Below are 57671 nucleotides of genomic sequence, written 5' to 3'. Positions count from 1 at the left end.
AAGAAATTACGGAAAATCGGCAGCCTTAGATGCAGGATTTAAAATTGTGAGGGGAGATGTAGTCATTACAATGGACGCAGACTTGCAAGACAGTCCAGACGAAATTCCAGAATTATATGACTTAATCAAAAATCAAAACTTTGATTTGATTTCAGGGTGGAAGAAAAAACGCCACGACCCACTTTCCAAAACACTTCCTACCAAACTTTTCAATGCTGCCACTCGTGCTTTTTCAGGAATCAAACTAAACGACTTTAATTGTGGATTAAAAGCCTATAAAGTTGAAGTTGTCAGAACTTTAAATGTTTATGGAGAAATGCACCGTTATTTACCTGTTTTGGCAAAATGGAATGGTTTTACAAAAATCGGAGAAAAAGTAGTCGAACACCGTGCAAGACAGTTTGGAAGTACAAAGTTTGGTTTAGAACGCTTTACAAATGGACTTTTAGACTTGCTTTCAGTTACTTTTATTACAAGATTCAAGAAAAAACCGATGCACTTTTTTGGCACATTCGGTTTGCTTTCTTTTTTTATGGGGTTTGGAATTGCTTTTTGGCTTCTATTAGAAAAATTACTTGGTATTCATTCTCGTGAACCTGTTGATGCACCACTTTTTTATATTTCACTTCTTGCTATTAGTGTTGGTACTCAGCTTTTTTTAGTTGGTTTTCTTGCCGAAATGATAGTTATTCATTCTAATGAAAGAAATGATTATATCATATCAAAAGAAATATAAGAAGAGTTTACTTAAAAAACTTATCCAAGTTCAACTTATCTTTATATTTTTCCATTAATTCAGCAGTATATTTTTCAGCAGCTTTTGTACCTGCTTGTTTGGCAAAATTAGTTACCATAGGCAAAAGGAGTGTCCAAATAACAGAACCCACACCTTTATTATTTTTGGTAGCTAATACAGCATCATTATTTCCTTGTTGCACATATACGATTTGAGGTTCTTGATTTTTGGCTTTTTTACGTTTTTTCTTTCTAAACATTCCAAATACAAAACTAACTACTTTAATTCCCACAAAAGCAGAAGCACCACCAATAAGTGCCAATTTTGCTACTTTGGTTGTTTCGTCTTTTGTATCTACAAATTGATTTTGAAGTCTTAGCTTTTGACCTTGTTGAGCTTTTAAAAGTTCTTCTTTATGCGCTTTAAATGATTTTTCCATGATTAAACTAAAAATAAACAATGATGAAAATAAAGATGAAAAATTACTATTTGTAACTGGATTGTTTTTAATGATAAAAATTAGCTAATTTTAGTTTGTATCAACATTATTTTCATTTTGTGTTGGTAGATTAGGATTTGATGGGGTTGAAGCTTCTTTTTCTATATTTTTTTGACTGGTTTTAGCTATTTCTTGCTGCTCCTCTTTCAACCTTTTAAGTTTCTTTTCTGGATAAGTTATTTCATCCAAACTGGTCAATTCTAAAGGAGTTCCTTTTATTCCGTCACTTACTCCTTTTTCTACTTTTGTCTGAATAAAAGACTGTACAGCAGCAAAAATAAGTGCAAGTGTACTATAAAACAGCGTCAAAATAAAGAAACCTGTCCAATAACGAGAATTAAAAAACCATTCACTAAGCCCAAAACCTATTACTAAATTACCAAAAATAAAAATACAAAGCCCCAAAAAAGCAAATACAGCACCTTTAATAATTCCAAAAATTGCTTTTGAAGAACCTTCCACAATAGAAGTCTTGATAATTTCTGTTTGTAAATCAATATATATTTTTACTTCTTTTGTCAAAGCATCTATACCAAAATATTTCTTAATTTGTTCTATAATTTGTTGTTTGTCCACGAGCTGTAAAAATTTCAGTTGAAAAAATGGAATATCTAATTAAAGGCTAAAAATAACAATTTTTGAAGGTTTATCAATAATTATTTCAAAAACACTCTTGTTTCGAAAAAGTTTAAGCTATTTGATATTTTAATCATTGCTAAATGACTTCTTAATAAAAACTCTAAATTCAAATCTTAAAATCAACCATTCACTAAATAAAAAAATGAACTCAATTACTCTCTATCTTTCGCTTTTCTCCCTCTTGTTTTTTTCTTGTACCAATAATAAAGTCGCTATTTCTCAAGAAAATAAGACCGAAATGGTCAATCAAGATTCAACCAAAACAGAAATTATATCAAACTCAAGCCAATCAAAACAAATTATCATAGGCGCAGCCCAAACAGAAAAGTATTTTGATTTAATCAAAAACAAACGTGTCGGAATGATTGTCAATCATACTTCAGTCATTTATAAAGATAATGATTCCCTTCATTTAGTAGATTATTTACTCAAAAATAATAACGAAAATAAAATAAATATACAAACTATTTTCGCTCCCGAACATGGTTTTCGTGGAACAGCCAGTGCAGGCGAAACAATCAAAAATGGAAAAGACACCAAAACAGGAATTGATATAATTTCTTTGTATGGAAAAAATAAAAAACCAACTAAAAACCAATTAGAAAATATCGATGTTCTAATCTTTGATATTCAAGATGTTGGCGCACGTTTTTACACCTATATCAGCACGATGCACTATTGTATGGAAGCTGCTGCCGAGTATAACAAACAAATTATAATCTTAGATAGACCAAATCCAAACGGCTTTTATGTGGATGGTTGTATCAGAGAAGAAAAGTACAAATCTTTTGTAGGAATGCACCCAATTCCGATTGTTCACGGATTGACAGTAGGCGAACTTGCAAAGATGATAGAAGGCGAAAAATGGCTAGAAAATGGCAAAAAACAAAAGATACAATTAGGAGACAACTTAACAGTTATTTCGTGTCAAAACTATTCCCACAAGGATAATTACACGCTAAATATCGCACCTTCGCCAAATCTTCCTACTCAAAATTCTATTTTACTTTATCCTTCTTTGTGTCTTTTTGAAGGAACAACAATGAGCGTAGGACGTGGAACAGACTTTCCTTTTGAAGTTGTGGGGCATCCTAGTTTTCCACAAAAAAAATCTACTATTTCTTTCACTCCAAAACCAAATGAAGGTGCGAAATATCCACCTTTCGAAAACAAACTTTGTTATGGAATTGATTATCAAACTCAAAAGCTAGAAAGCAGTTTTTCTTTAAAACCTATTTTAGAATTTTATCAGATGATAAAAGATGAGAATTTAGAAGGTAAAAAAGATAATTTCTTCAATTCTTATTTCAATACACTAGCAGGAAATGATAAACTACAAGACCAAATAAAAGCAGGTTTGACAGAACAAGAAATCAAAAAAACATGGCAAAAAGACTTAGAAGAGTATAAAGCAAGGAGAAAAAAATACTTGTTATATCAAGATTTTGAATAAAAAATCAAAGTATTTTCAAGCATTTTTTTGATAATCCCTAAAAAAGTGCTTTCTTTGCGCTCTCAATAATTTCTAAAAGAAGAAATATATAATTTGAGAGAATCAAAATTTGAAATCTAAGAAACAAATATATGTTATACGTCTTAATTAGCATTGTACTATTTGTTGCCATTCTTTTAATGGTCGTAGTACTCGCACAAGAACCGAAAGGTAGTGGAATCTCTAAAGAATTTGGAGGCGCAGGCGCAAATCAAATCATGGGAGCAAAAAATACCACTAACATAATGGAAAAAATTACGTGGACACTTATAGCTATTGTTTTTGTTGGAAGTATTGGAGCAACACTCCTTACTGACGCAAAACCAGCAGATACATATATTAGTCCAAACGTTGAAAAAGCAAAAGAACAACTTGACCCTAACCAAATGGGTGGTTCTCAGCTTGATCAAAATGATGTAACAAACCCTTCTGATCCTGATAAAGAAACTGAAGGACAACAATAAAGATAGAATATTCTAACAAAAGGTTAGGATTAAAAAATACAGCAACATAATTTCAAACTATTTCTAACTAAATTAATTTTCAACTAATTTAGTTAGAAATGGAACGAAAAAGACTAAAAACAAATTATAGATTTGTTAAGTTTACATCAAGTAAATTATTAAATTTATAACAGCTTACTTTTTAAGTAATTAACAGTTTTTCTGAAAAATAATTTAAAATTTTATTTAAAAAATTTGGATTGTAAAAATAAAGTCTGTACTTTTGCACTCGCTTTAACACACAAACTAAACACAAAATTTTAAATTTGTTTTGAAGCAATGTTTAGAAAAAGCTAAACAAATCTAGTTGGGGGGATACCAAAGCGGCCAACTGGGACGGACTGTAAATCCGTTGATTAATTTCTTCGCAGGTTCGAATCCTGCTCCCCCCACAATAATTTTTACATTTGTAAAGTTATTTTTATATTTATTCATTAGGAATAGATGGTATTATTTCAAATAAAACCAAACTTTGATTTTTAAGACTTTATCTTAAACCTCAATTTATATGCGAGAGTAGCTCAGTTGGTAGAGCGACAGCCTTCCAAGCTGTAGGTCGCGGGTTCGAGCCTCGTCTCTCGCTCTAATATAATCTGATACATAACTATTGGTATTTTTTATAGCAACATTAGATAACACTAATTAGACACAAACTTTTCACTAATCTCTATTTTATGTTTTTAGACTAATCCTCTAAAAAAATAAAACAAGAGACTAGATTATGGAAAGTTTGTATCATGCTATAAGCCGATGTAGCTCAGGGGTAGAGCGCTTCCTTGGTAAGGAAGAGGTCGTGGGTTCAATTCCCATCGTTGGCTCTACGTAGGCTCTACCAAGTGTATCATATAGGTTATGTTATTATTTTATTAAGAATTACCTTTTCATACTATTCTCATACTATTTTAAATTCTTTGTTAAGATGGCTAAGGAAACCTTCGATCGCTCGAAACCTCACGTAAATATTGGAACTATTGGTCACGTTGACCACGGTAAAACTACTTTAACTGCAGCAATTACGAAAGTATTAGCAGATGCAGGTCACTCTGCAGCTCGTAGTTTTGACTCAATTGATAACGCTCCTGAAGAAAAAGAGCGTGGTATTACTATCAACACTTCTCACGTAGAGTACGAGACAGCTAATCGTCACTATGCTCACGTTGACTGTCCAGGTCACGCCGATTATGTAAAAAACATGGTTACTGGTGCTGCTCAAATGGACGGAGCTATTCTTGTGGTAGCTGCTACTGATGGTCCTATGCCTCAAACTCGTGAACACATTCTTTTGGCTCGCCAAGTAGGTGTTCCTTCTATCGTTGTATTCATGAATAAAGTGGATATGGTAGATGATGAAGAATTATTAGAACTTGTAGAAATGGAGATCCGTGATCTTTTAAGTTTCTATGATTTTGATGGTGATAACATCGCTGTTGTTCAAGGTTCTGCACTTGGTGCATTGAACGGAGAAGGCAAGTGGGTTGATACTGTTTTGGCTTTAATGTCTGCTGTTGATGAAGGTATTCCATTGCCTCCTCGTATTACAGACAAACCATTCTTGATGCCTGTTGAGGATGTATTCTCTATTACTGGTCGTGGTACTGTTGCTACTGGTCGTGTAGAACGTGGTGCTATCAAAGTAGGTGAGCCAATCGAAATCTTAGGATTAGGTGAAGCTCCAATCAAATCTACTGTTACAGGTGTAGAGATGTTCCGTAAATTATTAGATGCTGCTGAAGCTGGTGATAACGCTGGTATTCTTTTACGTGGTGTTGATAAAGAACAAATCAAACGTGGTATGGTAATCGCTAAGCCAGGTTCGGTTTCTACTCACACTAAATTTAAAGCAGAAGTTTACGTATTGAAGAAAGAAGAAGGTGGTCGTCATACTCCATTCTTTAAAGGATACAATCCTCAGTTCTACTTCCGTACAACAGATGTAACTGGTGCTATTGAACTTCCTGAAGGAGTTGAAATGGTTATGCCTGGTGATAACATCACTATTACTGTTGAATTGTTGAAACCAATTGCAATGGAAAAAGGTCTTCGTTTCGCTATCCGTGAAGGTGGACGTACAGTAGGTGCTGGTCAAGTAACTGAAATTCTTTAATCTAAATTTTTATTCTCTTTCATAAGCTGAATAAAAAACGATTAATAAATCATATATTTAAAAATGACATTATTTTCTTTTGAAAGTAATGTCATTTTTTTTATGTTTGAATATTATTTCTATTAAATAATCTTTCTCAAATTACTCTTAATTCCATTTTTTTTGATAAATTCAAGTTATGAAACGATTATTTTATCTCTGTTCGGCTCTTCTTCTTTGTCTTGGAATTATGTTTTACAAACAAACTCCTACTTATAATCCCTTTGATGATGTATTTGATATTGATACAAATCAACTTGTAGAATGTGATACAATTATTGGAAGCTGTGGCTACATCAATTTTCAACCAAAAACTAAAAAACGTTTAAAAGTCTATTATCAAATTTATGCCGAAGATATAAATGATGTGGTAGCAAAAGGGTTTTGTTATGAAGAAGATACTTTTCTAATTCCAAGTCATTGTAATCATCAAATATTGTCTGATTCATTAGATAATTTACCTATTGACATAAAAGAGTTTAATCATGCTATAGAAAAGTTTGATTATGTTTATTTGGATAAGATTATGGAGAAAAATATAGACACTTATTCTCCCAAAATAAGAATTAGCCATAAAAATAATCTTGATACAGTCAGGACTTCTTTATATTGGCATGTTTCAGAAGAAGACTCTACTAAAGCAATTCGTACAATTAGTTATTTTAAAAGTAAACCTAGAATATTTCGTAATGCTAATGGAGGTTTTATAGAATAGAGTTTCAAGCAAGTAATTATCTAATTCAAAAACTAAATCTTATTATTTGAGTTGAAAAGAATTAAAACTTAATCCATAAAATTAACTCTCCCTAAGATGAAATTACTTCATATCCCTTTACTTTCTGTATTTCTATTATTTTCTAGTTTTTATTTTACTCAAAGTTTTGCTCAAAATTCTGAAAGCTATTCTGAATACGACCCTAAAATGTATGATATTATAAAAAATATCTCTACTCAAAATGTAGAAAATGATGTCAAAAAATTAGCAGACTTCGGAACACGTCATACACTTTCAGATACTGTTTCAGAAACTCGTGGAATTGGCGCAGCTAGAAGATGGATAAAAGCAGAGTTTGATAAAATTTCGGTAGAATGTAATGGTTGTTTAGAAGTTTCTTATCAAAGGAATTTACTCAAAAAAGGAGCAAATGAGCGCATCGTAAATGATGTTTGGATTGTCAATGTAGTTGCTATTTTGAGAGGAACAGAAAACCCTAATAGTTATGCTATCATGTCTGGCGATATTGATTCTCGTGCTTCTGACGTAACTAATTATACGATTGATGCACAAGGGGCGAATGACAATGCGACAGGAATTGCTGGTATTTTGGAAGCTGCACGAGTTTTATCAAAATATCATGTTGAAGGAAAATCTAAATTCAAAAATAGTATTGCCTTTGCTGCTCTTTCAGGCGAAGAACAAGGACTTTTTGGAGGTAAATTTATGGCAGAACAAGCAAAAAAGGATAATTGGGATATAATTGGAGTAATCAATAATGATATGATTGGAAATATTGAGGGTGTTAATGGTGTGATTGATAATCGTAGTTTTCGTATTTTTTCAGAACCAAATCCCATTACCGAAACCAAACAAGAAAGAAATAGAAGACGTTATTACGGAGGCGAAATAGACGGAATTTCTCGCCAGCTTGCTCGTTATATTCATGCTACAACTCAAAAGTATATGCCTGAAATGAATCCTACAATGATTTATCGTTTGGATAGATTTGGAAGAGGTGGACATCATAGACCTTTTAATGATGAAGGTTTTGCAGGTGTTCGTATCATGGAAAGCCACGAAAATTATAACCGTCAGCATCAAGATATTAGAGAAGAAGATGGAATAAAATATGGTGATGTAGTAGCAGGAGTAAATTTTGAGTATTTGGCAAAACTCACCTCGGTCAATGCGATTGTACTTGCAGGTTTGGGTTGGTCGCCTTTAGCACCTCAAAATGTAAAAATCGGTGGAGCTGTTCAGCCTTCGACTACGCTTTCTTGGGACAGACCAAAACAAGAAAACTCAAGTACTTCCTCTACTATTGTAGGTTACAAAATTTATTGGAGAGAAACCACTGCTCCACAATGGCAAAATGCTCGTTTTGTGCCAAAAGAATTTTATCAAAATGATACAAATACAACAGAACAAATTACCTTTGTACTAGAAAATATTGTCATCGACAATTATCTTTTTGGAGTAGCTACGGTTGATGAAAACGGATACGAAAGTATTGTAAGTTTTCCAAGAGAAGTTATTCGCTAAATAAAATTAAAATGTATTTAAACTGGTTACTAATTACTGGTAACTGCTAACTGATTAAGAATGGATATAGAAAATTACAACGATGCAGAGTTAGACTCAAAATATTTAGGCAAACTAACGACAAACTTTGTCAAGATTGCAGATAATTTGAAAGAAGCTGCTTATCAAATCAAAAAAAGAGGCTTTTCTTCGTATCCTGTTTTTCCAATTTGTAAAGCAAAACAACCTATCGGACAAGTTTTATTTTCGCAACGTGAAATGCCTGAGTTGGAATGGGATTATTATGCTTCTTTCTTAGAAGAGTTTGAGCAAAGAAATATTTTGGATAAAGAAGGCAGCGAACGTTTTAAAGTTGCTTACAAAAATCCAGAAGAATTTTGTTGTCTTTTTGTTATTGATGAAGGCTTTACAAGGTTTGTGTTTGTGCCTTATCCTGATGAAGAGTAAAAAAATAGAAAGTCTAAAGAACAGGAACTTAATTTTTGAGTTTCTGTTTTTTTGCTTTAAAAGTAAGTTGATTTAGAAGTTGTTACACCAAACAAAATTGAGATATAAAAGTTGATACAAAAGCAAAGTATATCTTGTATTTCTTCATTTTCATAGTTTAATCCTCGTTTTATCAAATGCGAAACATTTTTTCTCTTTTCGTACCTCATTTTTTTGCACATTTTTTTATAATTAGCTTTTTTCTAGGTAGTATTTTTTTTATTAGTGGCTGTACTGGGATGAGTAAAATCACCAAAGAAAATCCATTATATACAGGAAGCGAAATAAAATGGGATAGAAAAGAAGGCAAAATCCCAGAACAAGACCGTATTGAACTAGAAGCTGAAGAAGTTTTGTCGCCAGAACCAAATACAAAATTTTTATGGATGCGCCCAAGGTTGGCTTTTTATCATACATTTTATACTGAAAAAGAAAAAGGTTTTAAGCACTGGGTAATGACCAAAGTTGGAAAACCTCCTATTCTTATAAAAGATGTGAATGAAGAACGAGTTCGTAAACTTATTTTGAATAGGCTTTTGGCAAATGGTCATTTTCAAGCAGAAACAGAGGCAAAAATCAAACAAGATGGAAAAACAGCAGAAATAATTTATACTCCTACTGTTTATCAACCTTACAGATTAGATACCATTAATTTTCCTCAAGAACCTGAGCCACTAGGAAGTGTCCTAAATAATGCACAAAAAGAAACACTCTTGAAAACAGGCAACCCTTATAATTTTCAGCTATTAGAACAGGAAAGAAGTAGGTTGAATGATTATGCAAAAGAAAGAGGGTATTTTTATTTTAGTGATAAATTTATCATCTATAAAGTAGATTCGACAATCGGCAATCGAAAAATGAATGTTTATATGCAGGTAAAAAAGCAAATGCCCAATCTTGCTAGAAAGCCTTACCGAATTCGAAATGTATTTTTATTTCCCAATTATAAAATGGGAATGGATTCTGTACAAAATTCTAAAAAATTGCAGAGAATAGGAAGGTTAGAAGGAGATTCTACTTTTTATTGTATGATGGAAGAGTGTCAGTTTCGTCCAGAAATATTGGCTCGTTCTATTTTTTTAGACCCTGATACACTATATTCAGCAGAAAGACACGAACAAACTTTAAAACGCTTGATGGGATTAGGAGCTTTAAAATTTGCAGATATTCGATACAAACCTGTTGATTCTTTAGGAAGTGAAGGTTATTTAGATGCGTATATTCAGCTTGTTCCTGCAAAAAGAAAATCACTGAGAGCAGAGCTAAATTTGGTTTCGAAGTCAAATAATTTTGCAGGTCCTGGATTAAATATGAGTTATCGCAACAAAAATGCTTTTGGTGGTGCAGAACTTTTAGTTGTTCGTTTAGATGGACGTTTCGAAACGCAAGTTAGTGGACGCAACTCAAATCAAAGCGTCGAACAACCGAACCAACAAAATGGACTTTACTCGTATGAACTTGGTGCTGGTTTGGAAGTATATATTCCTCGTTTTATTACGCCAATTAAAATTCCTAGTTTGGCTCAAAAGTATGTTCCCAAAACTGTTTTTCAAGGAGATATACGATTATTAAGTAGAGTAAACTATTTCAAATTACTTTCTGGAACAGCTCAATTTGGTTACGATTGGCAAGAAACAGCCACTAAAAGACACCGTTTTAATCCAATCTCTATAAATTATGTGCGTTTGATGGACACAACCAGTCTTTTCAATGAAGCGATTGGAGATAATCCACTTTTACAGCGAAGTTTTCAAAATCAATTTATTTTTGGTGGAAATTATTCATTTACCTATCAAAGTGCTGCTGGTGTAGATGAAAATACTAGAAAAAATAAAAACCATCTATTTTTTAATGGAAATATTGACATAGGTGGAAATCTAATTCATAGTATTCAAAGTATTTTTGTGTCTAGGAAATCTAGTGGTGCAGAACCCTATACTATTTTTAGTGAGCCGTATGCACAATATGCTCGTGCAGATATAGACTTTAGGTATTATATCAATTTTAATGATGAAACCCATCACAAAATAGCCACTCGTTTTATTGCTGGTGTGGGTATTCCTTATGGAAATGCTGATGTTTTGCCTTATACAAAGCAGTTTTTTGCAGGGGGAGCAAATAGTATTCGTGCCTTTCAAGCTCGTTCGATAGGACCTGGTTCGTATATTTCAAAAGATAGTACAAGTGGACTTTTTTACGACCAAACAGGGGATATGCGTTTGGAAGCAAATATTGAATATCGTTTTCCTATTTATAGTGTGTTTAAAGGTGCTGTTTTTGCAGATGCAGGAAATGTTTGGCTTGTGAAAAATGACAAAAATCGTGAAGGAGGATTATTTAATTCAAATAATTTTATAAATGATATTGCTTTGGGTGTTGGTGCAGGACTTAGAGTTGATGTTACTTTTTTTGTTCTTCGTTTTGATGTAGCTTTTCCTCTTAGCAAACCTTGGCTTCCAGAAAATGAACGGTGGGTAGCCAGTCAGATAAAAATTAGAGATAAAGATTGGCGAAAAGAAAATTTAGTCTTGAATATTGCTATTGGGTATCCTTTCTAATCTAAAAAACAAAAAAGACCTTCCAAAAAAAATAGAAGGTCTTTTCTACAAAAAAATCAAAATCTTTTACGCAGGAATTGCTTCAATAATACTAAGAGGGCTTTTAGTAGGAAAAACAGCATTTAATTTAAAACCTGCTTTAGTTAGTATATCTTCAAATTCTTCTTTGGTGCGTTCTTTTGCTCCCAAAAGTAACAACATTACAATATCTAATGACTTTTCAAAAACTTGTGCTTCGTCTTCTTTTATTACCATATCCATAATTAACAAACGTCCGTTTGAAGGAATTGCTTCTCTACATTTTTTGAGAATTTTGATACAATCTTCATCATTCCAGTTGTGCAATACATATTTGATTACATAACAATCTATATCAGCAGGAATAGAATTAAAAAAATCTCCTTTTGCATATTCCAAAATTCCATTAGTATCATTTTGTTTTGCTTGTTCGATGGCGTGAGGCAAATCAAATAAAATTGGTTGAATAGCAGGATAATGTTTTTTGATTACTTTGAGTAACTGTCCTTCAGCTCCTCCCAAATCTATCACATTTTTATATTTACTAAAATTGTATGCATTTACCAAAGGCTCATCAAAAGCGTACGAAAAACTAGACATAGCTTGACTAAATATTTTTCCATCTTTTGGACTACCTTTTTTAAAAAACTCAAATAGATTTTCAAATCCCATGGCTTTTTCAGAAGCTGAATCTCCTGTAGCAATAGAGTGTTCTAAATCATTAAAAACTTTCCACATCCAAGGACTTCCCATCATTCGTGCAAAATTTCGTTGAGAACCATCTGCTTCTTCTCGCAAAAAATAAGAAACATCATTATTAGAAACCATAAGATTTTCATCAAGTTCAAAAATCCCTTGTACAGCCAAAACTCTGATTAAACGATATAGAGCATTTTCATTTACATTTAATTCTTGACTTAATTGAGTTGTAGATTTGGCTTGATTAGCAACTAAATCAGCAATGCCTAATTCGGCTGCAACACTCAAACATCTTGAAGAAACCATTTGAGTCATGATTTCACGCATTTGAGTAGGTGGTTTTTTATTAATTGTGTTTTGCATAGGATAGTTTATTAGGGATAATTATTATTTAAAATCTAAGATTTGTGAATCTACAAAATTTACCTTATAAATGTAAATGTATCAAAAAAAGACCTTCCACAATGCAGAAGGTCTTTTGATATATCAAACAAATAGATGAAGTAAATCCATTTTTAAGCGAATTAGATAGAAATTATTTTTCATCTTCTAATTCTTCGTCTTCAAAGACAAAATCTTCGTCGTTGTCTTCGTCTTCACTTTCGGCATCAGCAGTTGCAGTTATTGCTTTTTCTGCTTTTTTACCTTTAGATTTAGAAGATTTTCCGTCTTTTTCGGCTGCAATAGCAGCTTTATCAAGTTCACGAAGTTGTCCTTCAAGGTCTGTCATTAGCACTTCATCTTCTTCGATAAGAGCTTTTACAGAATCACGACCTTGTCCGAGTTTGTTATCTCCATAAGAGTACCAAGAACCCGATTTTTTTACAATATCCAAATCAACAGCTAAATCCAAGATTTCGCCAGCTTTAGAAATTCCTCGTCCATACATAATATCAAACTCAACTTGTTTGAAAGGAGGAGCTAATTTATTTTTCTTAACACTCACACGAGTACGGTTACCTGTGATTTTGTCGCCATCTTTGATTGCTCCAATACGGCGAATATCCAAACGAACAGAAGAGTAAAACTTGAGTGCATTACCACCAGTTGTTGTTTCAGGGCTACCGAACATGACACCAATCTTATCACGAAGTTGGTTAATAAAAATACAAGTACATTGTGTTTTGCTAATTACACCTGTCAGTTTACGAAGAGCTTGAGACATAAGTCGTGCTTGCAGACCCATTTTAGAATCTCCCATGTCGCCTTCTAATTCTGCCTTTGGTACAAGAGCAGCGACAGAGTCAATTACTACAATATCAATCGCTGTTGAACGAATAAGCTGTTCGGCAATTTCTAAGGCTTGCTCACCATTATCAGGTTGAGAGATAAGAAGATTATCCAAATCTACACCTAAATTTTGAGCATACACTCTATCAAATGCGTGTTCTGCATCAATAAAAGCAGCCAAACCACCTTGTTTTTGGGCTTCTGCAATAGCATGAAGAGTAAGTGTAGTTTTACCAGAAGATTCTGGACCATAAATTTCTACTACTCTACCACGAGGTAATCCTCCAATTCCTAGAGCAATATCAAGCCCTAAAGAACCTGTTGAGATGCTTGGAATATCTACTACATTATCATCGGTCAGTTTCATAACTGTACCTTTTCCATACGTTTTGTCAAGCTTTGCTAAAGTTACTTTTAGTGCTTCTAGTTTCTTTTTTTGGTCGTCGGCTCCTTTTGCCATAATTGAAATATATATAAGAGTGATAAATGATTTACTAAACTAATTTGTGTTTTTTTGCAGTTACTAAAACTGTTTTTTACACTTTTTCCTTTTAAGGATACTACAAAATTAAGAGTGCAGAACGTAAGGGATTTACGTAGTAAAAAAATAATTTACTTTTTTTTTAAATTTTTCTATTCTTCTTGACACTAAAAATATCTGTTATATTCCTTCTTCTTTTAAGGATATTACAAAATTAAGAGAGTAGAACGTAAGGGATTTACGAACTAAAAATTAATTTGATTTTTTTTCTGACATTTTGGAAAGTATCAGCTACCTTTTCTTTTAAGGATACTACAAAATTAAGAGTGCAGAACGTAAGGGATTTACGAACTAAAAAATAATTTACTTTTTTTGAGTTTTTATAAATCCTATCAAATCTGTATCGCTATTATTTTTTGTACTTTTGTAGGCTTATTATTTTAATCTAATAAAACTGAATTACACGTTTACAGAAGTAAAAATTATATAGAAATTATGGAAAATTACACACTCAATTATTATAAAACGTTTGCAGATGACATGAGAAAAAGTCTTCAAGCTGTTTTTGATGCTTATAATGGATATTTTGTGCAAGAAGCTATTCCTGCTTTTGGAAGTATCAACAATAAAGAAAATACTACAAAAATAAATTTTGAGACCAATGCTCATCGCAACTGTTTTACAGATTATGTACTTTTAGAACAACGAGTAAATAAGTATAAAGCATATCAGATTTTTTTAGAAGAACAAAAAGAAGCTGAAGAAATTGCTTTGCTAAATAAATTTGTTCCCTCTTTTGAAAACTCTTATACTTCTCTTTTTAGAATCATTGATGTAGATGTAGAAGAAGGAATTATTTATTTTGATGATGTTTTGGGAGTAAATGAAGGACAAGAAATAGCGATTATAGACAAAACACTTGCTGATACAATAGATAAAAATCCTATCAATATGAATTTTTTGATGTTTTTTCGTTTTGTACCTTTTTTGGGAGATTTTATTGATTTGAACGATGAAGAAGATACACTAAAAGGAATGTCGGCAGGTTATATTTATTTCTTTGAGCCACAAGAAGAACGCACGCTTATTAAAGAATATGAAAAAATGGCTGCAAAAGTAAGAGTTTCTAAATCTTCGTCTAAAAGGCAAATTGCTTTTACAGAACTAGATAAAAAATATGGTAAGAAACTTTTGTTGTCTTAAAAATATTCAAAAAAACACAATGAAATATAAAATTCATTGTGTTTTTTTCAAGAGAAAGTTAAAACTAACAATTACAAGTACATATCCAATCCCCATCAGCTTTCAAACAACTTCCTGGACCATAACACCTATAACCTACAAAAGGACATTCATAAAAATTCCACCCTCTCCCCTTTATGGTTTCTGCACTTTTCTTTTTCATAATAAACAGAGTTTCATAAATAATTCTCAAATCTTCTTCAGAAACATTCTTTTTTAAATAATCAAAACGAAAAGTTGTAATTCCTCTTTCATTATACTCAACTGTTTCTATAAAAGCAGCTAAATCTTGTGCTGGGATTTTAGAAAAGATTTTTTTATAATGAAAATTAAGAACTGTTTCTAGTTCTTTCCTATTTGTAATTTTGGTAGGGAGTTTTTCGCTACTAATAGCTTGCTTTTTTAAGAAAGGTAAAACAACTGTTTCTTGTGTAATATCTTCTTTGTTATCTAAACAAGAAAATAATCCTATTGATAAAAAAAACATCAAAAAATAAAATGAATACTTCATGGAAAATGTAGTTACTTGAAAAGTATTAAATATAAATAAACACTTTTTTTATAAAAAAAATAAGTATATAGTTTCAAATGTAAAAAAAAAAAATGAATCATACAATTTTAAGTATGTGTTTTTTTAATTTTTTGAAGATTTTATTGAATTATTGCCTTGGTGAACTGGAAAGGAAGAAAGTAAATTTAAAATGTTTTCATTAAAAAATCATATTTCTTATTTTGAACTAAAAATTTGAAATAGATTTAGCTACAAAAAGACAAAACCGTTATTTTTGAGTTAGAATAAAAAGCAAAATAAATAAGGAATTTTTGATAGAAAATTATGAGCCAATCAACTCCAAAAAATAAAGAAGAATTAAGAGAGCATTTGAAAGATGTAATCCGAAATATTCCACGCCAACCAGGGATTTATAAATATAAAGACGAGAATAATGAAATAATTTATGTAGGAAAAGCAAAGGAGCTTAGAAAACGAGTGTCTAGTTATTTTACTAAATCGCACCAATACGACCGAAAAACTCGGCAGCTTGTACGTGAAATCCGAAATGTAGAAATTACGATTGTCGATAGTGAAGCCGATGCGCTGCTTTTGGAAAATAATTTGATAAAGGCGCACCAACCAAAATATAATATTTTATTAAAGGATGGAAAATCATATCCTTATATCTGCATTACAGATGAGCCTTTTCCTAGAGTTTTTACAACTAGAAATCCGAATAAAAATCAAGGAACGAATTATGGTCCTTACACAAATGGAAAAACACTATATGCACTCAACGAACTTATCAAAAAATTATATACACTCCGAACTTGTTATTTCAACTTGAGTGAAGAAAATGTAAAAGCAGGAAAATATAAGGTTTGTTTAGAATATCACATCAAAAACTGCAAAGGACCTTGTGAAGGTTTGCAAGAAGAAGAGGAGTATTTGAAAGATATTGAACAGATTAGAAATATTTTGGCAGGAAAAACAAGCCGAGCAAAGGAATATTTCAAAACAAAAATGAAAACAGCAGCCGAAAAAATGGAATTTGAAGAAGCCCAAAAAGCAAAAGAAAAATGGGAAGCTCTTCATACTTACCAAAGTAAGTCACTTATCACAAATCCGAATATTTCGGATACAGAAGTAATTGCTCTTTTAGATGATGAAGCGACAGTTTATGTAAATTATCTCAAAATTGAAGATGGAAGTATTGTTTATACAGCCAATGAATCCTACAAAAAACGTCTTGAAGAAACTCCAGAAGATATTTTACCAATGGTAGCCGTAGAATTTAGGCAGCGTTTTGGAAGTGAAGCACAGCGAATTGTGAGTAATATTTCGGCAGAAGTTCCTTTGCCAAAAGTAGAAGTTATTAATCCAAAAATTGGAGATTTAAGAAAGTTATTAGATTTATCACTCAAAAATGTAGGTTACTTTAAAAAAGAAAGACTACGAAAAAAATTAGATTTTGCAGAAAAGAAACAAGAAAAAGGACTTTTTGCTATCGAAGCACTTCAAAAAGATTTGGGATTGAAAGAATTGCCAATGCACGTCGAATGTTTTGATAACTCTAATTTGCAAGGTACAAATCCTGTTTCTTCGATGGTTTGTTTTATGAATGGAAAACCTTCAAAGAGAAATTACAGAAAATACCACGTCAAGACAGTAGAAGGGGCAAACGATTTTGCGACTATGTATGAAGTGGTTTATCGTCGTTATAGAAGGCTTTTAGAAGAAAAACAGCCTTTGCCAAATTTGGTAATTGTCGATGGTGGAAAAGGACAGTTGAGTTTTGGAGCGCAGGCTTTGAAAGATTTAGATTTGTATGGAAAGATTCCTATTGTCGGAATTGCAAAGCGTTTGGAAGAAGTTTTTTATCCAGAAGACCAACACCCAATTTATATCAATAAAAAATCACCTTCTTTAAAGCTCATTCAACATTTGAGAGATGAAGCGCACCGTTTTGCTATTACTTTTCATAGAGATGTCAGAAGTAAAAATGCCCTTCGTAATCCATTAGAAAATGTAAAAGGAGTGGGAAGAGCAACCATTGAAAAACTTCTTTTAGAATATAAATCTATCAAAAAAATTGCAGTTACTTCTGATGAAGAATTGAAAGAATTGATTGGTGCAAATCGTACTCGTCTTATCAAAGAATATATTAAGAATAATCCTGATTTGTTGAGTTAATGGAGGTTTATGTCGTTGGTGGGGACACCAACAACGGCAAGGTTATATCATTATTCTCAAATTCACGTTATAGAAGTATCTCAAAATAAATTCTATTTTCATGAAATACCTCAAAAAGCCTCATTTGCCTATTTTTATCTTGTTTATTCTCTTATCTGGTTTTGGATATAGTGAATTTATAAAAGAAAAATATACCAATCAGGAAAAAATGATTCTAATTAAAGGCTATGAGCAGAATATGTTTCTGAGGGATAGTTACTTGCATTTATCATATCGCCTAGAGGACAACACAAAAGAAAATTTATTAATTCAACAAGGAGATAAATGTGCAGTAAAAAACTATTCAGAACTTGAACTAAAACTGGAAAAGCTAAGAGAAGTGTGCTTCGAAACGCTTAAAATTTGTTTCGATAATAAAATCACAGACGAAGCAAATGAAAAAAATTACTCGCCTTTAAAAATAAATAATCCAAAAGTCGTAACTGCTTTTTACGATTATATAGACAAAGTTTCAAAACTAGATACTATTTTCGCCAAAAAATATCAAGATTTCGTTTTTGAAAATGGAATGAATGACCAGCAAATCAATGACTTTTATTTTGATACAGATGATTATTTGAGAGTTTTTCATTATGCTCGTTTTGAGGCGCAACTTGCAAAAATGCATTATGAAGATGCAAAATTACTCACAAAAGAAAATTATTATGCTCCTTATGGTTTGAAAATAGAAGAGGCAAAAGTAATTCCTTATCTAAGTCCATCAAGACAAACAAATGCTAAAGAAAGCGAATATATCATATATGAATCTGTTTCTTTTCCTTTTGATAAAACATCTCGTATAATTTATCCAGAAAATATCACAACGAGTTTTGATAAAAATGGATTTATTATTATTCCAAAAGAATACAGAACAGGGGAGCAAAAATTTAAAATTAAGCTTCCTGTTGGTTGTAGTAGAGATACGATTATGTCAGTACATATAATTTTTAAAGAACATTAAGATTTTTACAAAAATGTTGCAAAATAAAAGCACACTGATTTTTCTTTGGTTATTAATATTCGTTTTTATTGGATTTTTATTTCTTAGAAATGATGATTCAAAGGAAAATGAGGCTGTTTTGAGAAGTATAAAACTTCTGAAGAATTATGATAAAGAAATTCTTGATAAGACAGAATACGAAATAGAACAAAATATTTTAGATCAAGGAAATAACCTAAGAGATAGAAAAATACTAGACCTATTTAGAGAAAATAGAGTTTTTTTAGATTCAATAAATAAAATAGCAACATTAGATTGGGCTACTTTACTTGGTCAGCTTGTACAAAGTTCAAAAGACTCTACTTATTATAAAATAAAAGATTTAGACTCACAACTATATTTCTATTCAAAATCAAGTTCAAAACCTATATTTTCCATTCATCAAAATCTACTTTATCATTACTATATGATAATTTTAGATGATGAAAGAAATAAATTTGGTTTTGGTGGAAATCGTTTTGGAGATTATCTACAAATTGGTCTTCTTGATTCTACACTTTGTTTAACGGCAACAACACCTATATATACCAATTTCATAATAGAACCTCACTTTGATAAGCCAAAATACTACTCTACCAACTTTATTTTTGATAAAGATAGTGTTATTCGTTTTCAAGCAGTTACCTATTTATTTATAGACGGAGAGAAAAACACACAAACAAAGTATTATGAAATTGTACCTAAGAATGGAAAAATAATGAGTCCTTTTTCGTATAAAGAAATTAAATAGAAAAATGATCAACAAAAAAAAATATTCAAATAAGAGTCTATAAAAAAGTCAGACAATCTAATCTAAAGACTGTCTGACTTATATTTAAATACCTGTAATACTATTTCAAGAATAGATATTCTTAATAACTACATTTTTACAACTTGAAAAGTTTTGTGTGTAAGATTGGTTTTTAATTGTATCAAATAACTTCCTTGAGCTAAATTTTGAAGATTATTTAATTCTAATTTATTGCTCCCTTTTGAGAAAGATTGAGAAATAGTTTTGATAGTACGTCCTGCCATATCCATTAAAGTAATTTCTATATTTTTTTGTTTTTCTAAATCAAATTCAAGAGTTAGAATATCTGTAAATGGGTTTGGATAAGCTACAAAAATAGGTTCACTTTCAGAATTGTTGATACTCCAATTTACTTTTTTGATGTCAGAATAAGCAAAAGTACCGTCTGTATCAATTTGTTTCAGACGGTAATAGGCTTCTCTGTTTTCTATTCCTACATTTTTATCGATAAATGAATAAGTACTTTTAGTATTATCTCTTGAGATTGCATCTTTTACATTTCCAATTTCTTTAAAATATTCGCCATTTATAGAGCGTTCAATTTCAAAATAATCGTGGTTTAATTCTCCTGTTGTTGTCCAATCTAAAATAGCATCACTTTCTAATGGTTTTGCATCAAAAGATAAGAAAGTAAGTGGTAGAATATTTTCATCAGTTAATGCCCCAAGTGTAAAAGGACTAAAATTATTTACTGTTCCCAAACTCAAAACACCGTCGTAAGGTGTATTTATAATCCCTCCATTAAAATGGTCTCTCCAAATTGCGCCATCCCAACGTACTACTTTTAATCCTGTAGGTCCTACAGTACAACTACGAATATCATCATAACTAAGCGTAACTACTACATTCGAAGAAGATCCAATTGCTCTATCCAAAATCCAGTATTCACATTGTCCGACATGATGAATAGTTGCTTCTTTGGAAAAAGGGTCATAAGGTGTAACTTGTTTTACATAATAGGCAGTAAAATGGTCTACTACATCAGAAGGAGCAGAAATTCCAATCGGTGCACCCCAGCCTGCATTACCAATTGGAAAATCAAAGGCATCATTTCCTATTTTACGTACACTCATATCTGCATGACTTGCATTAATAGCAACAGTTGAAGTAGTATTATCAGGGAAAATAAGTAGGTGATTGTTATCTGCTCTGAAAATTCCAGTTGTCCAAGTGGCAGAATTATTTACTATAATATCTGTATTTTGAGTACGAACTTCTATTCCTGTATTTTGCATTTCTACATCAAAAAACTGTAATCCTGTTGGTGGTGGTGTAGAGACTTGATTGAGTGTGAGAGAAGTTGTATTTAAAGTCCCAAAATCACCACCAGCATCATCAATAATGTACAAAGACCAAGTTCCTACATAAGTTCCTGCATAACCATTCCAGTTTTCTATTGGAAAAAAACTACCTGTAATAGTTGTATTTCCAGTAGGTGCAGTAGTAGTCGCAGGAGGATTGTTCATTGTAAAAGTAACATTATCATAACCATCTCCATTTCCACCCATATCAGCAGCTACAGAATAAACTGTATTATTAGGAGTAACTAAATACATTTCTATATCAGAATTCCAAGTATGATTTATATCCACTAAAAGGTTATTTATTCCTGTATATGTTCCTGCTGGAACGTTAAAGGTTACTATACGGACATGGTCTGAAATATAAGTATTTAAGCCAGCTAATGTTACTCCATTGCCTCCGTTTAAATTATTAGCACCACCGCCTGTTCCTATTGGTGGAATATCTAATGGCAAGATTTCATTTGTATTAAAAGTAACTGTACTAGAAGAGTTATAATTACTTGTTCCTGTATGATTAATAAGTTGTTGAGTAGTTCCATCAAAACGCATGGTGGAAGTATTTGGGTTGTATGCACCTTGATTCGTGAAATTTCCTGCTAACCTAAATAATCCAGTATTTCCATTTAGTGTGGCTGTGGCTGCATTTTGAAAACTTCCTTCTACTATGAGTGTACCGTTGCCTATACTTACCGTTGAGCTTGTTGTATTGATTAAGTTTCCTTCTATTATAAGTGTTCCTCCATTTACATCAATTGTTCCTTTATTAGTAACATCACCTTGAACTCTAAGTGTTTCTCCTACATTGAAATTAAGTTGGCTTCCGGTTTCTACTGTAAGTGTTCTGCATATATTAGTAATTAATGGAGTATTTACAGTAACTATATCAGGGTCAATACAACCAATTATAACATCATTGGAAAATATAGGAAGTAAACTGGTAATCCAAGTAAACAGATTATTCCAATTTCCATCTGTAATAGAATATACAACATTAGCAGTAGCAGGTAAAGTAGTAAAAGATACTGTACCTGTGGGAGCTAAGGTACTTAACTTGCCTTCTGTTACTGCATAAACTTGATAGCTATAATTTGTAGAAGGAGTCAGTCCTGTAATGGTTGTTGTTTCTGTGTCTGCTGGTAATTGTCTGTCAAAAACGTAAGCACCACCATTTACAGAACGATAAAGTACAATTCCTACTTCATTGGTAGCATTATCCGTCCAGTTCAAATTAAAAGATGTACTTGATAGACAACTTGCTGATACATCTACTTCTTGTCCAATTACTGTTGGTGGGTTGAAGTTATAAAACGACGATTGCCATTACTGTTACTATTGAGAGAAGTTATATTAGTTGGTGCTGCACCAAAACCATTACAGGATTCTAAACTAGTTCCATAAGAACGATTTGTGGCAGTTACACTAGCATGATTATCAGTATTAATATACACTACATCTGTACTGGAGTTACCGTATCCAATACCTGTCCAAGTAGTGGTAAAAGTATCACTACTGAATCCACAAATGGATGTAGCAGCATGAGATTGTATAAACATCCTACCATATACTATTTTCACAACCCCTCCATTTGTATTAGTAGGGGGAGGAGCTGTTTCATAGATATGAGCTTGAAAACGAGATATTCCTGTATTAGTACTAGCACTCCCTTCCATTCTTAGATTTACCCAATCCACTATTAATATTCTATTAGGAGCTGTTCCAATCATTTTATATCTAACTTGACCATTGTTTTCTGTACGCCATCTATCAGCAGTAACTTCTATAGAAGCTCCAAAAACACAGACTCTTGCATTTCTAGGTACACCAGGACTATTTGCGCCACCAACTATTTGTGTATTACCAAAACGCATTACTCCTCCTGTATTGGCTGAAAAGGTTGTAAAACGTTCGCCCATAAACCAAACTTCAAATCCTATGTTTGTAATTGCTGAAGCAACATTGAGTTGATTTGAACCAATAATTTGAGTCCAACCTCCTCCATCTACGAGGTTTTCATTAGAACCAGCTGTAATAACATAATTCTGAACATTCTGTGCTTTTATTCCAAAAGAAAGGAATAGAAAAATATATAGTAATAATTTTTTTCATAATTTTGTTTTAATAATTATGGAAAGTAAGGGATTATTGAGGGAAAATACGAGATAATATTAGTTAATCTAATTGTCTTTACGGTTTATTTATATAAATTATGTGTATAATGATGTTAAGTTTTTTGTGTAAGTAATAAGCAATAAAAATTTTCACAAAGGTACAAATATTATTTTCTTTTTCTGAGAAAATAACTTTTTATTTAGATATTTAAATTGATTTAGCAAATTTTATTTTGAAATAAGTGTATTGTTCCATTTTATATTTTGTTTTTTTTGGTGCTTGTGTAGATATTTTTGCTTTAATTATGTAAAGCATTGAAAATCAGTAATTATTCCTCTTTACAACTTTATAATAAAAAAAGTAAAAAAAATCTGAGCAATTATTGCTCTTTAAATGTACAAAATAAAAGTCAAATAATTATATCTCCACCTAAAAAAAATAATCTAAATGCTTACCACCGAATCAAACTCTCTTTATTCAGATTTAGAAAAAATGTCTGTCAAGGACTTACTAATTAATATCAATCAAGAAGACCAAAAAGTCGCCTTTGCTATAAAAGAAGTACTAGAAAACATAGAAAAGTTAGTGATAGAAATCACAAAACGAATGAGAAACGGAGGCAGACTTTTTTATATCGGTGCAGGTACAAGTGGACGTTTGGGTATTGTTGATGCTTCTGAATGTCCTCCTACTTTTGGTGTTTCTCATGATTTAGTTGTTGGACTTATTGCTGGGGGAGATTCTGCCATCAGAAAAGCCGTAGAGTTTGCCGAAGATGATAAAGAACAAGCATGGAAAGATTTAGAAAGTTATAATCTTACAAAAAATGATACACTCATCGGAATTGCAGCTTCTGGACGAACACCCTATGTGATTGGAGGATTAGAAAAAGCAAATCAAAACGGACTTTTGACAGGTTGTATTGTCTGTAATGCAGGTTCAGAAGTAGCAAGGGCAAGTCAGTTTCCGATTGAAATAATTGTAGGAGCAGAATTTGTAACAGGAAGCACTCGCATGAAAGCAGGAACAGCCCAAAAGCTAGTTTTGAATATGATTTCTACTTCTGTAATGATACAATTAGGAAGAGTGAAAGGAAATAAAATGGTTGATATGCAACTTTCTAATCAAAAACTCATCGAAAGAGGAACACGTTTTTTGGTAGAAGAATTAGAAATTTCAGAACAAAAAGCAAAAGAATTACTATTAAAATATGGAAGTGTGAGAGAAGTTTTGAATTTATATTAATTGAAAATACAAATACATTGTAACCACAGAGATTGAAGAGTTTAAGGAGAAATACAAATATACTTTATGAAACAGTGTCGACTATTTAGTTGAAATAGAATATCAACTGATAATTAATTCATTTACCACTAATCACTAAATTTCCCAAATAGCAGCAGCAGCTTCGGCTTGTCCGTGTAGCATTTCTAATCCGTGAATAATTTTTGCATTTTTTCCTTTTCCTATTTTCAAAAAGATTGTTTTTTCTGGATTATACACTAAATCGTACAAAAAATAACTATCATCAATTTTGGAATAATTATGCTCTGATAAAGGAGGAAAATTTTCAATATTTGGATACATTCCTAAAGGAGTAGTATTGATAATTAATTTATAATCTGAAATATCAATTTTTGAATAAGGAAGAGTTTTATAATTTGAATGATTTTGAATTTCGTTTATAGAGGAGGAAGCAAAATCAAACTTAATATTCAAATCTTCTAAAGCTACTTTTACGGCTTGTGCTGCTCCTCCTGTTCCTAAAATCAAGGCTTTTTCTTTAAAGCTAATATTTGGTTTTAAATTCAAAAAAGTTTCTAAACTATTCTTGAAGCCAATATAATCTGTGTTGTAGCCTATCTTTGTTCCATCTTTTTCTATTTTTATCGTATTTACTGCACCAATTTTTTTTGCTGTTGGGTCAAGTTTGTCCAAAAATGGAATTACCTCTTTTTTATAAGGAATGGTTACGTTTAACCCCCTTAAAGTTGGGTTTTCTCTAATTAAATTTTCAAAATTTTCTATTTTATCTAATTCAAAAAGCTCATAGATATAGCCTTCTTTTGGAGAAAGACCTAATTTTTGAAATTTCTCTGTGAAGTATTTTTTAGAAAATGAATGAGAAAGTTTTTTGCCAATGAGTCCAAACATAGTTTTTAGTGATTAATTTTTAGTGATAAGTGATTAGTTAGAAATATTGTCTTTCAACTAATCACTAACCATTAATCACTTATCACTCATCCGTTTTACATATTCAACTTCTTAGCATCTGCCAAAAATGTAGCTAATCCTTTGTCTGTAAGAGGATGATTTAAAAGTCCCATAATTACGTTTGAAGGACACGTAACGACATCTGCACCCACTTCTGCACATTGCAAAAGGTGCATCGTATGACGAACCGAAGCAGCCAAAATTTCTGTCTGAAAGCCATAATTTCCAAAAATATCTACTAATTGTTCGATAAGTTCCATGCCATCAGCTCCCACATCATCCAAACGACCAATAAAAGGAGAAATATAACTTGCACCTGCTTTAGCTGCCAAAATTGCTTGCCCTGCTGAAAAAATAAGTGTACAGTTGGTACGAATTCCTTTATCCGAAAAATATTTGATAGCACGAACACCATCTTTTATCATTGGTACTTTTACTACAATTTTAGAGTCAATTTCGGCAAGTTCTTCGCCTTCTCTGATAATATCTTTGTATTCTGTACCAATAACTTCTGCACTCACATTATCATCTACAATATCACAAATAGCTTTATAATGACTAAAAATGGCATCTTTTCCTGTAATTCCTACCTTTGCCATAAGAGAAGGATTGGTGGTTACTCCATCCAAAATTCCTAATTCTTGGCATTCTTTGATTTCTTGAAGGTCGGCTGTATCTACGAAAAATTTCATGTGTTTTATTTAAAAATAGTGAAGAGTTTTTAATTTTCTTGTATTAATCTCTTACTAAAAACTAAATCTAATTGATTTCGTTTTAGAAATTAGAATTGCTTTACAAGTTTATTCTACAAAGATGCGTTTTTTCTATCAAAAAGCCTTTTCTTATTGCAAGAAAAATAAATTGACTTTTCGTATTTTTGTAATTTGTGATAGTTCTCTTAATGGTTTACAGTATTTTCCCATTTCCCATTTCCCATTTCCCATTTCCTAATTTCCATGCATACATTTCCTTCGCCTTCTGAATTTCTAAAAAAACATGAACTTCGCAAAACTCCTTGTCGAATGGCTATTTTAGAATCCTTTTTGGAAGCACAAGTGGCTCTTTCACACCAAAATATTGAGCAGCTTGTCGGAGAAGACTTTGATAGAGTTACTATTTATAGAACACTGACTTCTTTTGAAGAAAAAGGAATTTTGCATAAAGTCCCTGATATGTCTGGGCAGGCAAAATATGCACTCTGTGAAAGTAATTGTGAGCAGCATCAACACAAAGAAAATCATGTTCATTTTAAATGTCAGAAATGCGAACATGTCTATTGTCTATCTCAAATTCAACTTCCTAATTTGAATCTACCACAAGGTTATAAAGTAGAAGAAGCTGAATTTCTGTTGAGTGGAACGTGTGAGAAGTGTAATTTTTAGTAAAGAAAAGAACTTGAAAGGGAATATGTAATTTTTTGGTAACCACATTGTTAAAAACAGCTTAAATCTTATTATTTCGGTAAATTTTTAATTATTTTCGATAAACGTATTCTTTTTTACGATAAAAAGTAAATTTTTTCATATCTTTAAGTAGTTCGATATACTACATTGTGAGTAATCTCGTTAGTAAGATAAATGGTTTGAATGTAGCACAAAAATTCGAACATAAAAATAGCCAGACAAAACAAAAAGTTTTCTGACAAAGAATCCTTTAAATAAACCTACACCATGAAACAAATTTTTACCTATACATTTTACGCTAAAAAAACTTTTCGTTTTCTGTTACTGTTACTCGTTTTATTGGTAGCACTCCCTAGTGTGGATACCCAACAAGTAGAAGCACAAACAACCAAAACAGGAAACTTTTTTACAAGACGTTTTAAAAGAAAAAATAAGTTTAAAAGAAAATCTAAAAATAGTACGGCTTTTCAGCGCAAACCTTTTAAATGTTCTGAAGTAGGCAAACCAAAAGTGGAGCAGATAAAAGTGTCTAAAAAACAACTGCGTAGATGGGAAGAAGAGCGATTGGTAAAGGCTGAACAAGAAAAATTGAAAGAACAAAGACAAGCAAAAGCTCAAAAAAATAAAACAGAAGAAAATATAGTTATGTCGGCATCTTCAAAAAATGATTTGGAAGAAATAGCCAATCAAAAAAATGAAAGAGCAGAAAAAGATACAAGGCTTGAAATAGAAAATAATGATGTAAAAGAGGATGTAAGTACAGAAAGAGCAGGGTGGTATTCTTCTGAAAAACCTGAAGCTCCCAAAGTCTCTCCTATTATAGTTAATCAAAAAAATGAAATTACAAGCAAGAAAAATAAACAAGAATTAGAAATAGCTGCCAAGCATTCAAGATTAGGTTATACGATTGTTTTGGAAAGTAATAATGAAAAGCAATTACAAACTGTCAAAAATTATTTAATTTCTATTGGAGCAACAGCAGAAACTATCAAAGTAAATACTTCTGAAAATCAAAATGAAGTAAGCCTTAAAATAGAAAAATAAGCTTTTTGCTAAAAAAATAAACTCAATATCCTTTTATTTCTTTTTATTCGAAATGAAAGGATTTTTTTGTAAAAAAAATAATTTTAAATAATTTTGAATTGCAAAGTAACAATGCTATTATTCATTGAATAAATAAGTTCAGAAATGAGTACCTTTGTTTTTTATTGAATTAATCTGATTTTTCAGAAAAAACTAACAGCAAACGAATTTTTTGAGATGATTTTATATAATATTACCGTAAATGTAGAAGATGGCATTCATTCTGACTGGCTCAAATGGATGAAAGAAACACATATTCCTGATGTAATGAATACAGGGGTGTTTCAAGAAAACAAAATACTAAAACTACTTTCCAAACTTCCAGAAGAAGAAGGAACAACTTATGCTATTCAATATTTTTGTAAATCTTTAGAAGACTTAGAACATTATCAACAAAAATTTGCTCCTAAATTGCAGGAAGATCACCTAAAAAGATACGGAAATAGAGTTATTGCTTTTCGTACTATTTTGGAAGTGATTTAACCACATTTTCAAATTCAGTTTGTTTATCTAATTTCATAAATCTAACTTCTAACTTTATATTATGGCAGAAATCCGTCCTTTTCGTGCTTGGAGATATGATTCTTCACTTACTAATCAAATTCAAGAATTTACTTCTCCTTTATTTGATGTCGTTTCCCAAAAACAGCGAGATAAATTGTATCAAAATCCACTAAATAGTATTCATTTGTCTGTTCCTTTAGGACAAAATCCAGCCGATGAAGCAAAAAAAACGCTTGAAAAATGGATAGCTGATGGAACAATTCAACAAGATGAAAAGCCAACTATTTATGTCTATTATCAATATTTCTCACTTCCTGCACGTATTTCTAAAAAGAAAGAATATTGTAGAAAGGGTTTTGTTACACTCATAAAGGCATATAATTGGAATGATAATATAATTTTAAGACACGAAAATACTATTCCTGCTGCTGTAAATGATAGAATAGAATTATTAGAAAAAACAGGATTGAATGTAAGTCCGACACATGGATTATATGGTGATAGCAATTTTGAGTTAGAAGAATATATGGATGAAGCTATCAAAAACCCAATTTATGAAACAGAAGATTATCAAGGTGTAAGAGAAGTTTTTGCAAAGATAGATAAGCCCGAAATTGTAGAAAAGTTTGTTCAAAAATTAGAAAAGAAAACAATTATTTTGGCTGATGGACATCATAGGTACGAGAGTTCGATGGTACACCGTCAGAAATGCAAAGCAGAAAATCCAAATCATACAGGCGACGAATTATATAATTTTCATTTGATGTATTTGACAAATTCTAATTCGAATGACCTTCGTATTTTACCTACACATAGACTTCTGACAGATTTAGAAATAAGTGAAGAACAGATTTTAGAAAAACTCAAAGAAGATTTTATCATCAAACCTGTCGAAAATGCTTCTGATTTGAACGAAATGATTTGGGGTAAAAAATGGGCATTTGGACTTATTTTCTTAGAAAATGCCTATAAAATTCGTCTAAAGCCTGAAAAATGGGAAACTTTAGCTTGGAAATTTCCAGACTCTGTCAAAAATCTTGACCTTACTGTACTTCATTATTTCTTTTTTGAAAAAGTAATTGGAATAAAAGGAAAAGACCAACGCAAGAGTACAAATATTCAATTTGAAAGAAACTTTACAGATTGTGTAACCAAAGTAATCAAAGGAGAAGCCTCTCTAGCTCTTATCACTAATGCTGTTACGATGCCAGAAGTAAAGGAAGTCTGTAAATCTGGTTTTACGATGCCACAAAAATCAACTTACTTTTATCCAAAAGCAATTTGTGGGTTTTGCTTTGCTAGTGTGGAGGAATAAAAATCGGTTCTAAACATGTTCATAAAAACTTTGTCAGTAGTTTTTTGGTAATCCAAAATAACTCTGACAATAGTTTAGCAGAAGTGCTTAGTTGCATAAACTATTGTCAGCCTTGTGATATGAACATTTTCTGATGATTATCTAATAATCAATAAATTATATTCGTAATCATTTCTAAGTAAAATGTATTCTTTCATTCCTAATCTCTCCTATTCATTTCCTAACTCCCCACTTCTACCTCTTCCCAAACTACATTCAACCAGTCATTCAAAGGTTGCCCTGCGATGGCTATTTGAGCTAATTTTTGAGCAATATCATCTGATAAAAGTTCTTTGTCAGTAATTGATTTTTCTACAATAAAATGTTTGAATCTCAAAAGTTCAATATTTGGGTGGTCTTTTGGATAACCACGAGGCGCAGTTTTCAAAATTCCATTTTCCATTTCCGAAAACCCTTCAAAATAAGTTTTGAATTCTTTTTTATTAAAAATTGCTTTTAGTTCGTCTGCATTATAATCAATCTCTTCTCTAATTTTTTTGATATATTCTTTGTTTGGTTGATAAACACCAATAGCTAGAAATGAATTATCATTTGGGGCAATGTGTAGATAAAAAATAGGTTTTTCTGTTTTTCGTCCGTCTGGGTGCAAAACGGCACTAAAATAAGTCTTGTAAGGCGTTTTGTCTTTACTAAAACGAATATCTCTATTTAATCTAAAAATACAATCTTTTGCTGTAAGGGTAGAAAAAGCAGGGTCAATTTTATGCGTAAAATATTCTAAAAGAGCCGTAACTAAGACAGAAAATTCTTCTCTTGCAGCTTCATATTCTTTTTTATGTTCTTTAAACCAATCTCTATCGTTGTTTTGATGTAGTTTTTTGAGGAAAGTTAGTGTTAGGGGAAGCATTTTTGAATTGTAAATTATGAATTGTAAACGGTAAATGTGTCAAATACTTACTGTTTTTGGTATTTCCACCAACGACAATAGTCATAACACTTTATCAAAACAGTCTTCCAACAATTAGGTTTGAAATGAAAGACTTTTTTTAGATAAATTTGTATAAATCAATACAAAATCAAAATTCTATTCTCAAAAAACAAAAATTTGTGTATCTTACCACAAGGAATATTATTCAGACAACTTATTAGACAACTCATACTACTTTTTGAATGGCAACTTATCATACTGTACAGAGTGGGGACACACTTTGGGGAATTTCTAGGCAATATCAAATTTCGGTAGATGACATCCGAAAAATTAATAATATGTCAGATGCTAGTCTTTCATTAGGTCAGCGTTTGCAGGTAAGTATAGATTCTCCTTCTTATGGGGGAAATACGGCTGCTGCATCTTCTCCCAACACTTCTTTTTACACAGTACAAGCTGGAGATTCACTTTGGAGAATTGCTACAAGGCTAAATATGTCAGTGAATGAAATAAAAGCCTTAAATAATCTTACGTCTAATGCCCTTTCACTAGGACAACAGCTTCGTATTAGTGGTGGAAGTAGTTATGAAGCTCCCACTGTTACTCCTACTATTCAAACAAATTCGCCAACGGTTGTAAAAGCTCCTGTTTTTACGCCTCGTCCGAGTTATGTTGTGCAGGCTGGAGATAGTATGTGGCGAGTTTCTCAAAAAGTAGGAGTTTCAGTAAATGAAATAAAAAGTATAAATAATCTAACAAGTAATATTCTACGTATTGGTCAGATGCTTTATTTGGAAGAAAAGCCAGAAGTTGCTTCTCAAGCTGCTCCTGTTCAGAATCCTCAACCTACTCAAGCAGCACCAAAAATTATTTATCATACCGTTGTATCAGGAGATTCTTTGTATAGAATTGCGATGGCATATAATGTAAGTGTTCAAGATATTAAAGAAAGTAACGGACTTAGCTCAAATGCACTTTCATTAGGACAGCGTTTGATGATTACAAAAGAAGCCAAAACAACAAATTATAGTTCAAGTAATAATAATGTCGGAAGTGGAAGTAGTAATGTAGATACAAGTATTGGAGATGGAAAGGACAATTCTTCTTCTGTTTCTCAAACGGGAAATATTTCAAAATACGAACAAAACAAAAAAGAAGTAATCAATCTTGATGCAATAAATGGAGTTCAGATTTTTGGAAGTGGACTTTCTGCAAGCGTTGGGCGTGGTGGTGCAAACCGTCAAGCTGATGTGGAAAAAGTACAACGACGTTTTGTTCAGTTAGATTATATGAATTCAGTTGCTGGGCTTTCTCAAATTCAAGCTACTATTTCAGCGATTGATAATTTCCAAAGAAGAAATAAAATTGATTGGTGGGCAGGAAAATCTTCTTTAATTGGTGCTTCAGGTTATTCTAGTGGACTTATTAATCCAAATGATGTAACCTATAAACTTTTAAGAGAACATACCACTTATAATATTACTTACAAAGACCATCTAAATAATTTACAAAAAGTTAGTTTTTCTAATTTTGTACGAAGTGGTTATAGTGTCTATCCGTATGGCGTTTCGTATTCTGGAACAGTTATTCACGATATTCCAGCTTCTTATTATGAAAGTGTTGGTCTTTCTCGTCAGCTTGCCGAGTCATTAGAATTTGTATCTAAAAATGAAGGAAAGTTTGATGCCATAAATAGTTATGACAAGGCAGCTTTTTCTTTCGGATTTATTCAGTTTGCAGGTGCAACAGGAGGAGGAACATTTCCAAATATGATGGCACTCATAAAAGATAGAAACCCTTCTTTGTTTGAAGAAGCCTTTGGAAGATTCGGAATTGATGTGGAATATACCTACCAAAATGATAGATACAAACCTGTAGATATGGTTGTATTTACTCCAGATGGAAAGCGTTATAAAGGAACAGATGCCGAAAAATATATTCGTGCTGATAAAATTTTACATGGCGTATTTGTAAGAGCCGGACAAAATATAGAAGTTGCTAAATTACAAGTTTTGGCAGCCGTTCAAGAATATGTTAAACCTGCACTTAGAGCCAAAATTTCATTGAATGCAAATGGAGTTGATGTAAATCGTGAACCTGTAACAGACTTCATTAATTCGGCAGGAGGAATAACTGTTCTGATAGATTTGGCTGTAAATCAAGGGCTTACAGGAGCATTGCGTATTTTTGCGCCAGCTATAGAACAGGTCATGAAAGAAACAGGAATTCGTTCATTAGCTGCACTAAAAAATATCGATGAAAAACGAGTAATTCAGACTATTGTTAAGAATGCAACAGACAAAAGAGTAAGAGAGCGTCCTCAAAAAGTACTTGATGCTGGGATTAGCTTTACTTAGAAAAATAAAATAAACCTATACAGTTTTTAAAAATCGCATAGGTTTGGAAATAATAATACTATGAAAACCACTTTCCAAGAAGACGTAATAGATGTAGTTTTACAAATCCCAAAAGGACGAGTAACTTCTTATGGAACGATTGCCAAATTTTTGGGACACACAAGAGGTGCAAGAATGGTAGGCTGGGTAATGAATAACTGTCAAGTAATAAATCAGACTAGAGAAAGTCAAAATGAAATAAAAATCCCAGCACACAGAGTAGTAAACAGAAACGGACTTCTGACAGGAAGACATCACTTCGAAACTCCTACAACAATGCAAGAGCTTTTAGAAGCCGAGAATATAAAAGTAGAAGACCACCAAATCCAAGATTTTGAAAAAGTATTTTGGAATCCTGAAGTGTTAATTTAATTCTGTAGCTTACACTTTAGCGTGAGAAAATAGTCTGTTTAAAATTTTCATCTAGCTCTGTGTGCCAAAAACACAGCTTTTCTATTCTTAAACTACTTCCCAAAAAAAGATTTTCTAAACTCACTAGGCGATTGGTCTGCATACTTTTTAAATAAAACACTAAAATAACTCAAACTATTAAAACCAGCTTTATAACAAACATCAGTTACACTCAATTTCATATTGGTTAATAATTTTTTTGCAAGGCTGATTCTCTGTTTCAAAATATATTCGACAGGCGTAATTCCAAATTCTCTTTTGAAGGCTTTATAAAAATTGGATTCGCTCATACAAGCTAGTTTACTCAATTTTTCTACTGTTATTTGTTCTTCCAAATGCGTTTCTACATATTCTATCACAAAAGCAAAACGATTTTGAGAACTGTATTTTTTGTATTCTTCAAAAATCAAATTACGTGCTTGTGTTTGCATAATTCGGATTAAAAGCTCTTGTAACGCAAGGTCAGCCAATAAATTTTTAGCTTCACTTTTTCCTAGTGAAATATGCGTAATTCTATCAATGACATTCTTTAACTCTGCATTATTTTTTAAATGATAATCTGGGTTTTCTAGTGTCCAATTTCCGTTCTTATTTTGTGGTGTTTCTAGTTTTGGAAACTGATTGTTGAGTGTTTCTAAAGTAGATTTTATTTTTTCATTATCAATTGCAATCGCCAAACACTGAGTAGGATTTTTTTCGTCTGCTTCTGGAAAATCAATTATCATTTCTTCATTGGCTGGAACAATCACACTTTCTCCAGGTAAATAATCAAATTCTGTTTTGGTATTTTTTATTTCTTTATAATGATTAATGTTTTCAAAAGATTGCATTACTTTTTTTCCACGAATCATAGCTGTTACTGTCAAAGTATCAAAAATTAGACTTACTTTTTTGCTTTTTTGATGCGTTTCGAAAAGATTTAGCTCAAAGTTGGGAAGATTAAAACTTGAACGATTTTCGACAAGCGTTTGAAGATTATTATATGAAGTAAGGTTCTGTTTTTTTGGAATAAATAAAGATGATTTTAAGGAAGTTTCCATAATTGATAAGATAAATTAGATAATTGTTTGTGTGTTTTTATTGGAGTGATATTTTAAATATAGTACAAGATAATCAATTTTTGACAAATTTTATTTGTTGGAATGATTGATAGAATACTATAAAGTTTTGATAGAATACTAAAAAGGAAGGGATTATTTATGTTTTAAATTTGTAAAAGAAAATAAGACTTTTTAAGAGAGAAATAACTTTTCACTCTAATTTTTCTCAGTATTGTATGCTTATAAATTAATTTTTTACACACAAATAATCATTTTTTAATTATGGAAACTACAACAGAAGTAACTAATAAATTAGCTTTTCCAAAGTTTAAGGAACGCTATGATAATTTTATAAATGGAGAATGGACTTCTCCTGTTAAAGGAAAATATTTTGATAATATCTCGCCAGTAAGTGGAGAAGTTATCACAAAAATTGCTCGTTCTAGCAAAGAGGACGTAGATTTGGCTCTTGATGCAGCTCACGAAGCATTCAAAACTTGGTCTAAAACATCAGCTACTGAAAGAAGTAATATTATGCTCAAAATAGCTGATATTATGGAACAGAATTTAGAGTATCTAGCTACTATTGAAACGGTGGATAACGGCAAAGCTGTCAGAGAAACAAAAGCTGCTGATTTACCACTTTGTATTGACCATTTTCGTTATTTCGCTGGTGTGATTCGTGCCGAAGAGGGAAGTGTTGCAGAACTAGACCAAAACACAGTTTCAATGAATATTGATGAGCCATTAGGTGTGGTGGGGCAAATTATTCCTTGGAATTTCCCTCTTTTAATGGCAACTTGGAAACTTGCACCAGCTTTGGCTGCTGGTTGTTGTGTGGTTATGAAACCTGCTGAACAAACGCCTGTCGGAATCTTGATTTTTATGGATTTGATTAAAGATGTACTTCCTAAAGGTGTTGTGAATATCGTTTCTGGTTTTGGGGTAGAAGCAGGAAAACCGTTGGCAAGTTCGCCACGAGTAGCAAAAGTTTCTTTCACAGGAGAAACAACAACAGGACGTTTGATTATGCAATATGCATCTGAAAATATCATTCCTGTAACGATGGAATTAGGTGGAAAATCGCCAAATGTATTTTTCCCTAGTGTAATGGATGCCGACGACGAATTTTTTGATAAATGTTTGGAAGGTGCTGTTATGTTTGCCTTAAATCAAGGTGAAATTTGTACGTGTCCTTCAAGATTGCTTGTACACGAAGATATTTATGATAAATTTATAGAAAGAGTCATTGAAAGAACCGAAAAAATCAAAATGGGACATCCATTAGATGATTCGACAATGATGGGTGCACAAGCTTCAAAAGACCAATACGAAAAAATATTATCCTACTTAGAAATTGGAAAAGAAGAGGGTGCAGAAGTATTGACAGGTGGCGCAGCCAAATATGTCGACGGACTAAAAGACGGATATTATATTCAACCAACTATATTAAAGGGACACAATAAAATGAGAGTTTTCCAAGAAGAAATTTTTGGACCTGTTCTTTGTGTAACTACTTTCAAAAATACCGAAGAAGCGATTGAAATTGCAAATGATACGCTTTATGGACTTGGTGCAGGTGTTTGGACGAGAGATGCCCACGAACTGTATAACGTTCCTCGTGCTATACAAGCAGGTCGTGTTTGGGTAAACTGTTACCATAATTATCCTGCTCATGCACCATTTGGAGGTTACAAAAAGTCTGGTTTTGGTAGAGAAAATCACAAAATGATGCTGAGTCATTATCGCCAAAACAAAAATATGCTTATTTCTTATGACAAGAAAGCATTAGGTTTCTTTTAAGAATTTAAAAATAAAAATTTCAACCAACTATTTATTAAACCCTAAGAATCTTCAAAGAGCCTTAGGGTTTTGCTATAAAATGTAGCTTACGCTTTAGCGTGAGAACAATGTACCGAAAACTTTAGTTTTCAGCTATAGGAGGTGTTTTTGTCGTCGGTGGAGACACCGACAACGGCTAGGGCTTTATCACATAAAATTAAAAAATAAAACAATTATGAAAAATACATCAGAAAATACACAAAGAGTTATTGCAACTGATTCGGCTAAAAAAATTATTGATGAGTTAAGAGAAGAAAATGGAGAGCTAATGTTCCATCAAAGTGGAGGTTGTTGTGATGGCTCACAGCCTATGTGCTTTGCAAAAGGAGAGTTTAAAGTCGGTTCAAATGATGTTTGGGTCGGAACGATTCACGGCTGCGATTTTTTTATGAACCAATCTCAATTTGATTATTGGAAACATACGCATCTTACGATTGATGTTACAGAAGGACGAGGTTCTAGTTTTTCGTTAGAGATTCCTTTGGGCTATCGTTTTATTGTAAAATCCAGACTTTTTACAGAAGAAGAAACTCAAAATTTGATTCCTGTCAAAAATGGAGAGGAATATTTGGAGGAAACAGCAGTGTAATATTTTTCATTGTCAGACACTTCAGAGTGTCAGACAATTTAAAAAGCAAAACTTCTTGTTTCAAAAAAACTAACTGTCTGACACTTTAAAAGTGTCTTGACAGTTTTTTTATTAGCTTTTATATAGCTTTCCATCCACTTCCAAAGCAAAAACATTCAAGGCTTCTTTAAACTCTTCATTTTTTATTCCTGCTACAAAAAAGCCTTTGAGTTCTTGATAATTTGTACTCATAGTAGAAGGAATAATCATATCCATTTCTTCAAAATATCCTCTGTAATTGTTGGAATTTAATTGATTTAGGGCTTTTTGGATTAGTGGGTGCATGTTTTAAAGGTTAATTTTCAAATAGTTCATGTAATTTCTGTTGAAGTATTTTTTTATCTAATAATTTGGTTTCGTATTCAGAAACTAAAGTAGGAGACAAGTTTCTACTAAGTGCATATTCTACTACTTCACTATCTTTAGTTTTACAAAGGATAATTCCTACACTTGGATTTTCGTGTTCCTTTTTTACATTTCTGTCTAAGGCTTCTAAATAGAAATTCATTTTACCTAAATATTCAGGTTTGAAGTCTGTAATTTTGAGTTCAAGAGCCACCAAGCAACGTAATTCTCTATGAAAAAATAATAAGTCAATATAAAAATCTTGATTTCCTACCTGTACTTTGTACTCTTCATCTATCAATAAAAAATCTTTTCCAAACTCTAAAACAAATTTTTTGAGATGTTTGAGAATAGATTTTTGTAAGTCAAATTCAGAAAAATCATCTTTCAAATTCAAAAATTCTACTACATAATTATCCAAAAAAACTTCCTTTATGCGTGGATAAAGTTCTTCTGCTGTTATGCTACTTTGCGTATTACTAAGCATTGTTCTTTCATAATAAGCACTATCAATTTGTCTTTCTAATTCTCGTTTGCTGTACCTTTCTTTTATACATTTTTTGATGTAAAACTCCTTTTCTTCTACCGTTTTTGTTTTGGATAAAATGAGTAAATTATTTGTCCAGCTTATCGTTGTCACCAGTGGTGACAACGTCGAATTTTGAGAATATTCTTCATAAAACTGTTTCATTCGCCACAAACCACGTCCATTAAATCCTTTCAAATGAGGTTCTCTATACATTATATATTGAGCTAACTCTTTTATTGTAGCATTAGCATTTTCTACATTTTCTGTTTTTAGGGAAACATATTTTCCAACTTTCCAATACAATTCTACCAAAGCACGATTTATAATAGAATTGGTTTGGTTTTTAGCATCTGAAATTAAATGTATGACTTCTTCAAAATCTTTATTCATAATGATTTATGGCTTTTTGGATTAGTGGGTGCATGTTTTTAGTTAGGATTTGAATTTATTAGAAACGGCTGTATGAATAAAATCAGCTAATTTTTCATAGTATAAATTTAGTTGTCCATTAGTTGTATTTTCATTTTCTGCTAGTTTATCAAAAGGAAGTAATTTGTTTCTTTCTATAGGTTTTGTAAATCCATATTCGCTATAATAGGTCTTAAAGAAATTTATTTTTGACAACTTTTCGAATTGTAAAAAATCATATTTCATAACTAACACAGGTAAAATTAAATACCCTCCTGCTTTTTGTCTTTCAAAAAATGCTGTCAATTCATTTTCATTTATAAATGAAGAAGCTGCAAAATTAGCACTAACCAATAAAATAGCGACGTTGCTTTCTTTTAATGCTTTTTCAATCGTTTCTTTCCAATCTGAACCAAAATCAATTTCTGCATCTGTCCATTGTTCATATTCAAAGTTTTGGCGATGAGTTAAATGTTTTTGAACTCCTTCTACTAAAAGTTCCCTTAATTCTCTATCTCTACTTGAATAAGAAACAAAAATATTTATTTTATTTTTTTCTTTTTTCATAATTTTATTTTCTTGTGAACTTTTAAACATAAACCAAAAGTCATTTTTATAAGTGTCTTCATATTCTCGTATGTCTGATAGACTTACAAAACGATTTTTTGCTTCTGAATAAAGTTGCAAGTTATCTTTTCCACCACTTATACGATATAACTCATCAAAAATTTCTTTAGTTAGAGTATCATTTTGATTTTGGACATTTACAGTAATAACTTTTTTTTCATAATCACAAGTTACGTAGCTTCCAACTTTATTTTTAGCAAAATAAATCTCTTCTTTTCCATACATCATTTTATCAGCATACATTCCATAATTACAGATAAAGCGAGTAAAAATACTTTTAGGCATAAAAGTAGGATAATGCAGAGTAAAAACTTTTTGTGGTTCTGTATAGTAAATATTGTCTTCTAAACGTTTTTTGTCTTGTATTTTTTTATTTAGATATTGAGGAGCGATAAATATTTTATCTTCATTTTTTATACTGAAAATAATTTCAAATTCTTTCATGAGTTCCAAACAAAAGTCTACGTGTTCTTTTTGATTTCCATACAAACTATATATAGATTCTCTAGTAAACTCGCCCTTATCTTTATCAGCTACTTTTCTATTTAATATGCTATAAATCGTATTTGTTATTCTCCAAGGTTGAGGAAATATATACTTTTTAAGTAATTCGTTATTTTTTATCCAAAGAATATCTCCTCTTTCGTGATAAAAATTTAGTATTTGTGGTAAATCATCTATCATTTCTTGATTCCATGATTGAACTTCCCTTTCTAATGAATCATACCGTATTCCAAAATAATTATTTCCTAAGCTACTGATAAATTCAATTACTTTCTGCCAAGAAACTGGGATTTTATATTTGTAGTGTTTTAGATTTTGTATTGAGCTTTTTATAAGTTTTTCTAATTCGTTAATACCTTCTAATTTTTTTAGACTAACTCTAGTATGAGGAATATCTTCTTCTAACTCTGAAAATCTATATTTAGGCTCTTGAATATCAGTTTTGTTTTGAACTAATAATATTGGGCTATCCTTTGAAAAAAATCTTATATTACTTACCCAATCAACTACAGGAAATCCTTCTGTAGTAATTTCTGTAGAGATAGGAGGATTGAAATATTGTAATCCTTGTTGAGATATAATAGTATCTTGTTCGCTAGTGAATGTATAGCTTCCATATTTATCAGTTTCCTGTTCCCAAAGAAGTAAATACAAAACATTATCAGAAAAAAATAAACGATGTGTAGCATGATAATATTCTTGACCTCCAAAGTCCCATAGATTTACGTTTACTGCTTCACTTTTTTCTATTTCAATATTAAAATTTCCAACTCTTATTCCATGTGTAGAACCTGCAAAATCAATAGGGGTTTTTGCTTTAGTAAGATAATTGAATAACATCGTTTTGCCTACATGAGCATTTCCAACAAGTATAATTTTGATATGATTATTTTCAATATAACCTAACTCTAACCCTCTAAAATAAGCCTTTATAGCCTTTGCTCCTAGTTTTACAATATTAGGAGGAGGAGAAGTTATTTCTAAATATAAAGTGTTTATGTCATTGAGTTTATCAAGGTTTAGTATTTTTTCACTGATAGTTGTAATATGATTATTATAAATATTTAGACTCTCTAGATTTTTTAGTTTATATATCCATTGAGGAATTTCTGTTAATCCATTACCATGAATTAAGAGGTGTTTCAAGTTTTTTAGATTTTGTAAAAAATTAGGAAATTCTATAGCAGGAGAAAAATTACCATTTATAAATCCACAATTGAAATATTCTAGTTTTTCTAATTTTAAAATATCCTTAGGAATATGAGAAATAGGATTAGCACTTATACTCAAATGAGTAAGTTCTTTCAATTCAAATAATTCATCTTGAAGGTTTTGTAGTTCACAATCGCTTAAATCTAAAACTTCTAACTTTGGAAATGCTTTAACAAAACTTATATCTTTCACTTTATCAAAAAGAAAACCGAGACCATTCACTTCATTTGAAGAGTTTAGAGAGTATGCAAAACTACCTGCATGGTTTTTCATTTCATCTAAAGTCTTTTGTACTAACTCTATTGATTTATTTAATCTCTTAGATAATAGATTTTCTAATTCTATAATTTCTTTAGGTTTCATGTTCTTATTGAGTAAGTATTTTTTATCTCACTAAAATACTATTTCTTTTTTAATTGTAATAATTTTTTGTCTTCAATTTATCGCACCACTGGTGCGAGTTTTATAAAAACTGATTGTGTCACCACTGGTGACAGTATTTGATTTACCTAAAAACAGTCATTTCCTAATTCCCGATCTCTATTCCCCAATTCCTAACTAATCAAACTCCTTCGGATAACTCCAACCATCACATCATCTAAAAATCATAGTCAAATGGTAATGTCAAAATTACTTTTGTACCTGTATCTTTTTCATGACTATATAAATCTTCAATAACATAGCCGAGATTGTTATTGTATTTCTTTTTAAAAATATCTAATCTTTTTTTGATAGCTGATAATGCAAATGATTCGTTTTTATTCTTCTGACGAGTGTATATTTCATTTACCTTTTTTCGTCCTATTCCATTATCGGTAATGATACATTTTAAACACTCTTCCTTAAATTCAAAGCTAATATTTAATTCTTTTTCTCCTTTTTTATGCATTAAGCCATGAACTAAGGCATTTTCTATAAAAGGTTGTATCAATAAAGAAGGAACTTTTATTAACTCTTGGATATCAGAATTAACAGTATAATTAAATGTATCTCCAAATCGGAGTTTTTCTAATTTCAAATAAACATTTAAAAATTTCAATTCTTTTTCTATAGGAATAAAATCTTCATTGGAATAGCTTAACGCATTGCGTATTAATTCTGAAAAAGTGACAATATAATCATAAGAAGCCTCTGTGTTTTTTTGTAGTATTAAATCTTGAATAGAGTTTAAGACATTGAAAATAAAATGAGGATTCATTTGTGAACGCAATGCTGTTAAGTTTATAGCCATGAGTTCTTTTTCTAAAGATATTTTTTCCAACTCGGCAATACGTTCTTTTTCTTTCTTTCTAATTTTCTTTTTGAAGAACAGAACAGTACCTCCAAAAATTAGTATAAGCCCTCCTAGTCTAAACCACCATGTTTGCCAAAAAGGTTTGTATATCACAATCAAAAGTTCTTTTATAACTCCATTCTCGGTTTGATTTTCTAAAACAGGTTGTACTTGAAATGTATAATTACCTGCTGGTAAACTATTATATTTCACAGAATTAATTCCCATGTCAGTACTTAACCAATTATCATTTAGTCCCTTTAATCTGTATTTATATCTTCCTTTATGATTAAAGGAGAAGCCATTCACATTAAAACCAATCTTAATTGTATTTTGGTCATGAGCTAATTTATAAATTGAGGTAACTAATGTGTCTCTATCATTTATTTCGAAAGCATTAAAATATATTTCATTATTTTGTTTTTTAAATGGTTGGCGTTTATCTATGGATAATAATCCTTCATCTGAGGAAAGATATACTTTATTTTTTAGGATTTCTATACCAGAAATATCATACGATATAATACCGTCTCTTTTAGTTAATGTCTTAAATTTTTGAGTTGCACAATCAAATATTTGCACACTATTATCTAAAGCTATCCATAATGTATTTTTATCTGCCTCAATTTGCTCTATATTATTAGACATTAATCCATTTTTGGTAGTATAATGATATAGTATAGAATCATTTTTAATTCCATAGATGCCATTTTTTAAACTTGCAAACCACACTATTCCATTAGACATTTGTGTTATTGATTTACCTAAAAGAGCCTTGTTTTTGTGTTGAATAACTGTAGGATTCCAAGCACTATCATATTTTACTAAATTATCTACGAATGCTATATAAACTTCATTTTTATCTTTATTATAATGTGATGCATAAGTTCTTTTGCTATAAATAAGAGTATCATTATCAAGATTACCTTCTTTAAATACTCTTACAGCCTTGTAATCTGTTAAAAGCAAATCATCATTTTTTAATATTGTTAGACTTTTTGCATTAAGAAAACCTCTAGTTTTAACCTTCTTTAATTCAAAATTATTATAGTTTAATGTAAAGGCAGAGTAAGATTTACTTATAAAAATGACATTGGTTTTTTTATGGTATTTAAGTGTAGAAACATGTCCTTTTGTTCCTGTTTCTATGTGTGTATGTTTATTTGTTGTTGTATTATAAATTCCTACACTTCCAGCATTTGTTCCAAAAACTAAAGTGTTATCATTTATGATGTCTAAACTATTTATATTTTTGTTTTCTTCTGAAATTTGGCAGTCTTCGATATGCATATTGGGGATTACATAAATCCCATTGTGTAATGTTGTAAAGAAATAATTACCTTCTTGATCTTTTACTATTTTAGAGATTTTTTTATCCTTGAGAAATTGCTTTTTAAATTGAAATTGGTCGTTTTTAATTTCATAAATCCAAACGCCATGGTTTGTGCCAAACCAAATTTCATTTTTATTATCAAAACTAGTATATATTATTTTATCTTCTAAAGTCTCAACACCTTTCATCTTAGTTAGATTTTTCTTCGAAATATTAAAACGAAAAAAAGTATTTAAACCAAACCTAGATTCTAATAAAAAGAGTGATGAAGTGCTTTTAAAAATTTTCGCCTTTCCAAAAGTAATTGTTTCTCCATTTTTACTTTTTGCTGGAAGATGAGTAGATAGTATTTTTTCAAAATTACCTTTTGGAGAGATGTGTACTAAAGAATCTTCATTGGTAAAGAATATACCCTCGTGCGTTTCTAAAGGACTACTGACACTACTATTATTGATCCAAGGAACTTCTATAAGTTTAGTATTTAGATTTATTTTATAAATTTTAGACCCACAAAAAAGCAATAAAGAATTATTATTAATGATAAAGCTGGGTAACTCTCCTTTTAAGTGTTCTTTTACATCTATAAATAAGTGCATTTCATTATCTTGTACATAGAAGAATTGTCCTGAAATATTCTGACACCAAATACGTCCTAAACTGTCTTGTTTTACTCCAAAAACGGATAATCCCCGTTGTTTTGAGTGTTTATATAATTTGAATTCTCTACCATCATATCTAAGTAATCCCTTATTTGCACATAGCCAAATAAAACCCTCATCATCCTCAAAGATATCATAGAACTCTTTATACTGTAGTCCACTTTTTTCTGAAAGGTGTATAGATACAGGTTCTTGTGCTTGTGTTAAAAATGAAATAGACAAAAAGAATAATAAAGCTATATTTTTAACCAATGTAATACTGTTTTTAGATTGTGCTTAAATTTTATTAAAGAACGGCATATAAACCACAAAAAAAATTACTCAAATCCTTTCGGTTCAACCATTACCACATCTTCTCTTTCCACGACAACTGCGCCAAGTGCTGCTCCTTTTGGTTTTCTGACATATTTTTTAGGTGTTACGATGACAGGACAAAGCGAATCCGTTTTTCGCTTGGAATAATAGGCTGCTAAACTGGCTGCTTTTTCGATGACCGATTTTGGAAATGGTTTTCCTGCTCTATATTTTATCACGACATGCGAACCTGCTACGCCACGAGCATGAAGCCATAAATCTTCTTTGTAAGCATATTTTTGAGTAAGTAAGTCGTTGTTTTTAGAATTTTTTCCTACCAAAATCTGAAAATCTTGATATTCAAAAACTTTAAAAGGTAATTCATCGGGTTCGTTTTCTTGTAAATTGGTTACCTTAATTTTATTATCCTTCAAAAACTTTCGCATTTCTTTGAGCGATTCAAAATTATTTATCTCCTCCAACTGCCTTTCAAAAAGGCGTAATTGCTCTTCTTTTTTATCTAAATTTTGATACAAATTATCAATTTCTAGTTTTTGATTTTTTCCTTTTCTATAAAAAAGCTCTGCATTTTTTTGTGCTGATAAATGGTCTTTTAATGGAATTGTGATTTGCTTGTTGGTATAAAAATCAAAAAGCTCTACTGATTTTGAGCGAGGTTCTACAGCGTGAAGATTTGCCATCAAAATATGTCCAAATTCTTCGTAACGCATCGTATTTTCTACTTTTTCTATCTTTTTGAGTGTCTTGTCTATATAGTTTTGAGTTTGGCGATGACGTTTTTCTATGGCTTTAAGTGCTGCATTTTTTTCTTTGCCTAAATAATAACGCCTTGAAAATTCCATGTAAAACAAATTACATGCTTCAATGGCATTGTCTGTTTTGTGTAGAATTTCAGCATCTTTAATAAACTCTTTTGGATTAAGAATAGATAATTTTACTTCATTCTTTTTCAAGAAAACATAAAAGTCTAGCTTTTCTATCTCATCAAAATAAGTAATTAATTTTTCGATTTCGTTCCAATAATTTTCTCTGTCTTCTGCATTTTCTACTTTATTGCCTACCTTGCTTTTCAAATACGTCAAAACATCTTTTCCAAAAGTAGGAAAGGTTTTCTTGATTCCATTTTCTATAAAATCTTCTTTTTCCTGTTCTATACTTCTATCCAAATCTTCATAAATAATTTCCCAATCGGCTTGTAGCTTATGTTGAAAAATAGCTTCAATTTCTTGTTCTGAATTTTCACTTTTTGAATTCTCATCTTGAGAAAATAAAATAATGTTTGAACGGTTGCCAAATAATTTGAATAACAAAGTAAAATCTTCGTTTTTATCATTTTTTAGTTCTATCCCAAAAGCTCGTTCATTATTAAACTGACGAATACTTGTGATTTTTGTTCCGATAATAGAATCAAAAAGGTCGATGCTATTTCGTTTTGCTCGTGCAAAAGTTTGAGGAAAAGAAAGTGTTGTTAGTTCGGGGGTAAAGGTAGCACGAATCCAAAATTCTGTTTCTGGATTGTTATTATCAATTAATCCTATCAATAATTCATCTTTATTTTGCGAAAAAATAGTCGCAATTTCTAATCCGATAATCTGCTTTGAAAGTTCCAAAGAAAGCGCACGAATGAAATAATAATTGTTTTGCATAATGTGTTTTTCAACCGTCGTTGAGGTTCAAATGAAACCGTCAGAGAGGTTTTTTAGTTGTTTCTTTTATAAAAATCTACTATTTTCTTTAACTATGGACTATTTTTGAATCAGATTGCTTATAATTCCGTAATCCGTAATCCGTAATCCGTAATTTTCCTATACAACCCCAAAAATCAAAAAAAGATGCGACAATTTATTTTATTTTTTCTATTTCTCTCATTTTCATTTACTGTTTTTGCTCAAAATGACACTACAAAGGTAGAAAATTTGGATAAACCACTATCAAAAGTCAAATTTAGTGCATATTTAGAAACGTATTATATTTATGATTTTAATGAACCTGAAAGTCATATTCGTCCAGCCTTTTTTTATGCTTATCATCGTCATAACGAACTGGCTTTAAATTTAGGATTGATTCAAGCTGATTATGAAACCGAAAAAGTTCGTGCAAGACTTGCACTTATGGCAGGAACATACTCAAATATAAATCTAGCAGCCGAAGAAGGTGTTTTGAGAAATATTTATGAAGCATACGCAGGAGTAAAACTTTCAAAAACTAAAAACCTGTGGATTGATGCAGGTATTTTTAGTTCGCATATTGGTTTTGAAAGTGCTGTTGGAAAAGGTTGTTGGAATATGACACGTAGTATTTTGGCTGAAAATTCGCCGTATTATGAAAGTGGAATCAAAATCTCTTATACTTCGGATAATGAAAAATGGTTTTTGTCTGGACTTTTACTCAACGGTTGGCAGCGCATTCAGCGAGTAGAAGGAAATCAAACCCTTGCTTTTGGGCATCAAATTACCTTTACTCCAACTGAGAAAGTTTTGTTTAATAGTAGCTCTTTTATAGGAAATGATTATCCAACGGCAGAGAAAAAGATGCGTTATTTTCATAATTTTTATACACAAATTGATTTTTCTGACAAGTTTGGAGTTATTGCAGGATTTGATGTTGGAGTAGAGCAAAAAGAGAAAGGAAGTTCAGAATATAATACGTGGTATTCGCCGATTTTGATAGCAAAATATAATTTTAATGAAAAAATTTCTTTAGCTACACGAATAGAACATTACAATGATAAAGAAGGAGTTATTATTCCAAAAACAACTCAAAATGGCTTTCAAATGACAGGTTTTTCTATCAACTTTGATTATAATGTTACTAAAAATCTGCTTTGGCGTGTAGAATATCGCAATTTGAATAGTCAAGACAATTTTTTTGTAAAAAATAATGATTTAGTTTCTACAAATCAGTTTTTGGGAACTTCTTTGGCTATGAGTTTTTGAAAGTTGTAAATTATTTGTGAAAAATATAGAAAGTCAAAGCTTTATTTCATAATTTGTATTATATTTAGATTGATTTTATAATTTTTTCACTTAAATTTCTGTTTAGTTATGATTATTTACGAAAGCGACTATTCTACTTTTGACTATGATAAAGAACACTCTATCTTCTCACATATTTTTAAACCAGCTAGTGAGGATTTTACAACAGAGACATTTAAAAAAGAAATGTTCACTTATCTTGAATTTTTTAAAAAATATAGACCTAAAAAGGCATTGGTAAACAATCAAGAAATGAAATATATTATTGTTCCTGAGTTACAAGAATGGCATGCTCAAAATATATTTCCTAAATGTATTGAGTTGGGAGTAGAACAGGCTGCCATGGTAGAATCTCCAGATATATTTTCTCAAGTAGCCATGGAACAACTTATGGAAGAAGAAACTTCTGGAGGTTTTGCTGTTCGATTCTTTGATGATGTTGATAAAGCAACAGAGTGGCTTATCTCATAAACTTTCTATTACTAAAATATTCTATCACTTTAAATTTTTAATGACGACATGAATAATCGTAAATCTATGAATAGCCTTTGGTTAGATATGCCTGAGGATGTACAAGTACGCCAAGGTTGTGAACCAATAGACTGGGCAAAGCTAGAATCAAAAACAATTTTAGACGGCAATTTTATTGTTCGTGAAGCCACAGAAGCTGACTTAGAAGGAGCATCAGAAGCCTACAAAACTGGTTTTCCAGCACTAAAAGGCTGTGATTTTGAATTACTTTTTACACCTAGTGGTTTTGCTCCTTTTGTAGGAGAAGGCGATGCTTTTAATAAAGGAAATAATTTTTTGATTGTAATAGAAGAGGTAGCGACTAAAAAAATAGCCTCAGCTTTAATAATTACGATGTGGAAAATGTTGCGTAGAGGCGAATTATTAGTTATCGCAACTAATAAAGACTATCAAGCTGCTGGTTTGGGAACTGAAATCTTGAATGCAGCCGACAAGTTATTTGAAGATTCAGGTGTTGAGATGGCGTATGGCTGGTGTGCTGGGATGCATACTGTTACACAGACTATTTTGAAAGATATGGGGTATGTTCCTAGAGCTGTTGTACCAGGGTTATATAGACTTTGGGCAGGCGAAGGTGATCAATATCGCAGAACAGTTGAGGTGTTTTTTCAAAAATTTTATGGTGGTGCAGAAGAAATGTGTACAGCCGATGTGAATCTTTTACCAGAAATAGAAAAATTACTTATTCCTTGGCGTAAATAATTTATTCTTCAAAATTATTTCTCAAAAACTCACTTGTTTCTTAAAATGAGTGAGTTTTTTTTATACTTTTAAGTTTATTCAATTCTGTTTTATAAAACCTATACCTATGAAACTCAAAATTTTAGTCCTTTTTATTCTAATTACTTCCTTTTTAGGAAGTTGCAAACCCTACAAAATTGTTTTAGAAGAGGAAAAACAGAATGAGTTAATTAAAAATAGTATTCAAGCTGATTATGAAATAGAAAATATCTACAAAATCAATAAAAAATCTACTTTAGAATTGAGTTTGCAGGAAGGAAAAAAGTATAAATTTCAATATTTTTCTAAACGTTATTTTGATATGATTTTACTTGATTCTCAATCAGAAGTTATAGCAATAAATAAAATTGCCTACGGAAATTCTTCTTATCGTACTAAAACTATCATTTTTGACTGTAAGAATACAGGGAAGTATAATTTGAAATTAGAAGGAAAACATGTCAATAAATCTTCTCTTTTGGTTGTGGCTTCTCAAAATATAGAAAATCAAATTGATGATAAAGAAGAGTACACATTTGCGAAAAAATATCATGTAGCTCATAAATGGTATCGTTCATACAGTGAAAATCCTCAATATACTTGTGTTTTTTATAAAGGAGTTACCTATAAATATACTTTTGAAAAAGGAATTGCAGCTTTTCTTTTTTACAATAGTAGAAGAGAGTTGATTATGGAATATACTCCAAGTACCAATGAAAAAGAGTTTGATTTTAAAAACAAAAGTACAGGAATTTATTATTTGACAATCATAAATCCTATAAATCATAAAGATAGTGTAGCCATAATCAATGTGTACCACAATCGTTCTGATAGTACAAACTTAAAATAAATCATTATGAAATTGAAACAAGTAATCTTATTTATTGCAATAATTAGCTTTTTTGGAAGTTGTAAATTGCATTCAGATTCAATAACAAAAAACTCAAAGGTTATACTAATTTCCTCACATCAAATTAATAAAGAAGGAAATAAAATCACAAAAGAATTTGCTGAGGATACAACCTACTTTTTTAAAATTAAAGGTGGTGGGGAAGCAATAAAAGTAGAAATTTTGGAGGCTGAAACCCCATATAACCTTCAAAATTTTGAATTTGAGTTTAAAAGTGGGGAGGAAAGATTTATGTTTAAAAGTCGGAAAGCAGGAATTTACTATATAAAAGTAACAAAAATGAATCCTAACGATAATCATGAAACAACATTGATTATTGAGCAATAATTATTTAAACTACATTCCAACCGTCAACGACGGTTCACAAACACAAAAAAACTCAAACAAAAATGCTTGAGTTTTTCGTAATTCGTAATTGATTTTTATTTCCTAACAGCTCCAATCGGCATATTTGGATCAAAAAGTCCGTATAATTCTGGATTCTGACGGTAGTTTGTGTACTGGCGAGTTTGTGTTTGTACGTAATCAAAAAGTTCTCTTACCGAAACAATATTATCAGCATTAAAATCTGCTTCTCCTTTTAAACCACGAATCAAATAATAACTAAAAACACCTTGGCGAATGGTCTTATTTTCTAATGAAGTTTCTTCTGCTTTTGACGACATCATAAGTGCCGTTCCTCCAGAAGTTTTGGCAAGAGCTTGATAATATTTATCCATTGTTGCTTTTACATTTCCACGTAAATTTTCGCTGCTACTTCCCGAATGACACGCATCTGCAATAAATAATTTATTCTTTGCTTTGCAGCTTGTAAAAATATCTTGAACGTCTTTGTGCAAAAGTTTTGTGCTTTCTGTTCCATTGTAATCATAAGGGATAAAACTACCTTCTAAGCCGTGTCCAGCATAATAAAAAATAACTAAATCGTTTTCAGAAGCTGCACTAAATTTTTGATTTAAGGAATTTATAATCTGTGATTTTGTTGCATTTTCGTCCACTAAAAGTGTTATTTGATTGTCAGAAAGTGCGCCACCCTCTGGACTTTTCAAAAAGGCATACATTTGATACGCATCATCATCTGAATAACGCAGCGTTGGCATTGCTGTATAACTTGCCACACCTACCACAACTGCCCAAACTTTTGGCATCGAAGCAATAGCATTTTCTGTTCGACTTGGCGAAGTAAAAGTAACGTTTGCTTTATCTGAATAAAAAGTTCCTTGTGCTGTTGTTGCTTCCAAACGGATTTCATTTGAGCCATTTTGTAAAGGAATTTTGCGTTTTACTGTGATGGCACATGTCGTACTTGGTGTTACAGTAAGTCCTCTAATTGGGTCTTGTTCTTTATTATTTACAAAAACTTTTACTTCATTTACCATCAATTCAGATTCCAAACAAACCTCCAAATCAAAAAAAGAATTTGAAACAGTTGCTGTAAGGTTACTTGGGTTTTGAAAATGAAATTTTACGTCTTTTGCTTCATTTGCTTTCTTTTCTTCTGCAATAAGTTTATCCAAAACAACTATCTTCTTTGCAATTTCTACACGGTTTGGATGTCCTAATTGTCTTGCTTTTTGGAGATTTTTTAGACTTTCTTCGTAATTTTTATTCAAATAATTAATTGTAGCTAGTTCGTAATTTATCTCTGCTGATTTTGTACTTCCTTCTCCTAAAGCTAATCTAAAATTCTCTACTGTTTTATCTGAATTATTCATTTTTTGATAGGCAAAGCCTTTATATTCATAGATTTCTGAATTAATCTGAGAATTTTTATCGGTATTTAATTCTAAGGCTTTATCAAAATAACTAATCGCTTCTTTATAAGAATCCATTGAATAATAACTTTTCCCTTTCCATAGATTTGCTTCAGCTAATTTATAATTGAATAAAATTGTTCTGTCCAAGTCTGAAATAGCATCTTTATATTTTCCTAAGTGCCATCTTGCGATTCCTCTTTGAAGATATGCCTCCATATTTCTGCTGTTGTGCTTTAAGGAAGTTGTGTAATCGGTTTCTGCTTGTACATAATTTTTTTGTATCAATGCTTGATTTCCACTTTTGAGATAATGTGTGTCATACTGTGCAAAACTTGAAGTTTGACAGAGAAATAAAAGTAAAAAAGTAAATATTGTTGTTGACGTAAAGGAAAAATTAGGCATAGAAGTAAAATTTAAGCTGGTATTTATTCAGAATTATTGTATCTGGTTCTTTATTTTAACGAATAAAATTTGGTATTCGTCTATCAAAAAAGTGTATTTGTCTATTCTTAATTATACTTACGCAAATAATATGCAAAAAGGTATCGAAAAAAGGAAATGCTTTTTAAGTTTAATTTTTTTTGTAAAATAATCAATCTGAATTAAGTTTTGTATCTGAAAACTTTTGAGTAATTTTAGGCTTAATCAAGTAACAAAATAAAAAAGAAACCATAAACAATCAAAAATATGCTTACAGAAACACACAACGTATCAGCTTCTCAACAAAAATTTATCGATTTAGAAGATAATTACGGAGCGCACAATTACCATCCACTGCCAGTAGTTTTGGAAAAAGGCGAAGGTGTTCACGTTTGGGATACAGACGGAAAAAAATATTATGATTTTCTTTCAGCTTATAGTGCTGTTAATCAAGGACATTGTCATCCACATATCATAAAAGCTCTTGTTGCACAAGCTCAAAAACTTACCCTTACTTCTCGTGCTTTTTACAATAATGTATTGGGGAATTATGAGAAATTTATGACTGAATTTTTCGGTTATGATAGAGTTTTGCCAATGAATACAGGAGTAGAAGGTGGAGAAACGGCAATCAAATTGTGTCGTAAATGGGCATACAAAGTAAAAGGAATAGAAGAAAATAAAGCAAAGATACTTTTTGCAGAAAATAATTTTTGGGGAAGAACACTTGCAGCAGTTTCTTCTTCGACAGACCCAAGTGCATACAGTGATTATGGTCCTTACTTACCAGGATTTGAAATTGTAAAGTATAATGATTTGGCAGCATTGGAAAAAGCATTAGAAGACCCAAATGTAGCTGGTTTTATGGTTGAGCCAATACAGGGAGAAGCTGGTGTAGTTGTTCCCGATGAAGGATATTTGAAAAAGGCGTATGAACTTTGTAAGTCTAAAAATGTACTTTTTATTGCTGATGAAGTTCAGACAGGAATTGCAAGAACTGGAAAGTTAGTTTGTTGTGACCATGAAGGTTTTCAACCTGATATTTTGATTTTGGGTAAAGCTCTTTCGGGTGGAGTTTTTCCAGTTTCGGCAGTTTTGTCTAGTCATGAAATTATGCTTACCATCAAACCAGGGGAACATGGTTCTACTTTTGGTGGAAATCCTTTGGCGTGTGAGGTAGCAATGGCAGCTTTGGAAGTTGTAAAAAATGAAAATCTTTCAGAACGAGCAGAAGAATTAGGTAAAGTTTTCCGTCAGAAAATGACTGAATTGGCAAATAAATCAGAATTAGTAAATCTTGTTCGTGGAAAAGGTCTTTTGAATGCAGTAGTAATAAATGATACACCTGAAAGCTCAACAGCTTGGGATTTGTGTGTTGCATTGAAAGAAAATGGACTTTTGGCAAAACCTACACACGGAAATATTATTCGTTTTGCGCCACCACTTGTCATGACAGAAGAACAATTAGTAGAATGTTGTCAGATTATTGAAGATACTGTTCTGAATTTTAAGAAGTAATATTTTGAAATATTGATATATAAAAAAGCGAATTTCAATAAAATGAAATTCGTTTTTTTTGATTTTATATTTTGATTCCAACGACACAAATATCATCAATTTGTTTTTCACTTCTTCCCATCCAATCTCTCAAGTTTGTCTTTAATGCTCTTCGTTGATGCGACATAGACTCTTTGGAATATGTTTTGTATAAAAGATTTCTGAAACGTTTTGACATAAACTTAGCTCCATTCTCTCCTCCAAATTGGTCTTGATAACCATCAGAATACAAGAAAAATGCTTCTACATCATCCAAATTAATGACGTGATTGGTATATTTATTATGTTCTACTTTTTTGTTTCTTCCTCCTATTGATATTGTATCTCCCTTGATTACTGTCATGTTTGCTTCATCATTTTCTTGTTGTTTTTTATGTATATAAACAAGGGGATTTCTTGCACCTGCAAACTCTAAAACTCGTATATCTTCATCTACAACAGCGACAGAAATATCCATTCCATCTTTATTTTTTGTTGTTTTTTGTTTTAAAATATCTGTAATTTCTTTTTGTAATTCTTCTAAAATATGACTTGGTGTAGTTATTTTACGGTGTTCGATGATTTCATTCAAAAGCATAGTACCTAATAAAGACATAAAAGCTCCTGGAACTCCATGTCCTGTACAGTCAGCTACCACAACAATTTTACGATTGTCTACTTCTGCTGACCAATAAAAATCTCCAGAAACAATATCCTTTGGCACAAAGAAGATGAAAGAATTTGGAAAAATATTTTGTATTTCATTTGTACCTCCTAGTAAGGCAGATTGAATACGTTGAGCATAATTAACACTTGATACAAAATTATCATGCTGCTTTTTAATTTGCTTTGACTTTTGTTCAATATTAATTCTAGCTATTTCAGAATTAGTAACATCTTGCAACGTTCCACGTTGTCCTATTAAACTTCCCTCTTTATCAAAATATGGGTAGCCTTTTTCTTTTATGTAAAGCAATCCTTTTGTAGAAGTATTAATTCTATATATTTCATTAAATTTATTGTTTGATTCTACGGCTTCTGCCCATTTTTGTTTTACTCTTTCTAAATCTTGGGGTTCTATCCATTGTCTAAAATCAGCTAAAGAATTAGGAATTTCTTGTCTATCTATATAAAAAATACTCGCAAAATTATCAGACCAATTTATATTTCCTGATATTATATCATAACTTGCTATTTTAGCGAGCTTTTGTGCTTCTTCCAAACGCTCCTTGTTTTTTTCTGCATTTTCAAAAAGAGAGTTTATGCGTTGTTTTTGTTTTATTTCTTCTGTAATATCTTGTGCTGTACCAATAACTTGATACGCTTCCCCTTTTTCATCGTAGTCAAGTATCGAAAAAGCACGGTAGCATTTCCATTCTACCATATCAGCAAGGTAGGGAGGTCTTGCTCTGTATTGTGTCAAAACCTCTTTTTTCTGCATAGATGTAGCCTCAAAAATTTGCTTCTGAGTAATCTTAAAGTCATCAGGATGCAAAATATCTTGAAATACCTTTGGAGTAACTATTTGTCCTTCTTCCAGTCTATATATATAAGGTAGATTATCTGAATGTTGGACTGTATTTGTTTTTAAGTTCCAAATAAAACTACCCATTTTCGCCATTTTTTCGGCTTGGGAGAGCAAATTTTGTTTTTGTTCTATTTCTTTTTGAGAGGTAGTTAAGTTTTTATTTTTCTCTAAAAACTTAGCATTGGCTTCTTCTACATCAAAAAAGGCTTGTTTTACTCTATCTATGGTTGGTTTGAGTCCAAAAATTGCCAAACTAATTATAAATATGATAAGCACAATAACTATTACAAATGGTATAGTCTTTAGTCGCTTTGCCTTCACTTTACTTTCATTTTCATAGATGACAAGTAGAGATTCCATAAGGCTAGAAAACTCTTCTTGATTTATTTCTAATTCTCTTATCGTTTTTGCCGTATGATTTTTAAGGTTTAAAGAATCAGTGTTCTTAATTGGAAAAGGTATTAAAAGCCTATTGCCTTCTGTAACTACATTTTGATAACTTTTTTCTAAAGAATCAAATAAGTTTTGAAGAACTATAGCTTGATGTTTTTCACTACCTAATATATTAGCTTGTTGGGTAAGGTTTTGGTGTCCTTCTTTTAAGTTTTTTATTGTAAGACGTAGAGATTTTTTGTGTTTTGTTTTTTCATCTGCTTCCGTAACAGGAATTTTACTGGCATGATAGAGCATTTTTTGGCTAATTATGCGCTGATTCGTTCCAGTTTTAATTAGATGTACATTATCTTGTTCTTTGGACGAAAAGTCATGTAATAATAAAAAACCTATTACCAATAATAAGGTAATTATCATTGGAAAAACAGTATTTGCAATTCGCATTCGTTTTACAATCGCTTTATTTTCTTTGTTGTATTTATCAATATTACTATGATGTAACAAACTATTTTCTTCTAATCTATCAACATAATAGCCAATTGTACCAAAAGAACTTGCCAAAATAAAAGGAGCAGAATCTATTACAAAATGTATAGGATTATTGATGTGAAGACGAACTACCATATCCCAACCTAAAGTCATTCCATTGAAAAATAACCCATCAAGAATCCAAGAAAAGAAAGGAAAAAGAAGTCCAAATAAAAAACCTCCAAGTATATAACCTTTTGTGTTTGAGATGCTGTTCAATTCATGTAAAAGTTTAAAACATAAAATACTTTTGGTTATTAATGCTAGATGAACTAGAATGATACTTGCTAATTCATAAATATAATCACTTTTTATGAATTTTCATAGTAGAAATTAAATACTTTCATTGTGAATTATTCTTTGGTAATAATAAGAATCTTAAAATTTATTCAGATATAATTTTTAAGATTCAATTCAAACAATGCAAAAAGATTTGTACTTTTGCACCGTCAAATTTTTACACAAAATAAAAGAAAATGAATACGTTATTAACTAAAATTTCTACATTATTTTCTGTTTTTGCACTGCTATTTTTTATTGCTTGTTCGCCAAAAACAGTTTCTAATAAAATAAATTACCCTCAATCGCCAACACTTCTAAAAATAGATGACCAAATCGTTTCGGCAGATGAATTTGAATATCTCTATCAAAAAAATAATTCCACAGCCGAAGATAGCCTTTGGAATAGAGAAAAAATTCAAGAATACTTAGATTTGTATATTAATTTCAAACTCAAAGTAGAAGAAGCAAAAGAGTTGGGAATGGATACTTCACAGGCTTTCAAAAAGGAGTTTGAAATCTATAAAAACCAGCTTGCAGAACCGTATCTTACGCCAAAAAATGTAAGTCAAAAATTGGTAAAAGAAGCCTATTCTCGTCTCAATGAGTCGGTACGTGCATCTCATATTTTGATAATGGTAGAGCAATATGCTAACCCAGAAGATACTTTGGCTGCTTACAAAAAAATTCAAGATGTTAGAAAAAAGGCTGTGGCTGGAGAAAATTTTGCAGAATTAGCAAAAACTTATTCTGATGACCCTTCAGGCAAAATAAATGGAGGCGATTTGTATTATTTTTCTTCTCTTCAAATGGTTTATCCTTTCGAAACGGCAGCTTACAATACGCCAGAGGGCAAAATTTCGGAGATTGTTCGTACTCGTTTTGGGTATCATATCTTGAAAGTAACAGATAAAAAACCATCTTTAGGAAAAGTTCAGTTGGCTCATATTATGATTCGTTCGTCGGATGGAATGATTGCAGAAGATACATTGAAAGCCTATCGCAAAATTCAAGAAATTTATACGCAACTAGAGAAAACAACTGATGAGGCAAAACAAAAAGAACTATTCGAAAATCTAGCAAAACAGTTTTCGGAAGATTATCGCTCAAGAGAGCGTGGTGGGCAGCTTACCAACAACGGAAACCCAGAGTTTACTTCAGGAACACTTGTTCCACCATTTGAAGAAAAAATATCTACTATCAAAAAAGGAGAAATTACAAAGCCTTTCAAATCTGCTTTTGGGTGGCATATTGTTCGTTTGATAGAAAAAGATGCTATCGAACCTTTTGAAGATTTGCAGCCAATTCTTCAACAAAAAATAGCGAAAGATTCTCGTGCAGAGATTCAACAAGCTGTTTTGATTGATAAATTGAAATCTGAAAATGGTTTTTCTCAAAATAAAAAAGCAGATGAGTTTTTGACACAAATGGCAGCCGATTCGATGATTCAAAAGGCAAATATGTGGACGGTAAGCCGTTTTGAAATGCAAAACCCAAAATTAGTGAAGGATAAAAATTTATTTACTGTTGGAGTAAAAAACTATACTTTAGATGATTTTGCTGTTTATTTGGAAGAAAATAATAAACTTCCTGCTCCTGAAAAAGCATTACCATTTTTGAGAGAAGAATATCAAAATTTTGTAGCTCAAAAAATTATTGATAATGAAAAATCATTGTTATCAAAAAAATATCCTGAATACCGTTTCTTATTACAAGAATATTATGATGGAATTTTGCTTTTCAAGATAATGGAACAAAAAGTTTGGGCAAAAGCTCTAGCCGACCAAGAAGGGGTGATGGGTTTTTATGAGAATAACAAAGAAAACTATCGTTGGCAAGATCGTGCAAAAGTTACCATCTACAATGCAGCCGACCAAAAAACGCTTTCTATGTTGAAAGATAGTTTGAAATTAGGTTATTATGCAGTAGATAATTTTCAACCTTTACAGCTAGAGTTTGATAGAAGAAATGTAAAACTATCAGATGAACAAACTAAAAAACTAGCACCGTTTGCGCTTGCTGCCAAAACAAATCCTTCGTATGTATTTACCATAGAAGCTGCAAAAGGTATCGGAGAAACAAACGATATGATGAATAATAGAGTGGATGCTATACGTGCATTTTTCAAAACAGAAGGAATTGAGAATGTTCGTTTTGTAGCTCAAAAGATAGGAAATGCAAAAGTAGCAAAGGCAATTATTCAAATCAAAA

Annotated in this window: 46 protein-coding genes and 3 tRNA genes (2 of these 49 only partly in view); 31 read left to right on the top strand and 18 right to left on the bottom strand. The window is 31.3% G+C overall.

Going from position 1 to position 57671, the window contains the following annotated elements:
* A protein-coding gene (locus ACE193_RS07710; protein ID WP_375562422.1) for a glycosyltransferase family 2 protein crosses the window boundary here: on the top strand, positions 1 to 736 show its 3' portion. 242 nt of this gene lie to the left of the window's left edge; only the last 736 of its 978 coding nucleotides appear in the window; its start codon lies beyond the left edge, outside the window; its stop codon occupies positions 734 to 736.
* A gap of 7 nt (positions 737 to 743) precedes the next feature.
* Here the strand turns inward: ACE193_RS07710 and ACE193_RS07705 are convergent, their stop codons facing one another.
* Together ACE193_RS07705 and ACE193_RS07700 are read right to left on the bottom strand one after the other, a co-directional pair.
* Positions 744 to 1175, bottom strand: a complete 432-nt coding sequence (locus ACE193_RS07705) for a hypothetical protein (RefSeq protein ID WP_375562421.1) — start codon at positions 1173 to 1175, stop codon at positions 744 to 746.
* Between the two features lie 90 nt (positions 1176 to 1265).
* Positions 1266 to 1811 (bottom strand): phage holin family protein, encoded by a 546-nt coding sequence (locus tag ACE193_RS07700; RefSeq protein WP_375562420.1) that lies wholly within the window; start codon positions 1809 to 1811, stop codon positions 1266 to 1268.
* Between the two features lie 205 nt (positions 1812 to 2016).
* On the opposite strand from ACE193_RS07700, the gene ACE193_RS07695 reads away from it, so the two are divergent.
* The 10 genes from ACE193_RS07695 (at position 2017) to ACE193_RS07650 (ending at position 11316) form a co-directional block, all read left to right on the top strand.
* Positions 2017 to 3327 carry an exo-beta-N-acetylmuramidase NamZ domain-containing protein gene (locus ACE193_RS07695; protein ID WP_375562419.1) on the top strand — a complete coding sequence of 437 codons (1311 nt, stop codon included), beginning with the start codon at positions 2017 to 2019 and terminating at the stop codon, positions 3325 to 3327.
* Between the two features lie 131 nt (positions 3328 to 3458).
* Positions 3459 to 3830: a preprotein translocase subunit SecG gene (gene secG, locus ACE193_RS07690; protein ID WP_375562418.1), complete on the top strand. Its 372-nt coding sequence runs from the start codon at positions 3459 to 3461 to the stop codon at positions 3828 to 3830.
* Between the two features lie 348 nt (positions 3831 to 4178).
* A tRNA-Tyr gene (locus tag ACE193_RS07685) sits at positions 4179 to 4261 on the top strand.
* A 118-nt stretch (positions 4262 to 4379) separates the two neighbouring features.
* Positions 4380 to 4452, top strand: a tRNA-Gly gene (locus ACE193_RS07680).
* A 163-nt stretch (positions 4453 to 4615) separates the two neighbouring features.
* A tRNA-Thr gene (locus ACE193_RS07675) sits at positions 4616 to 4687 on the top strand.
* A gap of 101 nt (positions 4688 to 4788) precedes the next feature.
* Positions 4789 to 5973: an elongation factor Tu gene (gene tuf, locus ACE193_RS07670; protein ID WP_375562417.1), complete on the top strand. Its 1185-nt coding sequence runs from the start codon at positions 4789 to 4791 to the stop codon at positions 5971 to 5973.
* 178 nt (positions 5974 to 6151) lie between these two features.
* Complete coding sequence (locus ACE193_RS07665; RefSeq protein ID WP_375562416.1) at positions 6152 to 6727, top strand: hypothetical protein; 576 nt, start codon at positions 6152 to 6154, stop codon at positions 6725 to 6727.
* A gap of 96 nt (positions 6728 to 6823) precedes the next feature.
* Positions 6824 to 8272: a M28 family metallopeptidase gene (locus ACE193_RS07660; protein ID WP_375562415.1), complete on the top strand. Its 1449-nt coding sequence runs from the start codon at positions 6824 to 6826 to the stop codon at positions 8270 to 8272.
* 60 nt (positions 8273 to 8332) lie between these two features.
* Positions 8333 to 8719 (top strand): hypothetical protein, encoded by a 387-nt coding sequence (locus ACE193_RS07655; protein ID WP_375562414.1) that lies wholly within the window; start codon positions 8333 to 8335, stop codon positions 8717 to 8719.
* Between the two features lie 278 nt (positions 8720 to 8997).
* A complete protein-coding gene (locus tag ACE193_RS07650) occupies positions 8998 to 11316 on the top strand; it encodes a BamA/TamA family outer membrane protein (protein WP_375562413.1) in 2319 nt (772 codons plus the stop codon).
* A gap of 66 nt (positions 11317 to 11382) precedes the next feature.
* Here the strand turns inward: ACE193_RS07650 and ACE193_RS07645 are convergent, their stop codons facing one another.
* Complete coding sequence (locus ACE193_RS07645) at positions 11383 to 12396, bottom strand: methyltransferase (protein WP_375562412.1); 1014 nt, start codon at positions 12394 to 12396, stop codon at positions 11383 to 11385.
* Between the two features lie 172 nt (positions 12397 to 12568).
* Complete coding sequence (gene recA, locus ACE193_RS07640; protein ID WP_375562411.1) at positions 12569 to 13723, bottom strand: recombinase RecA; 1155 nt, start codon at positions 13721 to 13723, stop codon at positions 12569 to 12571.
* 516 nt (positions 13724 to 14239) lie between these two features.
* On the opposite strand from recA, the gene ACE193_RS07635 reads away from it, so the two are divergent.
* The gene (locus ACE193_RS07635; protein WP_375562410.1) at positions 14240 to 14947 is read left to right on the top strand and encodes a hypothetical protein; all 708 of its coding nucleotides are present in this window, start codon (positions 14240 to 14242) and stop codon (positions 14945 to 14947) included.
* Positions 14948 to 15011: 64 nt separating this feature from the next.
* Here ACE193_RS07635 and ACE193_RS07630 read toward each other — a convergent pair whose 3' ends face one another.
* Complete coding sequence (locus tag ACE193_RS07630) at positions 15012 to 15497, bottom strand: hypothetical protein (RefSeq protein ID WP_375562409.1); 486 nt, start codon at positions 15495 to 15497, stop codon at positions 15012 to 15014.
* 324 nt (positions 15498 to 15821) lie between these two features.
* On the opposite strand from ACE193_RS07630, the gene uvrC reads away from it, so the two are divergent.
* The 3 genes from uvrC (at position 15822) to ACE193_RS07615 (ending at position 19441) form a co-directional block, all read left to right on the top strand.
* The gene (uvrC, locus tag ACE193_RS07625) at positions 15822 to 17672 is read left to right on the top strand and encodes an excinuclease ABC subunit UvrC (RefSeq protein ID WP_375562408.1); all 1851 of its coding nucleotides are present in this window, start codon (positions 15822 to 15824) and stop codon (positions 17670 to 17672) included.
* Positions 17673 to 17772: 100 nt separating this feature from the next.
* On the top strand, positions 17773 to 18672 hold the full coding sequence (locus ACE193_RS07620; protein ID WP_375562407.1) for a hypothetical protein: 900 nt from the start codon (positions 17773 to 17775) through the stop codon (positions 18670 to 18672).
* A 13-nt stretch (positions 18673 to 18685) separates the two neighbouring features.
* Positions 18686 to 19441, top strand: a complete 756-nt coding sequence (locus tag ACE193_RS07615; protein ID WP_375562406.1) for a hypothetical protein — start codon at positions 18686 to 18688, stop codon at positions 19439 to 19441.
* Positions 19442 to 19569: 128 nt separating this feature from the next.
* Here ACE193_RS07615 and ACE193_RS07610 read toward each other — a convergent pair whose 3' ends face one another.
* Positions 19570 to 22086 (bottom strand): T9SS type A sorting domain-containing protein, encoded by a 2517-nt coding sequence (locus ACE193_RS07610; protein ID WP_375563349.1) that lies wholly within the window; start codon positions 22084 to 22086, stop codon positions 19570 to 19572.
* The gene (locus ACE193_RS07605; protein ID WP_375562405.1) at positions 22086 to 22718 is read right to left on the bottom strand and encodes a hypothetical protein; all 633 of its coding nucleotides are present in this window, start codon (positions 22716 to 22718) and stop codon (positions 22086 to 22088) included. The genes ACE193_RS07610 and ACE193_RS07605 overlap by 1 nt, the downstream gene beginning before the upstream one ends.
* A 643-nt stretch (positions 22719 to 23361) precedes the next feature.
* On the opposite strand from ACE193_RS07605, the gene murQ reads away from it, so the two are divergent.
* Positions 23362 to 24159, top strand: coding sequence for an N-acetylmuramic acid 6-phosphate etherase (gene murQ, locus ACE193_RS07600; RefSeq protein WP_375562404.1), 798 nt, complete (start codon positions 23362 to 23364; stop codon positions 24157 to 24159).
* A 135-nt stretch (positions 24160 to 24294) separates the two neighbouring features.
* On the opposite strand, the gene ACE193_RS07595 is transcribed toward murQ, so the two are convergent.
* On the bottom strand, positions 24295 to 25068 hold the full coding sequence (locus ACE193_RS07595; protein WP_375562403.1) for a shikimate dehydrogenase family protein: 774 nt from the start codon (positions 25066 to 25068) through the stop codon (positions 24295 to 24297).
* A gap of 95 nt (positions 25069 to 25163) precedes the next feature.
* Entirely contained in the window at positions 25164 to 25820 is a 657-nt protein-coding gene (gene fsa / locus ACE193_RS07590) for a fructose-6-phosphate aldolase (protein ID WP_375562402.1), read from the bottom strand.
* A gap of 264 nt (positions 25821 to 26084) precedes the next feature.
* Between fsa and ACE193_RS07585 the strand changes: the two genes are divergently transcribed.
* The 4 genes from ACE193_RS07585 (at position 26085) to ACE193_RS07570 (ending at position 29433) form a co-directional block, all read left to right on the top strand.
* Complete coding sequence (locus ACE193_RS07585) at positions 26085 to 26510, top strand: Fur family transcriptional regulator (protein ID WP_375562401.1); 426 nt, start codon at positions 26085 to 26087, stop codon at positions 26508 to 26510.
* Positions 26511 to 26798: 288 nt separating this feature from the next.
* Positions 26799 to 27575, top strand: coding sequence for a hypothetical protein (locus tag ACE193_RS07580; RefSeq protein ID WP_375562400.1), 777 nt, complete (start codon positions 26799 to 26801; stop codon positions 27573 to 27575).
* A 216-nt stretch (positions 27576 to 27791) separates the two neighbouring features.
* Positions 27792 to 28097 (top strand): DUF4286 family protein, encoded by a 306-nt coding sequence (locus ACE193_RS07575; RefSeq protein ID WP_375562399.1) that lies wholly within the window; start codon positions 27792 to 27794, stop codon positions 28095 to 28097.
* A gap of 61 nt (positions 28098 to 28158) precedes the next feature.
* Complete coding sequence (locus ACE193_RS07570) at positions 28159 to 29433, top strand: DUF1015 domain-containing protein (RefSeq protein WP_375562398.1); 1275 nt, start codon at positions 28159 to 28161, stop codon at positions 29431 to 29433.
* 220 nt (positions 29434 to 29653) lie between these two features.
* Here ACE193_RS07570 and ACE193_RS07565 read toward each other — a convergent pair whose 3' ends face one another.
* Complete coding sequence (locus ACE193_RS07565) at positions 29654 to 30340, bottom strand: DUF2461 domain-containing protein (protein ID WP_375562397.1); 687 nt, start codon at positions 30338 to 30340, stop codon at positions 29654 to 29656.
* 263 nt (positions 30341 to 30603) lie between these two features.
* Here ACE193_RS07565 and ACE193_RS07560 point away from each other — a divergent pair, with 263 nt between their 5' ends.
* Both ACE193_RS07560 and ACE193_RS07555 read left to right on the top strand, forming a co-directional pair.
* Positions 30604 to 32718: a LysM peptidoglycan-binding domain-containing protein gene (locus ACE193_RS07560; RefSeq protein ID WP_375562396.1), complete on the top strand. Its 2115-nt coding sequence runs from the start codon at positions 30604 to 30606 to the stop codon at positions 32716 to 32718.
* Positions 32719 to 32778: 60 nt separating this feature from the next.
* Positions 32779 to 33129 carry an MGMT family protein gene (locus ACE193_RS07555; RefSeq protein ID WP_375562395.1) on the top strand — a complete coding sequence of 117 codons (351 nt, stop codon included), beginning with the start codon at positions 32779 to 32781 and terminating at the stop codon, positions 33127 to 33129.
* Positions 33130 to 33221: 92 nt separating this feature from the next.
* On the opposite strand, the gene ACE193_RS07550 is transcribed toward ACE193_RS07555, so the two are convergent.
* Positions 33222 to 34208, bottom strand: a complete 987-nt coding sequence (locus ACE193_RS07550) for an AraC family transcriptional regulator (RefSeq protein ID WP_375562394.1) — start codon at positions 34206 to 34208, stop codon at positions 33222 to 33224.
* A 282-nt stretch (positions 34209 to 34490) separates the two neighbouring features.
* Between ACE193_RS07550 and ACE193_RS07545 the strand changes: the two genes are divergently transcribed.
* Both ACE193_RS07545 and ACE193_RS07540 read left to right on the top strand, forming a co-directional pair.
* The gene (locus ACE193_RS07545) at positions 34491 to 36011 is read left to right on the top strand and encodes an aldehyde dehydrogenase family protein (RefSeq protein WP_375562393.1); all 1521 of its coding nucleotides are present in this window, start codon (positions 34491 to 34493) and stop codon (positions 36009 to 36011) included.
* A gap of 214 nt (positions 36012 to 36225) precedes the next feature.
* Positions 36226 to 36639: a DUF779 domain-containing protein gene (locus tag ACE193_RS07540; RefSeq protein WP_375562392.1), complete on the top strand. Its 414-nt coding sequence runs from the start codon at positions 36226 to 36228 to the stop codon at positions 36637 to 36639.
* 111 nt (positions 36640 to 36750) lie between these two features.
* Here the strand turns inward: ACE193_RS07540 and ACE193_RS07535 are convergent, their stop codons facing one another.
* The 5 genes from ACE193_RS07535 to ACE193_RS07515 form a co-directional block, all read right to left on the bottom strand.
* The gene (locus ACE193_RS07535) at positions 36751 to 36963 is read right to left on the bottom strand and encodes a hypothetical protein (RefSeq protein ID WP_375562391.1); all 213 of its coding nucleotides are present in this window, start codon (positions 36961 to 36963) and stop codon (positions 36751 to 36753) included.
* Positions 36964 to 36973: 10 nt separating this feature from the next.
* Positions 36974 to 37942: a YhcG family protein gene (locus tag ACE193_RS07530; RefSeq protein WP_375562390.1), complete on the bottom strand. Its 969-nt coding sequence runs from the start codon at positions 37940 to 37942 to the stop codon at positions 36974 to 36976.
* A gap of 42 nt (positions 37943 to 37984) precedes the next feature.
* Complete coding sequence (locus ACE193_RS07525) at positions 37985 to 40666, bottom strand: COR domain-containing protein (RefSeq protein ID WP_375562389.1); 2682 nt, start codon at positions 40664 to 40666, stop codon at positions 37985 to 37987.
* Between the two features lie 235 nt (positions 40667 to 40901).
* Entirely contained in the window at positions 40902 to 43820 is a 2919-nt protein-coding gene (locus ACE193_RS07520; protein WP_375562388.1) for a histidine kinase, read from the bottom strand.
* 65 nt (positions 43821 to 43885) lie between these two features.
* Positions 43886 to 45529: an NFACT RNA binding domain-containing protein gene (locus tag ACE193_RS07515; protein WP_375562387.1), complete on the bottom strand. Its 1644-nt coding sequence runs from the start codon at positions 45527 to 45529 to the stop codon at positions 43886 to 43888.
* A gap of 186 nt (positions 45530 to 45715) precedes the next feature.
* Here ACE193_RS07515 and ACE193_RS07510 point away from each other — a divergent pair, with 186 nt between their 5' ends.
* From ACE193_RS07510 to ACE193_RS07490, 5 genes are all read left to right on the top strand, one after another.
* The gene (locus ACE193_RS07510; protein WP_375562386.1) at positions 45716 to 46819 is read left to right on the top strand and encodes a porin; all 1104 of its coding nucleotides are present in this window, start codon (positions 45716 to 45718) and stop codon (positions 46817 to 46819) included.
* 108 nt (positions 46820 to 46927) lie between these two features.
* Positions 46928 to 47329 (top strand): hypothetical protein, encoded by a 402-nt coding sequence (locus tag ACE193_RS07505; RefSeq protein ID WP_375562385.1) that lies wholly within the window; start codon positions 46928 to 46930, stop codon positions 47327 to 47329.
* A gap of 48 nt (positions 47330 to 47377) precedes the next feature.
* On the top strand, positions 47378 to 48091 hold the full coding sequence (locus ACE193_RS07500; RefSeq protein ID WP_375562384.1) for a hypothetical protein: 714 nt from the start codon (positions 47378 to 47380) through the stop codon (positions 48089 to 48091).
* A 106-nt stretch (positions 48092 to 48197) separates the two neighbouring features.
* A complete protein-coding gene (locus ACE193_RS07495; RefSeq protein ID WP_375562383.1) occupies positions 48198 to 48959 on the top strand; it encodes a hypothetical protein in 762 nt (253 codons plus the stop codon).
* A 6-nt stretch (positions 48960 to 48965) separates the two neighbouring features.
* Positions 48966 to 49346: a hypothetical protein gene (locus tag ACE193_RS07490; protein ID WP_375562382.1), complete on the top strand. Its 381-nt coding sequence runs from the start codon at positions 48966 to 48968 to the stop codon at positions 49344 to 49346.
* A 95-nt stretch (positions 49347 to 49441) separates the two neighbouring features.
* On the opposite strand, the gene ACE193_RS07485 is transcribed toward ACE193_RS07490, so the two are convergent.
* Positions 49442 to 51178 (bottom strand): caspase family protein, encoded by a 1737-nt coding sequence (locus ACE193_RS07485; protein WP_375562381.1) that lies wholly within the window; start codon positions 51176 to 51178, stop codon positions 49442 to 49444.
* Positions 51179 to 51463: 285 nt separating this feature from the next.
* On the opposite strand from ACE193_RS07485, the gene rocD reads away from it, so the two are divergent.
* A complete protein-coding gene (gene rocD / locus ACE193_RS07480; RefSeq protein WP_375562380.1) occupies positions 51464 to 52714 on the top strand; it encodes an ornithine--oxo-acid transaminase in 1251 nt (416 codons plus the stop codon).
* Positions 52715 to 52778: 64 nt separating this feature from the next.
* On the opposite strand, the gene ACE193_RS07475 is transcribed toward rocD, so the two are convergent.
* A complete protein-coding gene (locus ACE193_RS07475) occupies positions 52779 to 55400 on the bottom strand; it encodes a SpoIIE family protein phosphatase (protein WP_375562379.1) in 2622 nt (873 codons plus the stop codon).
* Positions 55401 to 55657: 257 nt separating this feature from the next.
* On the opposite strand from ACE193_RS07475, the gene ACE193_RS07470 reads away from it, so the two are divergent.
* Positions 55658 to 57671, top strand: the 5' portion of a protein-coding gene (locus ACE193_RS07470; RefSeq protein ID WP_375562378.1) for a peptidylprolyl isomerase. The gene runs 347 nt beyond the window's last position; 2014 of the gene's 2361 nt are visible here — the first part of the coding sequence; it begins with the start codon at positions 55658 to 55660; its stop codon lies off the right edge, out of view.

The sequence above is a fragment of the Bernardetia aquimarina genome, assembly GCF_042180575.1.
Lineage (GTDB): Bacteria > Bacteroidota > Bacteroidia > Cytophagales > Bernardetiaceae > Bernardetia.
The sequence above is the reverse complement of the archived record's forward strand: the minus strand, read 5'-3'. Positions and strand labels throughout refer to the sequence as shown.

What these genes read in the sequence shown, in the direction of transcription:
- ACE193_RS07665 (WP_375562416.1), top strand. Translation starts at nt 6,152, where the DNA reads ATGAAACGATTATTTTATCTCTGTTCGGCTCTTCTTCTTTGTCTTGGA.
- ACE193_RS07510 (WP_375562386.1), top strand. Translation starts at nt 45,716, where the DNA reads ATGCGACAATTTATTTTATTTTTTCTATTTCTCTCATTTTCATTTACT.
- ACE193_RS07595 (WP_375562403.1), bottom strand. Translation starts at nt 25,068, where the DNA reads ATGTTTGGACTCATTGGCAAAAAACTTTCTCATTCATTTTCTAAAAAA.
- ACE193_RS07580 (WP_375562400.1), top strand. Translation starts at nt 26,799, where the DNA reads ATGAAACAAATTTTTACCTATACATTTTACGCTAAAAAAACTTTTCGT.
- murQ (WP_375562404.1), top strand. Translation starts at nt 23,362, where the DNA reads ATGCTTACCACCGAATCAAACTCTCTTTATTCAGATTTAGAAAAAATG.
- ACE193_RS07705 (WP_375562421.1), bottom strand. Translation starts at nt 1,175, where the DNA reads ATGGAAAAATCATTTAAAGCGCATAAAGAAGAACTTTTAAAAGCTCAA.
- ACE193_RS07635 (WP_375562410.1), top strand. Translation starts at nt 14,240, where the DNA reads ATGGAAAATTACACACTCAATTATTATAAAACGTTTGCAGATGACATG.
- fsa (WP_375562402.1), bottom strand. Translation starts at nt 25,820, where the DNA reads ATGAAATTTTTCGTAGATACAGCCGACCTTCAAGAAATCAAAGAATGC.
- ACE193_RS07500 (WP_375562384.1), top strand. Translation starts at nt 47,378, where the DNA reads ATGAATAATCGTAAATCTATGAATAGCCTTTGGTTAGATATGCCTGAG.
- ACE193_RS07485 (WP_375562381.1), bottom strand. Translation starts at nt 51,178, where the DNA reads ATGCCTAATTTTTCCTTTACGTCAACAACAATATTTACTTTTTTACTT.
- ACE193_RS07645 (WP_375562412.1), bottom strand. Translation starts at nt 12,396, where the DNA reads ATGCAAAACACAATTAATAAAAAACCACCTACTCAAATGCGTGAAATC.
- ACE193_RS07620 (WP_375562407.1), top strand. Translation starts at nt 17,773, where the DNA reads ATGAAATACCTCAAAAAGCCTCATTTGCCTATTTTTATCTTGTTTATT.
- ACE193_RS07560 (WP_375562396.1), top strand. Translation starts at nt 30,604, where the DNA reads ATGGCAACTTATCATACTGTACAGAGTGGGGACACACTTTGGGGAATT.
- ACE193_RS07585 (WP_375562401.1), top strand. Translation starts at nt 26,085, where the DNA reads ATGCATACATTTCCTTCGCCTTCTGAATTTCTAAAAAAACATGAACTT.
- ACE193_RS07570 (WP_375562398.1), top strand. Translation starts at nt 28,159, where the DNA reads ATGGCAGAAATCCGTCCTTTTCGTGCTTGGAGATATGATTCTTCACTT.
- ACE193_RS07575 (WP_375562399.1), top strand. Translation starts at nt 27,792, where the DNA reads ATGATTTTATATAATATTACCGTAAATGTAGAAGATGGCATTCATTCT.
- ACE193_RS07695 (WP_375562419.1), top strand. Translation starts at nt 2,017, where the DNA reads ATGAACTCAATTACTCTCTATCTTTCGCTTTTCTCCCTCTTGTTTTTT.
- ACE193_RS07655 (WP_375562414.1), top strand. Translation starts at nt 8,333, where the DNA reads ATGGATATAGAAAATTACAACGATGCAGAGTTAGACTCAAAATATTTA.
- ACE193_RS07550 (WP_375562394.1), bottom strand. Translation starts at nt 34,208, where the DNA reads ATGGAAACTTCCTTAAAATCATCTTTATTTATTCCAAAAAAACAGAAC.
- ACE193_RS07630 (WP_375562409.1), bottom strand. Translation starts at nt 15,497, where the DNA reads ATGAAGTATTCATTTTATTTTTTGATGTTTTTTTTATCAATAGGATTA.
- ACE193_RS07530 (WP_375562390.1), bottom strand. Translation starts at nt 37,942, where the DNA reads ATGAATAAAGATTTTGAAGAAGTCATACATTTAATTTCAGATGCTAAA.
- ACE193_RS07660 (WP_375562415.1), top strand. Translation starts at nt 6,824, where the DNA reads ATGAAATTACTTCATATCCCTTTACTTTCTGTATTTCTATTATTTTCT.
- ACE193_RS07525 (WP_375562389.1), bottom strand. Translation starts at nt 40,666, where the DNA reads ATGAAACCTAAAGAAATTATAGAATTAGAAAATCTATTATCTAAGAGA.
- ACE193_RS07540 (WP_375562392.1), top strand. Translation starts at nt 36,226, where the DNA reads ATGAAAAATACATCAGAAAATACACAAAGAGTTATTGCAACTGATTCG.
- ACE193_RS07650 (WP_375562413.1), top strand. Translation starts at nt 8,998, where the DNA reads ATGAGTAAAATCACCAAAGAAAATCCATTATATACAGGAAGCGAAATA.
- ACE193_RS07545 (WP_375562393.1), top strand. Translation starts at nt 34,491, where the DNA reads ATGGAAACTACAACAGAAGTAACTAATAAATTAGCTTTTCCAAAGTTT.
- ACE193_RS07505 (WP_375562385.1), top strand. Translation starts at nt 46,928, where the DNA reads ATGATTATTTACGAAAGCGACTATTCTACTTTTGACTATGATAAAGAA.
- secG (WP_375562418.1), top strand. Translation starts at nt 3,459, where the DNA reads ATGTTATACGTCTTAATTAGCATTGTACTATTTGTTGCCATTCTTTTA.
- recA (WP_375562411.1), bottom strand. Translation starts at nt 13,723, where the DNA reads ATGGCAAAAGGAGCCGACGACCAAAAAAAGAAACTAGAAGCACTAAAA.
- ACE193_RS07535 (WP_375562391.1), bottom strand. Translation starts at nt 36,963, where the DNA reads ATGCACCCACTAATCCAAAAAGCCCTAAATCAATTAAATTCCAACAAT.
- tuf (WP_375562417.1), top strand. Translation starts at nt 4,789, where the DNA reads ATGGCTAAGGAAACCTTCGATCGCTCGAAACCTCACGTAAATATTGGA.
- ACE193_RS07490 (WP_375562382.1), top strand. Translation starts at nt 48,966, where the DNA reads ATGAAATTGAAACAAGTAATCTTATTTATTGCAATAATTAGCTTTTTT.
- ACE193_RS07515 (WP_375562387.1), bottom strand. Translation starts at nt 45,529, where the DNA reads ATGCAAAACAATTATTATTTCATTCGTGCGCTTTCTTTGGAACTTTCA.
- ACE193_RS07615 (WP_375562406.1), top strand. Translation starts at nt 18,686, where the DNA reads ATGTTGCAAAATAAAAGCACACTGATTTTTCTTTGGTTATTAATATTC.
- ACE193_RS07565 (WP_375562397.1), bottom strand. Translation starts at nt 30,340, where the DNA reads ATGCTTCCCCTAACACTAACTTTCCTCAAAAAACTACATCAAAACAAC.
- uvrC (WP_375562408.1), top strand. Translation starts at nt 15,822, where the DNA reads ATGAGCCAATCAACTCCAAAAAATAAAGAAGAATTAAGAGAGCATTTG.
- ACE193_RS07495 (WP_375562383.1), top strand. Translation starts at nt 48,198, where the DNA reads ATGAAACTCAAAATTTTAGTCCTTTTTATTCTAATTACTTCCTTTTTA.
- rocD (WP_375562380.1), top strand. Translation starts at nt 51,464, where the DNA reads ATGCTTACAGAAACACACAACGTATCAGCTTCTCAACAAAAATTTATC.
- ACE193_RS07555 (WP_375562395.1), top strand. Translation starts at nt 32,779, where the DNA reads ATGAAAACCACTTTCCAAGAAGACGTAATAGATGTAGTTTTACAAATC.
- ACE193_RS07605 (WP_375562405.1), bottom strand. Translation starts at nt 22,718, where the DNA reads ATGGGCGAACGTTTTACAACCTTTTCAGCCAATACAGGAGGAGTAATG.